Consider the following 56,094-nt stretch of genomic DNA (forward strand, 5'->3'; position numbering starts at 1 on the left):
CCGAGCGAATGCCCGGCCGCCCACGCCCCGATCAGGCGGTGGTCGCCGATCGGTCAGCTGTCGCCGATCAGTTCGGCGCCGCTGCGTTCGTTGCGTCTCTGCCCGCGGTGGCCGCGTGTCGGAGGTGCCGGACGAAGAAGCGGGTGTCAGTCCGTTCCTCTGGGACTCGGAAGTGGCTTCCGGGGAACGCGTGCAGCGTCTTGTCGTCGGATGCGATCGCGTCGAAGAGCGCCAGCCCCGTCTCGCGTCCGAGCTCCGGGTCGTCCCACGGCAGCAGGATCTCCACGGGGATCCGCACCCGGCGGGCCGCGGCGAGCAGCACATCCGACGGGAAGGCGCCGCCCAGGATCGCGGCGGTGATCCGCGCATCAGCGACGATGAGCCGGATGCCGATCTCGGTCGCCAGGGTCATCCCCTGGTAGCCGATGGGCGCATCCGTCCCGATCTCGGGCAGTGCGAGCAGGGCGTCGATCGTCGCCTGCCACTCCGGCACGGCGCGCTCGGCGAGCGAGCCGTTGAATGCGGAGACGATGCCGGCGATCGGCACGCCGGCATCCCTGGCGCGCAGCATGTCGTCGACCCAGCTCTGGTCGTCGGCCGAACGTGGACGGTCGCCGTGGCCCGGAGCATCGATCGCGGCCACCGTGAAGCCGTCGCGCAGGACGGCTGCCCTGGCGCGGGCGACGAGCGCGGGATGCCGCATGTGCAGCCCTCCGCCGTGGCCCATGAGCAGGAGCGGCCCGCCGGGCGGCGCGTCGACGGGCGACCAGAGCGCGCCGGGGATGTCGTCGAGGGTGAAGGAACGATCGACGACGCCGTCGGCGATCGTCTCGGAGGTGAACCGCAGCGCGGTTCGGGTGGAAGAGTTCATCGGCGTGGCCTTTCGTGAGTGCCGAAGGCGGCGCTCCCGACGACCTCTGACTAGCCGCGGACCGTGAACCGCAGGGGAGCACCCAGGACAGATGCAGCGTTCATGGGTCTCACCTCCTACAGAAGAATCACGATCATCGGCGACGGTAGCACGTCATCCCGGGGCAGCGACGGCACGCGGCGCGACCCTCAACGGTGCAGCGCGCCCGACGCCGTTGCACGTCGGGCATACCGTCTAGCGTGGTGGCTCGGACGAGGAGGGCCATGACGACGGAAGCGGATGCCGCGCAGCTGGTCGAGGCGCGCGTCGAGCTGCAGGTGGGTGGGCGTCCCCGGCGGATGCTCGTTGTGCGTGCCGCCGACATCCGTCCGGGCGCTCCGATCGTGGTGGCGCTGCACGGATCGAACCAGACGGGAGAGGGCCTGCGCCGCTTCGCCGGCGGCGAGTTTGACCGTTTCGCGGTGCGTGACAAGGCTGTTCTCCTCTATCTGGACGGCCACCAGAAGCATTGGAACGACGCCCGCGTCTCGATCGACTTCGCCACCCGTCTCGAGGGATACGACGACGTCGCGTTCGTGCTCGCGGCCGTCGACTGGGCGGTGGGCCGCCTTGGCGCGGATGCCGACCGGGTCTTCGCCGTCGGGTTCTCCAACGGCGGCGCGCTCGTGATCCGTCTCGCCCACGAGATCCCTGAGCGCTTCGCCGGTGCCGCGACGATCGGCGCAACGGTGCCGGCGCCGGAGAACTTCCTGCTCGCCGACGCACGACCGGGTCCGTTGCGGATGCTCTACATCAACGGCACGTCCGACCCGCTCGTGCCCTACGAAGGCGGCGTCGCCAGCCTCTGGGGTCTGAAGCCGCGGGGACTGGGGCTGTCTGCCGTGCAGAGCGCCGAGCACTCCGCGATGCAGAACGGGATCATCGCCGATCCGATCGTTCGCGATCTGCCCGCCACCGATCGTGACAAGACCACGGTCACCGTCACGGACTGGGCGCAGGACGGCCACGAGCCGGTGCGACTGATCACCGTCCACGGCGGCGGCCACACCGTGCCGGGGCACGCCAGGGCGCCGATCCTGATGGGACGCACCTCGCACCAGTTCAGCGCGGCCGACGCGATCGCCGAGTTCCTCGAGATCGCCGGCACGCCGGCGCGTGACTGAGCGCAGCGCGGCCGACCGGCGGAGCAGGGAGGGCTCGGGCCGCGACCCGACTCGGAATGCTCACGCCGGACCGTACACGTTCGTCGGCTCGAACTCGTAGATGAGCCGGTGCTCGTCGGTCATGCGCGTGAGAAAGGCATCCTCGTCGAGCTCCTCGCCGTACCAGTTCAGCGGGCCGGCGGGCCGGTGCTCCATGGTGCGGAACAGGCGCAGGTTCTCGCGCGGGGCATCCGCTCCCTCGAGCAGGGTGACGGTGCTTTCGATCGTGAGGAACGAGTACGCCTGATCGAACACGAAAAGCGTGCAGCGCGGGTCGCGTCGCAGTCGCCGGGTGCGCACGCGCTCCTGGGTGCCGCTGCTCCACAGTCGGCCGTCCACCAGAGCGACGCCGACACGAACCGCCTTCGGCGTGCCGTCTCTGGCGATGGTAATCATCGCCGCGGCGTGGTGGCTCTCCAGGAACGTGCGCTGCTTGTCGCTCAACTCCATCGTCGACTCCGTTCGATCGTCGCGACGCCGTGCCCGTCCACGGCGACATCCGGCAGCACGTCTCAGAGCGCGTCGAGCACGTCGGATGCCATGATCCGCCTGAGCGTGCTGCTGCCCAGCGCGCTCATCACCGGGTTGCTCTCCCGGTAGTACCACACCAGGCCCATCGCCTGGGCGAAAGCCCACGCGGCGCCGCGCGCCCACTCGATGCGCTCGTCGTCATCGGAGAGGCGGATGCCGTCGCTCGCCGCTCCCCGCATCCCGCGTCGCCCGACACGCTGCCGCAACGCACCGCGTGCGGGCTCGTCGAACAGGTGCCACGCCACGACGAGGTCGAGCGCCGGGTCCGCGGGCTGGAAGCCGCCGACATCGAGCACGCCGGCCAGGCGCCCGTCGCGGATCAGCAGGTTCGCCGGGATCAGGTCGGTGTGGGACATGACGTCGGCCGAGCGTCGCGGCAGCGTGCGGAGCGCGGCCCACGCGGTGCGAAGCGCCGGAACGTCGATCAGGTCGCCGCTGTTGGCGAAGCACGTCTCCAGCCATCCGTCCTGGCCGGCGAGGTCGCCGCCGCGTCCGACCCCGCCGAACGTACGGCCGCGAGTGGGCACGGACCGGAGATCAAGGATCAGCTCGGCGATGTCGTTCGCACAGGCCGCGGAGTCCGAGACGCTCGAGGCTGTCGCGATGTCACCGTCGACCCAGGTGGAGACGCTCCACGGTCCCGGGTAGCCGGCATCCGGTTCGCCGATGGCGACCACGGTCGGTGCGGGGACGTCGGTGGATGCTGCGAACTCGCGCGCGGCATCCGCTTCGCGTCGCAGGGCGGCGAGCGCCGCATCCGCATCGTCCACGACAAGCGGAAGGCGAACGGCCAAGGCATCGCCGAGGCGGAAGATCGCGTTGACCGTGCCGGAGCCAGGGGCGAAACGCACGGGCTCGTTCGCCCACTGCGGGAACTGCCGGGCGATCAGGCCCCTGACCGTCGGCACGTCGACGTGCAGCTGCCCGTCGTGCATGGAGGCGGGGCCGGACTCGGCACGCGTCACGCCGGCATCACTCACGCCGGGATCAGCCGCAGCGTCGTGGCGTGCGAGGCGGCATCGGAGACAGGCTCGATGTACTCCTGCGGGTAGTTCGCGTCGTACTTGGCGTGATACGCGCGGTCGATCGCGGCGGCGTCGCCGGGACGATCCGATCCGACCGAGGCGTCTTCGAAGATCACATCGCGGGAGACGCCGCCGATCGCGACATGGCCGGCACCCGCCTTCTTCGCCCGTGCGTACCAGAGATTGCCCGGCCCGAACGCGGACCGCACGAACGCCTCGTCGCCCACGCGCACGATCCAGATCGTCGTGACGACGCCCAGCGATCCGTCGGAGCGACGGGATGCCAGCACCACTTCGTCCTCGTCGGCGATGGTCTGCAACTCGTCCGGATCCCACGTCGCGGTCATGCCCCCAGCGTACGGTCGTGCCCGGAGATCGACCAGGGATGTCCTCCCACAGACGCGGTGTGCGACGGAGCAGTGTGTCAGGGGGGCGGTGTGTCAGGGTAAGCGCATGGCTCTCCTCCATCACGCCCAGCTCGTTCCGTCCAAGCTCGATCTGATCGCCGCATGGCTGCCGTCGCAGCCGTTCTGGCCCGCCGACGCCGATCCGACGGCGATCAGCAGGATCGCCTCGTTCCGCTTCGACGATCCGGCCGGCGAGGTCGGTGTCGAGACGCTGCTGGTCGGGGCAGGCGAACACGTGCTCCAGGTGCCTCTGACCTACCGGAACGACCGGCTCGACGGCGCAGACGGCTCGCTCATCGGCACCACGGAGCACAGCGTGCTCGGCACGCGATGGGTGTACGACGGCCCCGCGGATCCGGTGTACCTCGCCGAGGTCGTTCACGTCGCGGTGACGGGCGGCACGGAGGTGGAGCAGCACTACGAGGAGGACGGCGCACGCGTGACGAAGCCCGGCGACGCGCACGTGCGCGGCAGCGGACATCCGGGCGACGCTCTGCCGGAAGCGCTGACCGGAGAGCAGGAACCCGTCGCGGATGCGCGGCTCACGTCGGATACGACGACGACGGTGTCGCGTTGGCGGGGGCTCGAGGTGGCGGTGCGGCGCCGGGTCGCGTCGTCGAATGCGGATGATGCGGCCGGCGCCCCCGCGCTGGTCGGCGACTGGACCGGAGCGTCCGGTGCGGTGCTGGTGACGGTGGCGGGCGGCACACCCCGTTCGTAGGGTTCGGGCGCTCCGGGTCGACGGTCACGCGGGCGTCGGGAATTCTCGGAGGGCACTGGCGGTTCTCTCGCACGGCGTCACCCAGACGGAACCACCCAACCAGCGAACCAGGAGCCCAAACGACATGAAGATCGCCATCATCGGAGGCACCGGATACACCGGCGGCAACATCGCACTTCAGGCGCTGAAGCGCGGCTGGCAGGTGAGTTCGCTGTCCCGCAGCGAGCCGACGGAGCCGATCGACGGCGTCGAGTACGTCACGGGATCCTATGCCGATGCGGCAACGGTCGAGCGTTTCGCGGCCGACGCGGACGCCCTCGTGCTCGCCGTGCACGCGGTCACCGACGACGGAACGAGCGTACTCGGGCCGGCACTTCCCGGGATCGTGGATGCCGCTGTCGCCGCGGGCGCGCGTCTCGGCGTTGTCGGTGGTGCCGGCAGCTCGTACGTGTCCGACGGCGGCCCCCGACTCTTCGACACCGCGGAGTTCGAGGAGGCTTGGAAGCCGGAGGCGACGACGCACGCGACCATCCTGGAATGGCTGGAGCAGAACCACGGTGCCGGCGCCTCCGCGCTGCGCTGGTTCTACGTGAGCCCTGCCGCGTTGTACGGCAGCTATGCACCAGGGGAGGAGACCGGCGCCTACCGTGTCGGCGGCCACCTGCTGGTGACGAAGTCCGACGGATCATCCGAGATCTCGGGCCCGGACTTCGCCCTGGCGTTCGTGGACGAGATCGCCACGCCGGCGCACGAGAACCGTCGTTTCACGGTCGGACACTGACCGGGACGGCGCTTCGACGCCGTCCGTGGTTATTTTGGTCGATTAATCGACAAATTCGTCATTTCCCCTGTACGGGGGCCCTTTCGCGTCCCTAAGATCGCCCTCGCGCCGCTGTTCCAGCCCGACACTCGAACGCTGCGGCGCGGTCCGATCGTGCGCGAAGGAGCGACATGAGACTGAACAGGAGCCGACGCGGAGTCGCCGGCATGATGGCGGTCGGCGGGACGGCACTGGCACTGCTGACCGCGTCGATCGTCGGAAGCGGTGAGGCGTCACCCGCCAACGCCGCCGACGACACGACAGTGCTGTCGACGAACTTCGACGACGGCAGCTACGCGCCGTGGACGCAGGACGGCGGCGCCACGCTCGCGGTGGTCGCCAGCCCGGACGGCACGGGGGAGTCGCTGAAGATCTCCGGTCGCACGCAGGCCTACGACGGCATTCAGCTCACCACACTGCCCTCGCTGGTGCAGCCGGGCGTCGCCTACACCTACTCGTTCCAGGCTCGGCTCGCCGACGCGTCGCAGCCCGCCGGTGGCGTGCACTTCACCGTCGACGACGGCACGTACTCATGGATCTCCGGAGACGGCGCGCTGAGCGCCGACTCATGGACGACGATCACCGGCAGCTACACGCTGCCGATCAGCCTCGGCAGCGCATCCGGCAAGGTGTACCTCGACACCGGCGGATCGACATATCCCGACGTGCTCATCGACGACATCACGATCACGGGGCCGCCGGCGGACGGCGGATCCGGATCCACATGCACGTACCCGACCGGTGACACGGTCATCAGCTCGAACTTCGACGGCACGGATCAGGACGGCTGGACCGCCAGGGCGGACGGCAACGGTTCCGCCACGGTCGGCATCGTCTTAGGAGGCGCCGACGGAAGCGCGGGCGCTCTGGAGGCATCCGCTCGGCAGGACCAGGGCCAGGGCGTCGCGCACGACATCACGTGTCTGCTGCAGCCCGGTCAGACCTACGAGTTCACCGGCGAGGTGAAGTTCGGGGACGGACAGCCGACGGACAACGTCTGGCTGAGCTTGGCGAACACGGTCGGCACGTCCACGACGTACTCGACCCTCGGACAGTTCACGTCCATGTCGAACACGGACTGGGTGAAGGTCGACCAGAAGTTCACGATGCCGGCGCAGAGCGACTCCGCGCTGTTGTATCTCGAGACGACGTACTCCAGCAGCGACCTCGTCGGCAACACGTCCGACCTGTACTTCGACGATCTGTCGGTCACCGTGCCCAGCGCCCTGACCGTGCAGGACATCACGCCGATCAAGGACACGCTGCCGTTCCCGGTCGGCGCCGCCGTGAGCGACCCGGAGATCACCGGAACGCCAGGGCAGCTGCTGGTCAAGCACTTCGACCAGGTGACCCCCGAGAACTCGATGAAGCCCGAGTCGTGGTACGACGCGAACGGCGACTTCGTGACCACGAACGCCGACGCCGACGCGCTGATGACCTTCGCCCAGCAGAACAATCTGCGGGTCTACGGCCACAACCTGGTCTGGTACCAGCAGACGCCGGACTGGTTCTTCGACGTGTCGCCGACCGACAGCACGCCGCTCACCGACAGCACGGCCGACCAGGCGATCCTGCGCGCGCGACTCGACACCCACATCAAGGATGTCGCGCAGTACCTCTCCAGCACGTTCGGCGCATTCGGCAGCTCGACCAATCCGCTCGTGTCGTTCGACGTGGTGAACGAGGCCGTCTCCGACAACGCGGGAGATCCGGACGATCTGCGCCAGAGCCGCTGGTACCAGGTGCTCGGATCGGAGTACATCGCCGACGCGTTCAACGACGCGAACAGGTACTTCAACCAGCCGGCCGCCAAGGGCGGGTTCGCCGCGGACTCGGCGGCGCATCCGATCGCCCTGTTCTACAACGACTACAACACGGAGCAGGCCGGCAAGCGCGCTCGCGTTCTCGAGCTCGTGAAGAACCTGATCGCGGCAGGCGTGCCTGTCGACGGCATCGGACACCAGTTCCACGTCACCATGTCGACACCGCTGTCGAGCCTGAAGGACGCGATCGACGCGTTCAACGGCATCCAGACGGCAGACGGTCACGCCCTCTACCAGGCCGTGACCGAGCTCGACGTGCCGACCGGCACCCCGGTGACCACGGCCAACGAGATCGACCAGGGGTACTACTACAAGGGCATCTTCGACATGCTGCGCAGCGAGGCGTCGTCGGGAGCGAGCATCTTCTCCGCGACCGTGTGGGGCCTCACCGACGGCCAGAGCTGGCGCGCCGGCTCCGGTGCGCCGCTGCTGTTCGACGACGATCTGCAGGCCAAGCCCGCGTACTACGGCGTGACCGACCAGACGCTGCCCGCGAAGCAGCTGAGGGACATCGTGTTCCAGCAGAGTGCTGACGACGTGGATGCCTCGAGCAGCCGTCCGACGGGCGCGCTCGAGTGGCAGAAGCTGCCCCTGGTGCCCATCGGCGAGGCCGGGGATGCCGGATTCCAGCTGCGCTGGGCATCCGATCACCTCACCGCGTACGTGTCGGTCACTGATTCGTCGAAGGACGCGACCGATCAGGCGAGCTTCGCCTGGGGCGACGGAACGCAGACGGCCACGGTGAGCCGCAATGGCAAGGTGACCGGAACGGGAGTCACGGCGAAGGTGTCGTCCACCGCCAGCGGCTGGAGTGCGGTGGTGAACCTGCCGATCGCAGGGCTCACCGCGACGAGCACGCCATCGTTCGACGTGACAGTCACGAACGGATCCACGGTGGAGGACTGGAACACGCCCGGGTCGCTCGGCACGCTGCAGCTCGTGGAGCCGCTGTCGTTCACGACGATTCCCGAGGCGTCCGTTGCACCCATCGTCGATGGGACGAAGGATCCGGTGTGGGCGGAGGCGTCGAGCGTGACGACGAGCAAGCTGATCTCCGGATCCGCCGACGGCGCCACGGCCAGGGTCTACCAGCTGTGGAAGGACGGCTACCTCTATGTGCTGGCCGACGTCACGGATCCGACGATCGACGCGTCATCCCCGAACGCCTACGAGCAGGACTCGGTGGAGATCTTCACCGACCTGGGCAACGCCAAGAACGGCTCGTACCGTGCGGATGACGCGCAGATGCGCATCAGCGTCGACAACGCCGTCTCGTTCGGTGCGGGCGACGCCGAGAGTGCCCAGCAGGCTCGGCTGACGAGCGCGACCTCGCTCACCGCAACGGGTTACATCGTGGAGGCGCGGATCGACCTGAAGGACTCCACCGGAGTCGGCAGGTTCGAGGGCGTGGACTACGAGGTCAACGACGGCACGAACGGTGCCCGCACGGCGAACGTCGGATGGGCGGAGCAGACGGGAACGGCCTACGAGACCACCTCCCGCTGGGGCGTCGCCGAGCTCGGCGGGCCGGCGAAGATGGCGCCGGTCGTGACGCTGCAGCCCGTCGACGTCGTCGCGCACAAGAACGCGAACGTCGCCTTCAGCGCGGCAGCGATCGGAAGCCCTGACCCGACCGTCAGGTGGCAGCGCCTGACGAACGGCCGGAAGTGGATCACGGTCGGATGTGCCCGCTCCACGACGCTCACCGTGAAGGCGACTCCTGGCCTCAACGGTGCGAAGTTCCGGGCGGTCTTCACCAACTCGCAGGGCTCCGTGACCGCGAAGACGGTGACGCTGAGAGTGACGAGGTAGGGCTCGCCTACCGCTGGTTGAGCGTGTCGAAACCGGTTCCTCCCGGGTCCTGGTTTGGACACGCTCAACCGGCGGGTTGGACACGCTCAACCGGCGACGTCTCCGACCTAGACTGTGCCTCGCCGCCGTCTCGCGCGGCGAGGCACAGTCGCGTCGGTACCGGTTGCGTGAGTACCAGCCGCACCGGCACAGTCGTGGGAGGCACGTCTCGTGGGAGGCAGTTCTCGGGGGAGCTCCGTTCATGGAGGCGCAGTGACGCGGCCAGCGGGTGGACGGCGCATCGGACCGATCGGGAGGATGGGTGCGGCCGCGGCGCGGCATCCGTGGACCACGCTCGTGGTCTGGCTCATCGTCGTGGGCACCGCGGCGGCGACGGCGCTCGGCGGGATCGGCGGGCAGAACCTCTTCGACCGCCTCGCCGGATCGATCCCTCAGGTGCACCGCGAGAGCTCGCAGGGATCCGATCGGCTGGCCGCGGCATCCGGATCCACGACCACGCTGCTCATCTATGGTGTGGATCCGGGCGACCGGGAGCTGGCTGCCCGCACCACGCAGCTCGCCCAGGATCTCCTCACGTTGCCGCACACGACGGTGGTCGATCCGCTCGCTGTTCCGGGTGGCGTCCACAATCCGCAGGTCGCATCGCTCGTGGCCGCGGACGGCAGCGGGGTCCTGATCACGGCAACTGTGACCGGTGCCCGGGGTCACTCCGCGTCGCAGGCCACCGTCGATCGTGTGCAACGCCTGATGGATGCCGCAGCCTCCGACCTGCGCGCGGCCCATCCGGGCGCGACGGCGGAGGTCGGCAGCACGAAACTGCTCACTGACTCCCTGCAGGCGATCTCGGAGAACGACCTGAGGCGCGGCGAGACGGTGGCGCTGCCCATCGCACTGATCGTGGTGCTCGTCGTGTTCGGCGGATTCATCGCGGCGGGCCTGCCGCTGATCGGCGCCGGCGCATCCATCGTGACCTCTCTCGGCGTGCTGCTGGCGTTCACCTACTGGACCGACATCGCCAACACGGTCATCAACGTCGTCACCGCCGTCGGTCTCGGCCTCTCGATCGACTACGGCCTGCTCGTCGTGAGCCGCTTTCGCGAGGAGTACCGGGCATCCGTCGCCGCCAACAGCGCCATGTGCGCACTACCGCGCCAGCCGAGCGGGCGCGGCAGTGCGCACATGGCGCAGACGCCGGAGGGTACGCGGGAGCTCGAGCGCCAGGTCCGGCTCGCAGCGGTGGCGGTCGCCCTCGATCGTGCGGGACGCACCGTGCTGTTCTCCGGAACGACGTTCGCCATCGCCAGCCTCGGGCTGCTGGTCTTCGAGCCGGCCTTCGTGCGCGCGGTGGGCATCGCTGCGATCGCGGTCACGGTGGTCGCCATGCTCTCGGCCACGACGCTCATCCCCGCGATCATCGGGCTGACCGGACGCAAGCTGCTGAAGCCCGGCGCGCTCACCCGGCTTCCGTTGCTGGGCCGATACATCACGCGATTCGGCGACGTCGCGCCGGACGAGGGCTTCTTCTCGCGGCTGACGCGGCGTGTGCAGCGACACCCGGCGTGGGTGACGCTCGCCTGCGTCGTCGTGCTGCTGCTTCTCGGCAGCCCGGTCGCCACGCTCACGCTGGCGAACACGAGCATCGACGCCGTGCCGCGCGCGTCCAGCGAGTACACGTTCGAGACGACTCTCACCGATCAGTTCCCGGATGCCGCCCCTGCGCGGGTGCAGCTTGTCACCACCACGCGCGCCGACCTGGCTGCCTGGTCGGGCGACGTGCGGAAGCTCGACCACGTCACGTCGGTGCAGGATCCGCGGCGTTCCGGCGACGCGTGGACGGCACGCGTGTCGCTGGATCCGCGGGACGGCGTGGGCGTCGTGCGGGAGATCCGCACGGATCCACCGGCCTTCCGGCACTGGGTGACCGGCATCGACGCGGGAACCGTCGACCTCGCCGACTCGCTCGCGCGGGGCGCGCCCGTGGCCATCTTCATCGTGGCGGCGGGCACGATCGTGCTGCTGTTCCTCATGACGGGATCGCTCGTCGTGCCGCTGAAGGCGCTGGTGGCGAGCGCTCTCTCGCTCGGCGCATCCCTCGGCCTGCTGGTCTGCGGATTCCAGGACGGGGCGTTCGCCGGCATCCTCGGCTTCGATGCGGACCACGTGTACGGCGTGGACGTGATCGTGCTGGTGCTGGCCCTCGCGTTCGGCTTCGGACTGGCGATGGACTACGAGATGTTCATCCTGAGTCGCATCAAGGAGCGTGTGGATTCCGGCACACCCGGTCGCGAGGCGATAGCGCTCGGCCTGCAGCGCTCCGGTCGGATCATCACCTCGGCCGCGCTCATCATCATCGTCGTGTTCGCCGGATTCGCCACGGGTGACCTGCTCATCATCAAGCAGCTCGGGGTGGCGCTCGCCTTCGCGGTGCTCATCGATGCCACCCTCGTGCGCTGCCTGCTCGTGCCGGCGTTCATGACGTGGCAGGAACGCATCATGTGGTGGGCGCCGCGCTGGGCGAAGCGGCTGCACGCGAGGATCGGCATCGCGGAGGACTGAGGCGGGAAGCAGCGCGAGCGAGAAGCGCCGCGAGCGAGAAGCGCGCGGCCGAATCCGTAGGATGACGCGCATGCGTGCGAAAGGGTTGGTCGTCGCGACGGTCATCGTGCTGGCCGGGTCTCTCACCGGCTGCGCCGCGCGCATGGACGTTCCGGTGGGTGCGGATCTCGGATCGTCAGCGTCGCCCACGCCCACGCCCACGCCCACGCCGACGCTCGATCCGACGATCGCGCGCGAGCTCGCCGGTGCGCTGGCAGACATCCGCGCTCTACCGACCGTCGCGTCCGCGACGAAGCATGTCGCGCTCTTCCGGTCGACCGGCATGACCGGCGGAACCAACGGGTCACGACCGACGCCGGTAGAGCGGCATTCGTTCCACGCCTCGTTCGCGGTCGCGATGACGGCGGATGCCACGGCACGGCAGACCGCCGCCGTCACCAGGACGCTCGCCCGCGATGTCGGCTGGACCGGTGTCGACCTCGCGATCGACACGCCGGCCACGAGCGATCGGATCGCCACGCGCCAGAGCTGGACCGGCACGTTCGACGGCAACGTCGACCAGGACAACTCGATCGGAGTCGCCGAAGGACTCTTCGTGCTCGCGGCGACCCCGGGCGTGCAGTCGCTGTCCGTGAGCATCCCTTACACGGGCCGCATCGACTACGGGTCTCTGACCATCGACGTGAGCCCGAACGACGACGCCACCCTCGCCGCCGTGAAGGCGGTCATCAAGACGACCGAGTTCCGCGACATCACGTTGCACGGTTCGTTCGCGAACGGCGCGAAGCCGTAGCGGATCCGACGGCGACGGACGCCGACGTTACCGCGCCCTGGCCCCTCCGCGACGGCCGGCGAGGTACTCGGCGGGCATGCCGGGGCCGATCCGCACGGAGACGTCGTCCGCGTCGACCGCACCGTGGGTCTCGCACACCGCAACGGCATGGACGGCGTCCCCGCATCCGGAGTGCTGGTAGAGGATGGGCGGCTCGATCGGCGAAGCCCACTCGTCGCCCCACTCGGTGAGGGCGATGAGTGCGACAGCGAGTGCGCGACCCTTCTCGGTGAGCACGTAGTCCGAGGCGGCATGCCGCCGCATGACGCCGCTCGCGACGAAGGCGTCGAGGCGGGAGGCGAGCACGTTGGTGGCGATCCCGAGGTTGTGCTGGAAGTCCCCGAATCGTCTCACCCCGGCGAACAGGGCGTCCCGGATGATGAGCAGGCTCCACCGTTCGCCGACCACCTCGAGAGATCGCGCGATCGAGCACACCTGGGAGTCGTAGTTCTTTCCCAACATGGCTCGACGCTAACACTTGCGTCACGCAAGTTGACTGACTAGTGTCACTTGCATCACGCAAGCACAGGCATCCGCGACGCGAATTCTGGCGGACGCATGCCGTGGGCTCCCGACACGTACTCGACGAAAGGACCGGCCATGAGCACGGACTACACGACGACCATCACCGTGGATGCCACGCCGCACGAGGCATTCGAGCGGATCAACGACGTCTCGGGGTGGTGGGGTCGCATCACCGGGTCGACGACGGCGGTGGGGGACGAATTCGTCTACGTGGTCCCCGGACTGCACTACAGCGGATTCCGGATCACCGACCTCGTGCCCGACAGACGAGTCGCCTGGCTCGTCACGGGCAGCTACCTCGACTTCATCGACGACAAGCAGGAGTGGAACGGCAGCACCGTGCGCTTCGAGATCGCGGAGTCCGAGCACGGAACGCTCGTGACGTTCACGCATGAGGGTCTGTCGCCTGACGTCGAATGCTACGGAGCGTGCTCGAACGCGTGGAGCATGTTCGTGAACGGCAGCCTCAAGGACTTCATCGAGAAGGGCGAGGGCCGTCCGTACCTCTTCGGAGGCGACGAGGACCTCTCCGCCGACGATCACGAGGCGCTCCACCGCGGTGTGCGGGAAGCGGTCGCACTCGCCGACTGATCGCCGAATCGCCCGCCCGTCTTCACCGCTCGCCCCCTTCGCGCGCCTCGCCCATGTGCAGTCGGATGAAGAGGGGCGGGCCGGCGCAAAGGGGGCGAGCCGGCAACGCGGAGCATTAGGCATGTCGGACATGCCTAATGCTCCGTGATCGCCTCCACGGCCAGCGTGATGGCGATCGCCAACATCATGAGCGCGATGAGCACGTCGAGCACCCGCCATGCCACGGGCGAGCGGAACACCGGGCGCAGGGCTCGCGCGCCGAATCCGAGAGCCGTGAACCAGACGGCGCTGGCGAACGCGGCGCCGAGCGCGAACCACCAGCGGCCAACTCCGTACCCGTTGCCGACCGTCCCCATCAGCACGACCGTGTCCAGGTAGACGTGCGGATTGAGCCAGGTGAAGGCGAGGCAGGCGGCGATGGTCGGCCACAGCCCGACGGGACCGGATCCGGATGCCGGATCGAGCTCGCCAGGACGGATCGCCCGCCTCGCCGCCAGAGCACCGTAGAGCACGAGGAACGCGACGCCGATCCAGCGCACCGCGACGAGCACCCACGGGGTCGCCAGGATGATCGCGCCCACACCCGCGATGCCTGCGGTGATGAGCAGCGCATCCGTTCCCGCGCACACGATCACGATCGGCAGCACGTGCTCCCTGCGCAGCCCCTGCCGCAGCACGAACGCGTTCTGCGCGCCGATCGCCACGATGAGCGACATGCTGAACCCGAAACCGGCGAGCACCGTCGCCGCCGGCGCGGCCTGGGTCGCGACCTGAGCGACGACGTGGGTGGTCAGCCGACCGGACACCGAGCCGCCGAGGCCGCTGAAGGCCTCAGCGGCGGCCAGGGTGGGGAAGGACAGCAGGGGCACCGCACGAGACTATGGGGATCGCACTCTGAAGCACAGCTTCAGTTTCTACAGGTGCAGTAGCATCGCTTCCGATGGAGATCGATCTCGCGCAACTCCGTGCTCTCGACGCCGCCGTGACCCACGGCACGCTGGATGCCGCCGCGCGCGCCCTGCACATCACGCCGTCGGCCGTGAGCCAGCGCATCCGCGCGCTGGAGGCATCCGTCGGACGGGTGCTGCTGGTGCGGTCCAAGCCGGTGGCGGTGACGGATGGCGGCGCCGCGGTGCTCCGGATCGCCCGCCAGATCGACGCCCTCACCGCAGAGCTCGCGGCCGAGGTCGCCGGCGGGGCCGCGGATGCTGCTACCGTGCGTCCGCTCGTCCCGCTCGCGGTCAACGCGGATTCCCTCGCCACCTGGGTGCTGCCCGCTCTCGCCGGTCTGCGCGACGTGAGCTTCGAGTTCCATCGGGCGGATCAGGAGCACACCGCCGGCTACCTGCGCGACGGCACGGTGATGGCGGCCATCACCTCGGAGTCGACGCCGGTGCAAGGCTGCACGGTCGAGCAGCTCTGCGTCGCGCGCTACCTTCCGTGCGCGTCCCCGGAGTTCGTCTCGACGTGGTTCCCGCACGGGGTGACGCGGGCGGCACTGGCATCCGCTCCGCTGGTGGACTTCGACCGGGAGGACGAACTGCAGCGCAGGTACCTGGCCGGCAGAGGCGTGACGGACGCAACCCCGCCGCGCTGTCAGGTGCCGGCATCCGCGGACTTCGTCGCAGCCCTTCGCCTCGGGTTCGGCTGGGGAATGGTGCCCACCTGGCAGCTGGATGACGCGGGCGAGAGCATCACCGTGCTCGACCGCCGTGGCGTCAATGTCACCCTGTACTGGCAGCAGTGGAACCTGCGCAGCGCAGCGCTCGATCGGGTGCGCGCGGCGATCGTGGCGGGGGCTGCCGGTCTGCGCTGATGGCGGCCGGCGCTTGCGAGGTCACACCTCAACAGGGACGAGCACGAAGACGGGGATGATCCGGTCCGTCTTCTTCTGATACTCGGCGTAATCCGGCCAGACGGCCACCGCCCGCTCCCACCAGGCATCCCGTTCGGCGCCCTCGGCCAGATGCGCGAGGTAGTCGTGGCGTTCCGTGCCGTCCTGCAGCTCGACGTTCGGGTTCTTCACGATGTTGTGGAACCACGTCGGATGCTGCTCGGCGCCACCCTTGGACGCCACCACCGCGTATTCACCGTCGTGCTCGACCCGCATCACCGGATTCTTGCGGAGCTTGCCGCTCTTGGCGCCCACCATGGTGACGACCACGATCGGCACACCGCGCAGCGTGTTGGCCTCGCGGCCGTCGGAAGCCTCGAACTCCTCGACCTGCTTGCGTGCCCAGCCGGAGGTGCCCGGCTCCCATTCACCTGCCAGCGGCATGGCTTGCGACCCTTTCTGCGACTCGTCCCAAGAACTCCACGGCGTGGAGCGGATCCGGCGTGCGCGCCGACACGTAGGCGGCGGTGAATCCCAGCTCGCGCAGCGCATCCAGACGGCCGACGAACTCGTCGAAGTCGGTGTCCGGCGTGATCGCTGTCGTCGTTGTCTTCTCGACGGTGTCGTAGTCGCGGCCCTCGATGTCGCACCAGTGCCGCAGCACATCGAGCTTGTGAGCCGCATCGGGGGAGCCGAAGATGTTGCAGGCATCCGCGTACCGGGCGACGTAGCGCAGCGTCTTCTGCTCGCCGACACCGCCGATCATCAGGTACGGACGCGGCTTCGTCAGCGGCTGCGGCGAGTTGAGGGTGCGGCCGAGGTGGTAGTGCGTTCCGTCGTAGGGGCCTTCGTCATCACTCCACATCTGCAGGCAGATCTGGAGCGTCTCCTCCAGACGCTCGAACCGCTCTTTCGTTGGCGGGAACGGGATGCCCAGCCCCTTCGACTCCTCCTCGTTCCAACCGGCTCCGATGCCGAGTCCGGCCCGACCGCCGGAGAGCACGTCGAGGGTGGAGATCTGCTTGGCGAGGATGCCGGGCTCGCGGTAGATGACGCCCGTCACGAGCGTGTGCAGGAGAACCTTCGTCGTGCGCGCCGCCAGGAATCCGAGGGCTGTGTAGCCCTCCAGCATCGGCTTCTCGGGGGTTCCGATGTTGCCGATCTGCCAGAAGTGGTCCATCACGGTGATGCGCGTGATGCCGGATGCCTCTGCCTCGGTCGCCGCGCGAGCCAACGTGGCTGCGAGAAGGTCGTCCGGAACGTCCCAGGTGAAGTTCGCGATGTGGAAGCCGATGTCCATACGCGGCACGTTAGCGGGCCTGCCCCTGCCGTGCGACCGCCGCTCAGACCTACCGGTACTGGGCGACGAGGGGACAGGCGAACGGATCTCTCGCCTGAAGGCCCACCCGGTTCAGATAGCCGACGACGATGGCGTACGACTGCGCGAGGGTGGTCTCCGTGTACGGGACGCCGTTCTCGAGACAGTGGTCGCGCACGATGATCCGCGCCTTGGCCAGATGCGGGCGTGCCATGCTCGGGAACAGGTGGTGCTCGACCTGATAGTTCAATCCGCCGAAGAGGGCCGTCGCCCACCATCCGCCCGTGATGTTGCGGGATGTCAGCACCTGCTTGGAAAAGAAGTCCAGCTTGGTGTCGCGCGGCACGATGGGCATGCCCTTGTGGTTGGGCGCGAAGGACGCGCCCATGTAGATGCCGAACACGGCGAGCTGTACCCCGACGAACGCGGCGGCGATCCCCGGCGGCAAGAAGATGAACAACGCTCCGAGATAGAGGGCGAAACGGATCGCGATCAGCGCGATCTCGGTCTTGCGGCGCTTCACCTCGCCGCGGCCGAAGAGCAGCCGGATCGACGTGAAATGCAGATTGATGCCCTCCAGCGAGAGCAGAGGGAAGAACAGGTAGCCCTGGCGGCGGGTGATCCAGGCCATGACCCCGGTCTGCTTGGCGGCGTCTTCCTCGAGGAAGGAGATCGTGTCGACGGCGATGTCCGGATCTTTCCCCACCTGGTTCGGATTGGCGTGGTGTCGCGAGTGCTTGTTCATCCACCACGCGTAGCTCATGCCGATGACGAAGGCTCCGAGGAAACGCCCGAGCCGGTCGTTGGCCGGGCCCGAGGCCAGGATCTGCCGGTGCGCCGCCTCATGGGCGAGGAAGGCGAACTGCGTGAGGATCAGGCCGAGGACGCCCGCGAGGATGAGCTGGAACCAGCTGTGCCCGAGAAGGATCATGCCCGTGAGGACACCAGCAGTGGCGAGTACGAGGCCCGTCGTGACCAGCAGGTAGAAGGTGCGGGTACGGCCGAGGAGGCCCTTCGCCTTCACGGCGCGCGAGATCTGAGTGTAGGACGCGGTGGGATTGACGCCGTTGGCGTTCTTTCGGCTCGTCGCCCTGAGCGGGCCGAGCCGATTCTCCACGAGCGCCGTCGCTGTTGAGGAGGCGATGAGAGTATGCCGTTCGATGGGCAGCCCTGCGGCTGGTTGGACGCCAAGGGCAAATCGCCGATCGCTGAACTGAGACTATCCGTTGGAGGCACCATCAAACCGGCAGAAGGCTGGTAATCGGATGGTCCTTCGCGCCGGTTTCGCGCACGACTCGGTTCCGCGAGGTCGCGGCGTGATCGGCAGAATGGGATCCATGGCTACGCGTGAACTCCAGGTCGGATACGCCGCGATGCTCGAGCAGTTCGCCCCGATGGAGGTCGTCGAACTGAGCGCGCACGCCGAACAGCACGGCTTCTCGGGGGTGATGGCCGCCGACCACTTCCAGCCGTGGGTGCCGACGCAGGGACAGGCATCCTTCGTCTGGAATGTGCTCACCGCGCTCGGCGAGCGCACCAAAGGAGACCTCGGACCCGGCGTGACGACGCCCAGCTTCCGGTTCCACCCGGCGATCGTCGCTCAGGCTGCGGCCACACTGGCGGCCATGTATCCGGGCCGGACCTGGCTGGGACTGGGATCGGGCGAGGCCCTCAACGAGCACATCGTCGGCGGCTACTGGCCAGAGGCGCCCGAGCGCATCAATCGCATGTTCGAGGCGATCGACATCATCAAGAAGCTGTTCTCCGCCTCGCTCGCCGGACGAGACACGAAGCACTCCGGACAGTTCTTCAAGCTCGAGTCGACCCGGCTCTGGACCATGCCGGAGCAGGCACCCGAGATCCTCATCGCGACGGCGGGTCCCGTCACCGCCAAGCGCGCCGGTCAGAGCGTCGACGGTCTGATCACGGTCGGTGCGCCGCTGGAGAAGATCAGCGGGCTGTTCGCCAAGTTCGACGAGGGGCAGCGCGATGCAGGCAAGGATCCGGATGACGCGCCTCGCGTTCTGCAGCTGCACATGAGCTGGGCGCCCACCGACGAGGAGGCGCTCGCGAATGCGGTGCGCGAGTGGCCGAACGGCGGCATGAAGTTCCCGAAGGCCGACATCCGCTCGCCGTTCGAGTTCGAACAGATCGCCAAGCTGGTTCGCCCGGAGGATTTCGAGGGTCGCATGGTCATCTCCAGCGATCCGGACGTGCACCGTGCCGCCATCCAGAAGTACGTCGATCTCGGTTTCGACCGGGTCTACCTGCACAACGTCGGCCGCAACCAGCGGGAGTGGATCGAGGTCTTCGGGCGCGACGTGCTGCCCGCACTTCACCGATGACGGAGGGCGGCCCGAGCGTCGACCTCGAGTCGGCCCGCGAGGCAGGCTCCGTCGCTGCCTGGGCCGTGCCAGGCGTTCCGGAGGTCGTCGCGGGCGACGATCTCGCAGCGCTCATCGGCGACGCACTCGAAGCGGATGCCGCGGCTCACCCGGAGCGGGCGCTCCAGGCGGGCGACATCCTCGTCGTCACGAGCAAGATCGTGTCGAAGGCCGAGGGACGCGCGATCGCCGCGGACGACCGCGAGCAGGCGATCACGGATGAGACGGTCCGCGTCGTCGCGACCCGCGCCTACGACGGCGGGCTCACGCGCATCGTCGAGAACCGCCAAGGAGTGGTCGGTGCCGCCGCCGGAGTGGACGCCAGCAACGTCGCGGAGGGCAGCGTGCTGCTGCTCCCCGCGGATCCGGATGCGTCGGCGCGCGCCTTCCGTGAGGCCCTCGTCGAGCGCTTCGGCCTCGACCTGGGCGTGATCGTCAGCGACACCCTGGGACGCGCGTGGCGTATCGGACAGACCGACATCGCGATCGGTGCCGCCGGCGTGCGCGTGGTCGACGACCTGCGAGGACAGACGGATGCAGCAGGGCGGCCCCTCGCCGTCACTCAGCCGGCCGTCGGCGACGAGCTCGCCGGCCTCGGCGACCTCGTCAAGGGCAAGGCGAGCGGATGCCCTGTCGCGGTCGTGCGCGGCGCGGCGCGCTTCGTCAACGGCACTCCGGCCGATGAAGGACCGGAGCTCTTCATCACGGGACGCTCCCTCGCCCGCACCGGTCCCGGCGACATGTTCCGCCTCGGAACGGACGAGGCGCTCGCCGAGGGATACCGACAGGGGTTCGCGGCCGGTCTGGCACTCGCGCGCGGCGACGAGCCGCGCTGGACGGTCATCGTGCCGTTCAAGGGCGGCGTCGGCGCCAAGTCGCGGTTCGCCGCCGAACCCGGCGTCGATCGCCGCCTGTTGTCCGCAGCGTTCCTGACCGACACACTGCACGCCGTTCGGGGGTCGCGGTCGGTGGAATCCGTGATCGTCGTGTCGGGCGAACCCGGACTGTCCGACACGCTGGGCGCACTCGTCGACGCGGTCGTGCCTGATCCGGCGATGGGCCTGAACGCGGCAGTGGCAGCAGGCGTCGCTGCGGCGCGCGCAGCGCACCCCGGGACGTTCGCGGCAGTGCTGGTCGGCGACCTGCCGGCGCTTCTGCCCGACGACCTCGACGCTGCCCTGGGCCTGGCGGTGGAGGCGGCGAGGTGCGGGCATCCGTACGCGTTCGTCCCCGACCACGACGGAACAGGAACGACGGTGATCACGGCTGCGCCGGGTGCCGCCGTGTCGTCACGCTTCGGGCGCGACTCGCGCGCGCACCACGCCGATGCGGGATATCACGAGCTCGTGGTGCCGGCCGGGTCCTCGCTGCGCCTGGACATCGACGACGTGGCGACGCTGCGCGGAGCGGTGGACCGTCTGGGGCGGGCGACGCAGGAACTGCTCGGTCCCATCGCGTAGCCGCACGAGGCCGTACACCGGCCAGGTCAGAGGCGGTCAGGTCAGACGCGGAGGTCGCCCTCTGCGACCACGATCCCGTCGCCGTGCAGCGTCACGGCGTCGCCGTCCACATCGACGGACAGCAGGCTGGGTCGTCCGACCGCGTGTCCTTGGGCGACCACCACGGTCGGGATCGGAGGGACGAGCTCGTCGCGAAGCAGTTTGACCGCGAGCGGACCGGCAGCCGTCCCGGTCGCCGGGTCTTCCGCGATGCCCATCGTCGGGTTGAAGAAGCGCACGTGGGCATCGGCCTCCGGCTCCACGGCGTCCAGGCTGAACACCGCGCATCCCTCCGCCCCGATGGAGGACAGCAGCGCCGACAGCGCGCCAGGGTCGGGCCGTGCCGCGTCGACATCGGCGCGGCTCCGGAGCGGGACGAGGAGGTGTGCGGCGCCCGTGGAGACGACCTCGGGCACGAGCTCGACGAGTACCGCATCCGGCGTGATGCCCAGGGCGCGCGCGAGCGGCTCACGGTCGTCGAAGGTCGCGAGACGCTGCGGAGGTGACTGGCGGATGGCGACGTGCGCGGCATCCGGCCTGACTCCGGACACCGTCACGGCGTAGTTCTCCTCGCCGATCGCCTGCGAGAAGGTGGTCCGCTCGCCGTCGAGGTGTCCGGATGCCGCCAGCCACGCCACGGCGCCGAGCGCGTTGTGCCCTGCACCGAACACCTCTGCTCCCGTCGGCGTGAAGGAGCGCAGCCGCCAGTCCGCCGATCCGTCTCGCGCGGGGTCCGTTCGCAGCACGAACGCCGTCTCCGACTGGTTGAACTCGCGGGCGAGGGACTGCAGCACTGAATCCGGTCGGCCGTCGGCGCCCTGCACCACGACGACCGGATTACCGGTGAGCGGGCGAGGAGCGAACACATCCACGTAGGCGAAGCGCATGAGGCTCACCGTATGGGGTGGCGCATCGGGCTGCCCGGCGCGCGTCGTGGAACGTCATACGTTCGGGCTCTTGCGTGTCATCGACAATACGCGATATCGTGCCGTCGTGCCTCATTCACCTGCCAACCCGGGAAGTGTGAATCATCGAGCCACGAGCGGTGATCCCGAGCGAGACGTCGACACAGGCGGCGACACTGTCCACGACGCCGACCGGCGGGACGACGTCCGGATTCCGGCGCGAGCCGCCGAGGTCCTGCGTGCGGCACGGCAGCGCTCCGGCCTCACGCAGACCGAACTCGCACAGTTCGCCGGCGTGACGCAGAGCGTGATCAGCGCCTACGAATCGGGCCATCGGGATCCGTCGCTCACCATGCTGACGAAGCTCGTCGAGGCGGCAGGATGGAAGCTCGAGATCTCGCTGGGCGCCGGGACCGCGGCATCGCGGCGTCGCCCCCTGGCAGAGATCGTGCACGAGCATCGCGATGAGCTCATCGCGGCATTCGCCGAACGCGGCGGGCGCAACCTCCGCCTCTTCGGCAGTGCCGCGCGCGGTGAGGACGGACCGGACAGCGACGTCGACCTCCTGGTCGATCTCGACGAGCACGTGGGAATATTCGACCTCGCGGGAATGTCCATCGCCGCCGAGAAAATTCTCGGTGTTGCTGTCGATGTCGCGCCGGCCAACGCACTCAAGCCGCGAGTCGCCGAGTCGGCGCTCGCCGAAGCGATTGCGGTGTGAGGGCAATGGTTCGGCGTGATCCACAACGACTCGACGAGCGCTCACAATGGCGTTCCGTTGCTACGAGAAGCGGTCGAACGCATCATCGCGGAGCACTTCTGACACGGTTCACGCTGCTGACCAGAGCATGTCATGTGTCCGAACCGCACAGATCCACCTACCTCGCCACCGGCACGCCGAACACGGCAGCGTCGAACGTGCCGACGCGCTCGCGGAACGTGTGGGCGTATCCGGGCCAGAGCAGAGTGAGGCGTCCGCTGCGCTCGTCGACGTACCAGTTGCTGCATCCGCTCAGCCATACCGAGCCGGCAGCAGCGGCGTCGATGGCCGCGACGTAGGCATCCTCGGCGTCCTGCTGCACGTCGAGGGGCATACCGGTGGCCGCCAGATGATCGAGCGCCCCGAGCACGTAGCCGAGCTGGGTCTCGATCATGTACACCGCGGAGTTGTGCCCGAGGCTCGCGTTCGGGCCGTCGAGCACGAAGAAGTTCGGGAACCCGTGCACGACCGTCGACGCGTACGCGCGCATCCCGTCCGCCCAGTGCTCGCAGAGACGGATGCCGTCCCTCCCCGTCACGAGATCGGCGAACGGCGGACGCGTGGCGTTGAATCCGGTGGCGAAGACGAGCACGTCGAGGTCGTGACGAACACCCGACTCCGCGACGGCCATGCCGTGATCGATCCGATGAAGGGCGGATGCCTCCAACGTCACGTTGCGCGCGGCGACGGCGGGGTAGTAGTCGTCGCTGAGCAGCACGCGCTTGCAGCCGATCTCGTAGTCCGGCGTGAGTGCGACGCGCAGCGTCGGATCCGACACCTGCCGCCGAAGGTGCGACGCAGCCCGCTCCCGCAACGCGGCGATGGCGGCGGGCTCGCGCATCCGTGCGGGGAAGCCGGCCTCGGCGTCCCAGAACAGGATGTCGCGCAGCCGCTCTCTGGCGACCGGATCCGAGAGCTCGGCACGTTCCGCCTCGGTGTACGCGCGGTCACCGCGCGGCACGATGTACGGAGCGCTGCGCTGGAAGACCGTCACCTGCTCGGCGTCACGCTGCAGCTGCGGCAGCACCTGCACGGCGGACGCGCCGGTGCCGATGAGTCCGACGCGCGCACCGTGCAGGTCGAGGTCTGTGTCCCATCCGGCGGTGTGCAGCACGCGTCCTGGGAAGCCGTCAAGGCCGTCGACCGCCGGCAGCCGTGGCTCGCTGAGCCGGCCGACCGCACTGACGAGCACCCGCGCCCGGTACGTTCCACGGGTCGTGGCGACGAGCCAGCGACCCTCGGTTTCGTCCCAGCGCGCGCGCTCGACGGATTCGCCGAACCTGAGGTGCGGCAGCAGACCCTCATCACGCGCGCACTCGCGCAGATACTCCTGCAACTCCCGGCCGCTGGGATACACGTGCGTCCAGTCCGCGCTGGTGCGGAACGAGAACGAGTACAGATGCGAAGGGATGTCGCACGCGACGCCCGGATACACGTTGTCGCGCCAGGTGCCGCCGACCTCGTCAGCCCGCTCGAGGATCAGGAACGATTCGTCGCGGCCTTCCTCCGTGTTCCGTCGACGGAGCCGGATGCCGAGCCCGAGCCCCGCGAATCCGGCACCCACGATGAGCGTGTCGACCTCGACGACGCCGCCATCCGTTGAGCTCATCGCCCCACCGGCTCGTACGTCGTCGTGCGCTGCACGAGCGGACGGCCGACCTCGTCGGCGATCCGTCGCATGTCCGTCACGCTCAGCACGCGTCCCTGCTCGGGACCCGCCCACGGTGCGAGGTCGCCGTCGATCAGCACGCCGCCGAGGTCGTCAACGCCGCCGGCGAGCACGAGACGGGTACTGCGGAAGCCGAGCTTCGTCCATGCCGCCTGCACATGGTCGATGCTGCCGGCCAGCAGGAGGCGGGCGACGGCATGCACCGCGCGCGACTCTCTGAGGTCCGGTCCCGGCCGTGCGCCTGGAACCGCCACGGGGGATTCCTGAGGCACGAACGGCATGGCGATGAACTCGGTGAATCCGCCCGTTCGGTGCTGCAACGCGGAGAGGGTGCGCAGGTGCGCGACCTGATCCGCCGCCGTCTCGACGTGTCCGTAGACCATGGTCGCCGTCGAGCGCAGGCCCGCGCGGTGCGCCGCCTCGATCGTCTCGATCCAGTCAGCGACCGACAGTTCCGTGCCTCCGGAGAGGATGTCGCGGATACGGTCGTCCAGAATCCGCGCGCCCGTCCCCGGCACGGTGCCGACGCCGGCGTCCAGCAGGCTCGCGAGATATGCCGCCAGCGGCATATCCGACCGCGCGGCTCCGTCCCGCAGCTCGATCGGCCGATAGGCGTGCACGTGCAGCTGTGGCTGGTGGGCGTCGATGGCCCGCACGAGATCCAGGTACGCGGATGCCGGCATCCGCGTATCGATCCGGCCCTGCACACAGACTTCGGTGGCGCCGAGCCGCGCGGCCTCGTCGGCGAGCGCCGTGACGACCTCCGCCGTCAGCACCCCGTCCTCCGTCGAGGGTGCCCGTTCCTCCTCCCGAGGGTGTCCGTTTCCCCACTCGAGGGTGCCCGTTTCTTCGCTCGAAAGGGCCCGCTTTTCCTCTCGAGAGTGCCCGTTCCTCCCCACGCGGATGCCCGCAGTTGCTCCCGAAAGCGTGCTTCCGTTCCCTTGCGGGTGCAGCTCCGTGTCATCTGCTGCGCGGAACAGCGACGCGTCGATGTTGCGGTTCACGACGTACGTGATCTCGTTGCCGACGCGCTCGCGACGAATGTCGTCGGCCAGCGCGGCCAGGTCCTCGAGCTCGTTGCCGTCGGCGCCCAGCAGTGCGACGTAGTCCGCATCGTCAAGCCCGGACGGATCCCGGCGTGCAGCATCGAGCACCGTCCGGACACCACCCGCGGTTCCGCGCCATCTGCGCACTACCGCGCCACTCTCGCCGGCGCGGTCGTGCGCAGATGGCGCAATGACGGTCGGGGATGCTAAGCCGGGGCCCGGCTCGGTGCTGTGGGGCTCCAGCGCCCACGGGCGCCCGACGACGGGCGTCGCCTCATCGGCCAGACCGTAGGCGTCCGCGAGGGCCCGCGTGTGCGGCAGCACCGCCGGATCGATCCACGGCTCGCCCTGCCGCACGAAGTGCGGGTGTGCGGTGAGCCGCTCGCGTAGCGTGAATCCGGATCGCGCCGAGAGCCTTGCGAGTTCGTCGATCTGCGGCCAGGGACGCTCAGGGTTGACGTGATCCGGGGTGAGCGGGCTGACACCGCCCCAGTCGTCGATGCCCGCGCGCAGGAGCAGAGCCAGCTCATCGTGGTCGGTGAGGTTCGGGGGCGCCTGAATGCGAGCATCCGCTCCGAGCACGAGTCGCGTGACCGCCACCGCGGCCGCGTACTCGTCGGCGGCAAGGTCCGGACGGTGCATCATGGCCGTCGCATCCTTGGCACGGAAGTTCTGCACGATCACCTCCTGCACGTGTCCCCAGCGTGCGGACGCATCGCGCAGCGCGAACATCGCATCCACGCGATCGCGCACGCTCTCGCCGATGCCGAGCAGCACACCAGTGGTGAAAGGGATCTGCGAGCGCCCGGCGTCGTCGATGACCCGCAGCCGCACGGCCGGATCCTTGTCGGGGGATCCGAAGTGCGCCTGTCCCTTCTCGGCCCACAGCCGCACGGACGTGGTCTCGAGCATCATGCCCATGGACGGCGCGACCGGCTTGAGCCGCTGCAGTTCGGCCCAGGACATGACGCCCGGGTTGAGGTGGGGGAGCAGGCCCGTCTCCTCGAGAACGCGGATGGCCATGGCCCGCATGTACTCGATGGTCGACGCGTATCCATGATCGGCCAGCCACTCCCGCGCGACTGCCCAGCGGTTCTCCGGACGGTCGCCGAGCGTGAACAGCGCCTCCTTGCAGCCCATCGCCGCACCCTGCCGTGCGATCTCCAGCACTTCCTCCTCGGAGAGGAACGGTGAAATACCGGCCTTCGCGAGTTTGCCTGGCGTCTGCACGAAGATGCAGTAGTGGCAGCGGTCCTGGCACAGGTGCGTCAGCGGTATGAACACCTTGCGGGAGTACGTGACGACTCCCGGCCGGCCCGCCCGCTCGAGACCGGCATCCCGCAGGCTGCCCGCCAGGTCGAGAAGCTCGTCGAGCTGGGCATCGCGTGCGTACAGCAGTGTCTCCGCATCGTCCGCCGAGGGAGGGACGTTCGCATCGGCCGCGACCCGCGCGTCGGTCAGCGCAGAGGTGATGGCATCCGCGGCCGGTCGCCCGTCGTCGTCGGCAGCGAACGCGGCCGGGCTCGCCCCTGCGCCGTCCACGACCTCGGCGCGGTGGCCTGGGTTGCGAACCTCGGCGTCGCGAAAGGCGGCAGTGCGGATCTCGGGGGCGGGAAGCATTTCGGCGGGCACAGGCATCCTCGGCGACGAAGAACGGACGACGGAGACAATGAGGATGCGGCCCACAGCCCGGGCCTTACAGCGGATCAGTCGTCAGCCTAGCGGCGCGGCACCATGCCGGTGACAGCCTGTGCAAGGCACGACCGAGCGAGCGCGGATGCGGTGGGGCGAGAGCCGGCACTCCTCAGCCGGCCTGCTACCCGACCTGGCGTACTGTTCAGCGCCGTGTCAAGCGCACCATCGGGATGACCCGGCTCGTCTTGACCTGATAGTCGAGGAAGGCCGGATACGTGGCAGTGAACTCCGCCCACGCCGCGTCGTGCTCGGCTCCGCGCTGCACAGTCGCGTGAACCGGGACGACGCCGTCGTCGGGCGTCTCGATCGTGACATCCGGATTCGCGACAAGGTTGTGGAACCAGGCCGGATTCTCGGGCGCCCCCGCCTTCGACCCCGAGATGAGCCAGGAATCCGCACCGGATTTCAGCGCCGCGAGGGGCGTGACGCGCTCCTGCCCGCTCTTCGCACCGACGTGGTGGAGCAGCACGAGGCCGCGTCCGAAGTGTGTGACGGTGCCTCCGGTCGCCCGGAACTCGTCGATGATCGGCTGGTTGTAGCCCGAGTGATCAGCCATGGATGCGCCCTTTCGATCTCTGCCGAGCCTAGGGATGCGTTCCCGACTCGTGTGGCGGATGACAGGCACTCCGAGCACAGCGAACGCCGTCGTGGTCGGCGTGCCGATTGCGATGGCGACGGGGGAGGCGGCGACGGCACCGCCGGGCGTCATCCGAAGGCGAGCTCCAGCGCGTCGGCGGCCATCCGAGCGGTGGTCGGGACGTCGCGCATCCACAACGGCACCGCCCGGGCACGGATCCCGGCCTCGGCGAGGTGCGGGACTGCATCCGCATCCGTCTCGTCGACGAGCCAGCCGTCGACCAGACCGTCCGTCGCGCGTGCGCCGTAGTGCAGGCCGACCCCCTGCGCGGACGTCTCGACGCCGATCACGGTGAGGCAGACATCCGCCATGCCGCGCACGGCCGCGCCGCCGATGATGGGCGACACGCCCACGACGCGCGCCGCTGTCTGCCGTACCGCGTCACGGACGCCCGGCACAGTGAGGATGGTCCCGACCGACACCACAGGGTTGGAGGGCGGCAGGATGACGACATCCGCCTCCATGATCGCCTCGGTCACGCCCGGAGCCGCCGTCGCGTTCTCCAGGCCCACCTGCACGAACTCCGTCGCAGGCACGTGAGCGCGGTACCGCACCCACCACTCCTCGAAGTGGATGAGCGCGCCGGCCGGATGCTCGTCGACGGCTACGCCCACTCGCACATGCGTCTCGACCGGCTGGTCGCTCATCGGCAGGAGGCGTGCCGCCGGCTTCCACCGCCTGCACAGATACTCCGTCGCCTCGCTCAGCGTCGCGCCGTCGCGCAGCAGCTCAGTGCGCACGATATGTGTTCCGAGGTCGAGGTCGCCCAGTGTGAACCAGTCCCAGCCACGTCCGTACGCCGCGATCTCGCCCGACACGCGACGGGATTCGTCGTCGCGGCCCCAGCCCTGCTCCTCGCTGATCCCGCCGCCCAGCGTGTACATCACGGTGTCGAGGTCGGGGCAGACGCGCAGGCCGTTCAGCGTCATGTCGTCGCCGGTGTTCACCACGACGGTGACGGCCACGCGCGAGCCGCCCGCGCCGTCGGGATAGGCATCCTCCAGGTGGGCGAGCAGCCCCCTGGTGAATCGCGCACCTCCGACGCCGCCGGCCAACACTGTCACACGCTGAAGCTCGCTCACCGGACAAGTCAACAACACGCGGCAGCCCCGTTCGTTCACACTCGGGACGCGAAGGGCGACGGCCGGCGCCGTGTGGCACCAGAATCGACGCATGCCATCGGTCATCTACCTCACCCGAGCATCCGTCGCCTGGTTCTCCCGCACCCGGTTCTTCCGAGCGGTCGGGCCGACGGTGATGCCGCCGCTCGAGCGCGGGATCGCGTTCGTGAGCGGAGGACGTGTGCAGATGAGCGGTCTACTGGTGCCGTCCCTCGTGCTGCGCACGATCGGCGCGAAGAGCGGACTGGAGCGAGAGACGGCCTTGATGTACTGCCCGGAGCCGGGCGGGCGGATGCTCGTCACCGGCAGCAACTTCGCCCGCGACACGCATCCGGCGTGGACCGCCAACCTGCTGGCGCATCCGGATGCCGTGGCCGTCGTGCGCGGCAAGCCCATCCAGGTGCATGCGCACCTCATCGGCGACGACGAGCGCGAGTCGGTGTGGGAGTACATCCAGCGTCAGTGGCCCGGATACCGCGGATACGAACGCGCCAGCGGCCGCGTCCTCCGCATCTTCCGGCTCACGCCCACACAGACGTCCCAACCGTCCGCCCGCGCCGAAGCGGTCGCCGACGCCGACGCGGTCGAGACTAGGTATCCGCGCCGAGACTAGTGTCGTCGCATCTAGTCTCGGCTCGGATACCTAGTCTCGAGGGGCAGGTGGGTGCGGACGACGACAGCGGCCGGCGGAGACCCGAAGGAGTGTCACTTCAAGAGCCGCGACAGCACCCGGTCGGCGAGCGGCTTGCCGCCGGTCTGGCACGTCGGGCAGTACTGGAACGTCGAGTCGGCGTAGATGACCTGCCGGATCGTGTCGCCGCATCGCGGGCATGGCTCGCCGAACCGGCCGTGCACGTTGAGGTTCGACTTTTTCTCCGCCTTGAGCTCGGATGCCTTCAGTCCGTCCGCACGCTCGAGCGCCTCGCGGAGCATCCGCTGCATCGCCTCGTAGAGGATGTGCACGTCCTCTGATGGCATGTTCGCCGGCTTGAACGGCGACATCTTCGCCGCCCACAGGATTTCGTCCGAGTACGCGTTGCCGATCCCCGCGATGCGTGACTGACTGCGCAGCACGCCCTTGATCTGCGAGCGTCCCGCTGCCGTGAGGATGCCGGCGAAGACCACCTCCGTGAACGCGGGCGCCAAGGGGTCGGGGCCGAGGTTCGCCACACCGGGAACGTCGTCGGGGTTGCGAACGAGCGAGATCGCGAGACTCTTCTTGGTGCCCGCCTCTGTGATGTCGAGACCGGATCCGTCGTCGAGCACGAGTCTGGCCGCCAGCGGACCGACGCTGCGCCCGCGCGGGCGGGCGGCGGGGATCGGAGCGGCTTCGCGCCAGCGGATCCACCCCGCCCTGGCGAGATGCACGATCAGGTGGAGCGTCTCCGCTTCCGTCTCGGGCTCGGCCCTTGCGGCGTCGCTCGTCGCCTCCGACGGCACGACCGTGAAATCGAGGAACTTGCCGTGCCTGCCGACACCGGCCACGGACATCCCGTGAAGAGCGGAGACCGGCGGATCGAACGTCTTCAATGCAGCGAACGCCGTCACGTCGAGGCGGTCGATGACGCGCCAGCGCAGCCGACGGTCGAGGTCGGCGGCCAGTGCGTGCACTTCGGGCAACTCGGGCACCCGTCAAGTCTGCACGGAGCATCCGATGCGGACAACGGTGCCGACGTTGCGGTGTGGAGAATCTTTGCATACAGAGGTACGGATTCATCCGCAATGGACGCATGGCTTGCGATGACCGGGCGGTGGGATGCTGGGATCGTGACCTCTGTTCGCCCCGAGTTCCTGGCTCTTCGGGGCACGTTCTATCGGGCGATCGATCCGGAGTTCCGCGAGTTCGCGATCGCGGGCTCGCGCTCCGCCGGACGCTACTCCAGGCCGGAGCAGCCGACGCTTTACCTCAGTTCGTCCGTGGACGGCGTCGCAGCAGCGATGGTCGCGCACCAGGACGCGAGGTCGTCGTCGCTCGAGATCCTTCGGCTCGAGGTCGATGCGCACAACATCGTGGACCTGCGCGATGCGTCTGCTCTGGCACGTCTCGGCGTCGACCTGGCCGATGCGACAGCTCCCTGGCAGGAGATCGTCGCAGCTGGCGGAACTCCGTCGTCGTGGACGGTCCGCGATCGCCTCGTCGCGGCGGGTGCTCACGGACTCATCGATCCTTCGCGCACGAGCCCCGGTCTGTGGCACCTCGTCCTGTTCCGGTGGAACGAGGACGATGCCCCGACCGTGCGGGTCGCCGAGGCTGGCACGGCCGGCACCGACCTCGTCGGCTGATGTCGCTGGTGGGCCGGCGTCGTGACGAGTCGCCCGACCGTGTGCGCTGTGTACGTGCGCGGGGCGCAGTCTGAGCAGCACCCACAGAGCCTCAGCTGAGGATGTCCTTGGTCGCGAACCGCCCGTACGCCAGCGCTCCGAACACCACGATGTAGCCGAGCTGCAGCACGGCGTTCTCTCCGTAGGAGTCCCACACGATCGGATCGCGCAGCAGATCGGCGAATCCGAGCCAGTAGTGGGTGAAGAGCCACGGATGCAGCCAGTCGAGCTGCGGAAGCTGGTCCAGGATCTGCGATGCCCCGGCCAGCACGACCGTCGCCGCCATGGCTCCGACGGGAACCGTGGTCAGCGTGGAGATGAACAGCCCGATCGCGCCGAGTCCGGTGAGCGAGATGGCGACGTATCCGGCGAGGAGGGCGGTGCGGACGACGAAGCCGACGGCATCCGTCGTGTCACCGGAGAGCAGCGTGACGGGGCCGATCGGGAAGAGGATCGCGCCGATTCCGATGCCGGCGAGCACGATGGCCGCGGTGGCAGACACGGCGAACACGACGACGCCGAGGTACTTCACCACGAGGATCCGCAGACGTCCGGCGGGCGCGATGAGCAGGTAACGCAGGGTGCCGAGACCGGCCTCGCCCGCCACCGTGTCTCCGGCGACCACGCCGAGGGTCAGCGGCAGGAACAGCGGGATGCACACCACGAGCGCGGTGAACGCCACGAAGAGTCCGTTGTCGGTGATGGCTCCGAGGAAGGCGGGACCGCCCCCGCGCGACCCTGCGCCCGTGACCCGCACGACGACGGCGATCAGCACAGGGACCGCCACGAGTGCGATGAGCATGGCGATCGTGCGGCGCCGGCGGAAGAGGGTGCCCAGCTCCGAACCGAGCAGGGCGAACGGGCGGAGCCGGGGCGTGACATCCTCTTCGGACGTGGGCTCGGCGCTCACGGTGCTCCCGGGCTCCGGAGTCGCGCGTGCGGATGCCGGCCCGACCGACGCCGCATCATCCCGCGACATCGAAGCCCTCCCCGGTGAGCTCGACGAACCGGTCCTCCAGCGAGGGCGTCGTGACCTCGAAGCCGCGCACCCGCACGCCCATCGAGACGAGCGATTTCACGAGCGACTCGGGAGCGGCATCCGCTGAAAGCTCGGCGGTCACCCGGTCGCCATCGGTGTGCGGATCCAGCCCGAGGCTCAGCAGCACGGCGGCAGCGGCACCCGCATCGGGCGACAGCACGACGGCGAGGCGTCCACCGCTGGAGCGCAGTTCGCCGAGCGACCCGGATGCCACCAGCCGGCCCGCGCGCATCACCGCCACGTGGCTGCACAGCTGCTCCACCTCGCTCAGCAGGTGACTGGAGACGAAGACCGTCGCACCCTCGTCGGCGAGGCGACGGATCAGGCTGCGCACCTCGCGTGTGCCCTGGGGATCCAGCCCGTTGCTCGGTTCGTCGAGCACGAGCAGCTCCCGCTGACGCAACAGCGCGCCCGCGAGTCCGAGCCGCTGCTTCATGCCCAGCGAATAGGCGTGCGCCTTCTTGTCGGCAGCGTGGGAGAGCCCGACGCGATCCAGGGCGGTCGCGACCCGCGTGCGCCGGCTCGACGCCACGGATCGCGGGTCGGCGGCGTCGAGCCGGCTGAGGTTCGCACGACCGGTGAGGAACGGGTAGAACGCCGGACCCTCCACCAGTGCGCCGACGCGCGGCAGCACGGTGGCGGATGCCCGTGGCATCCGCTCGCCGAGCAACTCGACGGTGCCTGAGTTCGGAGCCGCGAGCCCGAGCAGCATACGGATGGTCGTGGTCTTGCCTGAGCCGTTCGGCCCGAGGAAGCCGAACACCGATCCCCGCGGCACCTCGAGGTCGAGGCCGCCGACCGCGACCTGCCTGCCGAACCTCTTCGTGAGCCCCCGAACGCTGATCGCGGAATCGCTGCCCGTCACCGCACCCCCTCAGCCCACCGCGACGGCGGCCACGGCAGGCACCGTCACTTCGCCGCGGACTCGAGCGCCGTGAGCGGCACTGCACCCGCGTACACGCGCCCATCGGAGGTGATCAGCACCGAGAACAGCGAGGTCTGCAGCCCACGGCCCCCGTCGACCGACTGCGACAGCTCGTTCAGCAGGTGCGACTGCGACGACGTGAGACCGGACAGGCCTGCGCCGGTGGATCCGGCCGGCACCGCCACGATCGAGGACCATCCGGATCCGATCACGCTCGGCCCCTCGAACGAGCCGGGCCTGCGGTTGTCCGGATGCGATGTGTGCGACGTCAGCGTCTTCTGCGTCACCGTGGCGCTCTTGGGCGGCGTGAATGCGAAGTTGGACGCGGCCGGTGTCCCGAAGTCGACCGACGTGAACTCGACGGAGGCGGCCGAAGACTTCTGGCCGCGTGCGTCGAGCTCGGCGGCGAGCGGCACCCCGGTCTTCGCGTCGACGGAGACCACCGCTGCACCGACGAGCGTGTCCTTCGTCTTCGGAGTGATGGTGAGCTTCCACACCGACCGACCTGCCTGCGAGCCGGAGGAGACCGTCAGAGTCGAGTCGGCGCTCGCCTTCGAGACGAGCTTCTGCGCGAGGTCCTGAGGCATCGCGAAGGATGTAGAGCTCTTCGCCGCGGTCTTCGACGGCAGCGTCACGTGTGTGGCCTGATCCTTCGAGGAGTCCCACGTCCACACGCTCGTGCCGTTGCGCACCACGTCACGTTCGGCGAGGCTGTCGAGCACCTGCAATCGCTGCTTGTTCGGGCCGTCGACGTACACCTTCGCCTTGTGCGGCGTCGTCAGCAGCTCGAGGATCCCGGATGCCTGCGACTCGACACCGCCCGTCGCGCTCGACGGCAGGGTCGGCAGGCCGAGGTCGCTGGTCTGCTCGAGCGTGCCCGAGTAGTGCGCATCCTTCGCCTTGGCGATGAGCGCGAGCACCTGGGCCGCAGTCGGCGTCTTCGTGCTCTGCGCGACGGATGCGTGCGTCTGGGACGTCGGGCTCGCCAGGGCGGGCGCCATCGCTCCCGCTCCGAACGCCACGCCCGCCACGACGACGGGGGCGACGAGTGCCGGCATCCATTTCGAAAGCCTGTTCATCGGGTGACCACCTCGCTGTCCTCGCCGCCAGGGTAAGCCGGAATGCTCCGTCCCTGCTGGATGAATCATCGTCCGCCGTTCAGCAGCCGCGCCATCGCCTCAGCGTCATGCGGTGCACGTCCACGCGCATCGTTGTCGAAGTACACGTAGACGTCCTTGCCGCCGCTGTCCGACTCCGCCTGCCGCCGGATCCGACGTTCCCAGCGACGCAGCGACGCGTCGTCGTAGCCGCCGGCGTAGAGCTCCTCGTGGCCGTGCAGCCGCGCATACACGAAGGCGGCCGTGGACCGATCGAACACGGGGAACCGGTCGGCCGTGTCAGCAAGCACCAGCGCCATCCCGTGCTCCCGGAGAATCGCCGCCGCCCGCTCGTCCGCGAAGCTCGGATGCCGCGGCTCGAGGGCGTGCAGCACCGCGCGGTCGTCCCGCACATGCGGAATCGCCGCTTCCCGCACCTTCTCGTCGTGTCCCTGCGCGATGCGGGCCGCGGCGCTCAGGCTGCGCGGCAGCGACGCGCAGAATCCCTCCAGCACGTGGGCGTCGAACACCTCCCGCTCTGGCAGCTGCCAGAGCACGGGCCCCAACCTGTCGCCGAGGAGCAGCACGCCGGATGCGAAGAAGTTCGCCAGCGCCTGGCCGGTGTTCCGCAGCCGCAGCATATGCGTGAGGTACCGGCCGCCCTTGACCCCGAAGACGAATCCGTCGGGCGTCTCGTCGCGCCACCGACGGTACGAGTCAGGGGACTGCAGGGAGTAGAAGGATCCGTTGAGCTCGACCGTGTTCATCCGGGAGGCGAGGTAGCCGAGCTCGTCCTTCTGCCGCAATCCCTTCGGGTAGAAGTCGCCGCGCCACGACGCGTATCGCCATCCCGACGTGCCGACGAACGCTCGCATGGCCATTCGCCCAGTCTGCCCGCGTGAACGGCCGCAGGACGATCTGCGCACAATGGACGCATGGCGCGCGGACTCCTCATCATCGACCTGCAGAACGACTTCACCGAGGGCGGTGCGCTTGGTGTGGACGGCGGGGCGGCGGTAGCTGCGGGAGTCACGCGGCTGCTGACCCGCGACGCGCACCGCTACGACGTCGTGGTCGCCTCGCGTGACTGGCACCACGGCGACGACGACAACGGCGGACACTTCGCAACGGATGCCCCACCAGACTTCGTCACGACCTGGCCCGTGCACTGCGTCGCGGGCACCTTCGGGGCGCAGTACCACGCGGCGCTCGACGAGCGCGCGATCGACGCCCACATCGTGAAGGGTCAGGGCGTTCCCGCGTACTCGATCTACGAGGGACGGACGGATGCCGGCACCGGCCTCGCCGCACTGCTGGACGCCGCTGACGTGCACCGTCTCGATGTCGTGGGTATCGCGACGGACTACTGTGTGCGCGCATCCGCTCTGGATGCACTCAGAGACGGCCGCGACGTGCGGGTTCTGCTGGACCTCGTCGCCGGAGTGTCGCAGGAGACGAGTGCCCGTGCCCTGGACGAGCTGCGCTCGGCGGGCGCGCGACTGGTTCGCAGCGACGACTGATCGCTGGCTGCTGCCGCCGGCTCAACGACAGCGACCGCTCGGTGTCAGCGACGGCCCAGCGTTATCGACAGCTCCGTGCTATCGACGGCCCAACGTGACCGACGGCTCAGCGGTGCCGACGGCCCAGTGCTGCCGACAACTCAGTGCTGCCGCGGCTCAGTGCTCGGCGCCCTCGATGGCGTAGTGCTCGGTGTCGACGATCGACGCGCGGTCGGGGTGCGCCGCGCGGGTCTTGGCATCCCTGGCCGCGTCGAACAGCGTCCAGAAGCAGAACAGACCGAAGATCACCGCTCCGGCGGCGAAGACCAAGTACTCCACGGAACGCGTCCTTTCGTCGTTGCCCGTCTCACTTTACCGTGGCGAGGGACGGCATCCGACCGGCTCGCGTCCGGGTGTCCTATGACAGGGAACCGCTCACGAAACCGTACGACGAGATGACCGAGAACGCGCTGACCACCTTGACGATGATCACGGCGAAGTAGATGACGTACACCGCGATCAGCGCCCAGATGGGCCACATCGTGTTCACCCCACCGCGCCGACGGGCCACGACCGTGCGGCCGATCACGTAGACCGGGCCGGAGAGGAACGCCCAGGCCCAGTGGAACGGACGGGCGAAGCCGCGTCGCGCCAGCTCCCGCGAGTCGAAGAACGCGAACAGCACGGAGAGCCCATAGACGACGATCCCGAGCACCTGCACGATCAGTGCGGAGATGATGAAGCCCGACATCGACGACATCATCTGGGTCACGTCGCCCTGGGACATCTCGCCCCGCTCGCTGAGCGAGATGAGGGTGCGGAAGTACGAGGAATAGTCGACGAAGAGCCACGCGACGGCCGACACGAGCGGGAGCGCCACGACGAGCCAGATGTACGAAGTGAGCGCGGAGGTTCCGGGCTGCACCCGGGGGAAGCCCGTTGCCTGCACCGGGTACACGGGCTGGTATCCGGCCTGCTGGTGGGCGGGCTGCGTGTGGGCGGTCTGAACGTACGCGTTCTGCGGGTGCGCCGGCGGGTAGGTTCCTGCACCGCCGGGCGGCGCGGACGGAACGGACGGCACCTGCTGACCGTACTGACCCTGCTGACCGGTCGATCCGGGCTGGGCGGCGGATCCGGATGCCGGTGCTCCCGCATTGTAGAGCGGCTGACCGCCCTGCGGCGCCGGCCGCGAGTGCTCCGTCCAGCGCACGCCGTCCCACCACCGCTGTCCGCCCGGGTTCTGCGGATCCGGATCCGGATACCACGCGGGGGGTGTCGTCGGCTGGTCGGGGTCGCTCATGGTGTAGCTCCGCATTGGGGTCGGGGCAGCCGAGTCGTGGGGACGCGGCAACCGGGTCGCTGTATCCGGGAGCATGGCGTGGGAGAACGCGATGTCCACGGACGCGGCGAGCGTAGCGCACCCACGCCATGGATTCGCCACAGTTCACCGCTGATGACGCCAGTGCCTACGATGGGGCGATGGCCGAGGCGACACCGCAGACGACGCGCGCGGACATCTGGGTGTGGTCGGTGCGCTTCTTCAAGACGCGGTCTCTTGCGACGGCCGCCTGCAAGGCGGGTCACGTGAAAGTGAACGGCGATCGGGCCAAGCCCGCGCAGGTCGTTCGGGTGGGGGACGAGGTCCGGGTGCAGACCGACCGCGAGCACATCGTTGAGGTGCGCGGGATCCTCACGAAGCGGGTCGGCGCGCCGATCGCCCAGGAGGCGTACCTCGACAAGACCCCGGCGCTTCCGCCGCGGGTCGAGCAGCCGTCGATCGTGCACCGCGAACGTGGTGCAGGCAGGCCGACCAAGCGGGATCGCCGCGAACTGGACCGGCTTCGCGGGCGCGGCTGACGGCATCCGCACGTCTCGGTGCCAGTCGGCTTCTCACGTCGAGGCGCGCTGCTCGCGACGACACCGAACGGTCGGGCGAGGCGGACGGCTCAGGACGACGCGGGCAGCGGGGCGGCGGCGAAGAAGTGCCAGCCGAGCCACCACCAGAACAGGATGATTGTGATGCGGATGGCCCTTGACGCCATCACGCGGTCCAGAAGCGTTCCCAGCGGCGCGACCCGATCCGGTGCTCGCCTGCTGTACCAGGCGAGCACCAGACCGAAGACGGCGACGGCCGCGAAGCCGGCGATCGTGATGATGCGGCTCATGAGCGCCTCCCGCGGCGGAGGAACGCCGCGCCGGCGAGCAGCCAGAGCGCCGCGCAGGCCCCGCGCCCGAGCGGATTCGCCACGACCGGATCGATCAGGTCGGAGAGCGGCGGATGGTCGAACTCGGCCTGCGGCGACGGCATGGCGAGGAAGAACGACGCCAGTTCCCACAGGCACAGGAACACGGCGACGGATGCCCACAGCACCGCCGCCCGTCGTACCGGGCGCCGCAGTGCAGGCGCGCCGGTCGCATCGTCATCGCGCCACGCGACGATCACCGCCGTCGCTCCCACGACGGCCACGATGATCACGTCGAGGAGTCCCCACTGCGGGGTGAACGCGATCACGACGACGGCGAGCGCGCCGAGAACGAGCTGCACGACGAGGCTCACGCGGGGGAGCGGATAGCGGTCGAGTCTCGAGAGCCAGCCGGCGGCATCCGCGAGCAGTGCGAAGGCGGCGACGAGGAAGAACACGCCGTCGACGGGTGCGCCGCGATAGATCTGGAAGGAGCCGCAGAGGGCGAGGATCGCGATCCACCACCAGTCGAGGCGCATCCGCGCGGCGAAGCCGACACGGCCCGCGCCGACGGATGGCGAAGGCAGCGCATGAGCAGACGCCGACTGAGACGGCAGCGCGTTCGATGATGGATCGGGCTCGCGCCGTCCCATCGACCGTTCCGACGACCCTTCGGTCATCTCAGTCCTCGATCGGACCGAGCCAGGCCGTCGCGACGGTCGCGTGCGCCGACTCATCGTCCGACGGATGGAACATGCCGGCCAGCACGTCGCGGTAGAGGCGTCCGAGTTCGTTTCCGGCGAAGTAGCTGCCGCCGCCGGATACCCGGATCGCCTTGTCCACGACATCACGTGCCGTCTCGGTGGCGCGTACCTTCATGCCCACGAGCTTCGCGAACCACTGGGATCCGTGGTCCGCGAGGGCGTCGACGTCGCCCGTGATGGCGTCCAGCTGCGGGTAGAGGGCGTCCTGGGCGATGGCGGCGTCCGCGATGCGCCAGCGGATGTCGGGATCCTGCGCATACGACCGCCCGTCGTTCTTCATCGACGTGCGCCGTTTCGCCGCTGCCACCCCCAGCTCCAGCGCTCTGGCGCCGATCCCGGTGTACACGGCGGCGAGGAGCAGCTCGAAGCTGGCGAAGATGCCGAACGTGAGGAGGTCGCCGTTGGGGCCCGGGTCCAGGCGTCTGATGATCCGGTCCGCCCGCGCGTGCGCACCGTCGAGCTTTGTGCTGTTGGACTGTGTGGCGCGCATGCCGAGCGTGTCCCAGTCGTCGGCGATCTCGAAACCCCCGCCCGATCGCTCGATGAACCCGAACACGATCTTCGGGGCGTCCTCGCTCGTGGAGTCCAAACCCATCGTGCCCAGCCGGGTCCAAGCGGGGGAGAGGGAGGTGAAGATCTTCGTGCCGTGGAACGTGTAGCCGCCCGTGCTGTCGGGACGGGCATCGGTTCGCGATCCGAACAGCACGAGGTCGTTGCCGCCCTCGCTGATGCCGAAGCCGAACACCTCGCCGTCCCCGGCCTCGCGCTGCAGGAACTCGAGCACGTCGTCGCCTCGATCGCGCATGATCTTCGCGACGCTCGTCCACACGAGGTGCATGTTGACGGCGAGCGCGGTCGCCGGAGCGGCGGATGCCAGGCGCACCTGCTCCCGCGCCACCTCGCGCAACGAGAGCCCGAGTCCGCCTCGGTCGGCGGGGACCAGTGCGCGGAGGTACCCAGCGTCCTTCAACTCGGCGAGGTCATCGGCGAAGAAGGTGTTGTCCCTGTCGTATCCGGCGGCACGGGATCGGATGCGCTCCAGCAGCTCGTCGGACAGCACTCGCACAGACTCGCTCATGCTCGTCACGTTACGCGCGCTGGAGCTATGGGCGAAGTCCATTTCCGGCCTTCGCCGCGACGCTCCCTTTTGCTCGGCCGGACGGCGGACGGCGCCGCCCGGAACCGGCTCGTGGGGCCCAGCGCCGACCGCCGTCTCGGCGGTCGGGAACACGTCCCCGGGCAACGGCGCTGCATCCCGACCGTGCCCGTTCCTCCCCCCGAGAGTGCGCGTTTCTCCTCCCGAGAGTGCGCGTTCCTCCTCCCGAGAGTGCCCGTCGCTCCTCCCGAGAGTGCCCGTCGCTCCTCCCGAGAGTGCCCGTCGCTCCTCCCCACCGTCCACTCGACCAGGTGGGCTCGTCCCGACGCGCTCAACCGGCGGCAGCGGAGCAAGGCCCGCAGGGGCCGCGCCGCTATCGTGGGGCGCATGCAACAGCGCATCCTGCCCACCCGAACCCTTGGCCGCACCGGCCGAACCGTCTCCGTGATCGGACTGGGCACCTGGCAGCTCGGCGCCGACTGGGGGAACGTGAGCGAGAGCGACGCGCTCGACGTGCTCGAGGCATCCGCAGAGGCCGGCGTCACGTTCTTCGACACAGCGGACGTCTACGGGGACGGACGCAGCGAGACCATCATCGGCCGCTTCCTGGGCGCTCACCCTGATGCCGGCATCACCGTGGCCACGAAGATGGGTCGCCGGGTCGATCAGGTTCCGGAGAACTACACGCTGGCGAACTTCAGGCAGTGGATCGATCGCTCCCGCGCCAACCTGCGTACCGACACGCTCGACCTCGTGCAGCTGCACTGCCCGCCGACGCCCGTGTACTCCAGCGACGAGGTGTTCGACGCGTTGGACACGCTCGTCTCCGAGCAGGCGATCGCGAACTACGGCGTGAGCGTCGAACGATGCGACGAGGCGCTCACGGCGATCGCACGTCCGGGCGTGGCCACCGTGCAGATCATCCTGAACGCGTTCCGCCTCAAGCCGCTGGAGAGGGTTCTGCCCGCTGCGCGGGAAGCCGGGGTCGGAATCGTGGCGCGCGTGCCGCTGGCGAGCGGCCTCCTCAGCGGTCGGTACACGAAGGACACGACGTTCGCGCCGCAGGATCACCGCACGTTCAACCGGCACGGCGAGGCGTTCGACCAGGGCGAGACGTTCTCCGGCGTCGACTTCGAGACCGGGGTCGAGGCGGCGCAGCGGTTCGCGGATGCCGTGGCATCCGTCCGCGCGCACCTCGGAGAGGAGTGCGCCGACCGTCTGACGCCGGCGAAGGCGGCCATCGCCTGGGTGGCGCAGCAGGACGGCGTGAGCTCGGTGATCCCCGGTGCGCGCAACGTGGATCAGGCCAGGTCCAACGCGGCCGCCGGATCCGTTCCGCCGCTCGGCGAGGAGTTCGAGGCGGCCGTGCGCGACATCTACGACGAGTACATTCGCGCGAGCGTGCACTGCAAGTGGTGACGATCGGCCGCTGCGTCGGCAGGCGATGAGCAGGAGGGCGTCGGGATGACGAAGCTGATGATCGTGGTTGGAAGCGTGCGCGAGGGGCGCATCGGACTTCCGATCGCCGAGTGGGTGCGGGACGAGGCGGCGGGCGACGGACGATTCGAACTGGACTGGGCCGACCTCAAGGAGATCGCGCTGCCGTTGATGACCGAGCCCAACCATCCGCGGCTCCGTCAGTACACGCAGCAGTCCACGATCGATTGGAGCGATCGCGTGGATGCCGCTGCCGCGTTCGTCTTCGTGCAGCCGGAGTACAACTACAGCTACTCGCCGGCGCTCAAGAACGCGCTCGACCACCTGTCTCAGGAGTGGTGGCGCAAACCGCTCGGCACCGTGAGCTACGGCGGCATCTCGGGCGGCACGCGCGGCGTGACCGCGTTGCGTGTGCCAGAGGTGGCGGTCGGGCTGGTGCCGACGACGGCCAACGTGGAGATCCCCTGGGCGGCGCGCCAGATCGACGACGAGAGCCGGTTCGAGCCGAACGAACACCAGGAGCGGATGCTCGCAGCCCAGTTCGACGAGCTCGTCGCGCTGGACCATGCGCTGGCTCCGCTGCGTGCCGCGCGGCAGCACTGAGCACGGCGGCACCGAGCAGAACAGCACCGAGCAGGACAGCACCGAGCACGACGGCACCGAGCGTGGTGGTACTCCGCAGAGGCGAGTTCGACGCGCAACGGATGCCGGTCCCGCCAGCCTGAGAGCATCGGAACTCCGCATCACTGGGGTCGGCCCGTCTCGTGCGGCACACTGATCGTGTGCCGGCTGTGCCGGCGGTCTGGGGGCATCATGGACGACGAATCCGACGACATCTTCGCCACGGCGGCGATGCGCACTCCGGCGCCGAAGGACGCTTTTCCCACCGATGAACGCCCGGCGCGCGAGGTGTACCAGCTGGTGAGGGATGAGCTGCTGCTCGATGGCGTGGCCCGGATGAACCTCGCGACGTTCTGTACCACCTGGCTCGAGCCCGAGGCCGCCCAGCTGATGGCGGACTCGGTCGCGAAGAACATCATCGACAAGGACGAGTACCCGCAGACCGCGGAGATCGAGCGGCGAAGCGTCGCGCTCGTCGCCGATCTCTTCCACGCTCCGGATCCGTCGCACGCGGTCGGCACGTCGACGACCGGATCCAGCGAGGCGGCCATGCTGGCGGGACTGGCCGCGAAGTGGCGCTGGCGTGCGAAGCGGAAGGCAGCAGGCCTCGACGATTCGAAGCCGAATCTGGTCTGCGGATCCGTGCAGGTGTGCTGGGAGAAGTTCGCGCGGTATTTCGATGTCGAGCTGCGGCAGGTTCCCATGCCGTCCGGATTCCTGCTCACGCCTGAGGATGCCGTCGCGCACTGCGACGAGAACACGATCGCCGTCGTTGCGACGTTCGGCCAGACGTTCACCGGACTGTTCGAGGATGTTGCCGGCATCTCCGCCGCGCTCGACGATCTGCAGCAGCGCACGGGTCTGGACGTCCCTCTGCACGTGGACGCGGCATCCGGCGGATTCGTCGCACCGTTCTGCGCATCGGATCTTGAGTGGGACTTCCGCCTGCCTCGTGTGAAGTCGATCAACGCGTCGGGGCACAAGACGGGCATGGCACCCCTGGGCAGCGGGTGGGCGATCTGGCGGGAGCCCGCCGATCTGCCCGATGAACTCATCTTCGACGTCAACTACCTGGGCGGCGACATGCCGACGTTCACGCTGAACTTCTCGCGACCGGGCGGCCAGGTGATCACCTCGTACTATCTGTTCCTCCGGCTGGGGCGCGTCGGCTACACGAAGGTGCAGGACGCCGCGTACACGGTCGCCCAGCGCATCGCCGACGGGGTGCGCGACCTCGGCCGCTTTGAGCTCGTGTTCGACGGTGATCCGTCTCGCGGCATCCCGTGCGTCACGTGGCGGAGCGCGGACGGGGATGACGCCATCCTCTTCGACCTCGCGACCGAATTGCGGGCGCGTGGCTGGCTCGTCCCCGCCTACACGCTTCCTGCCGACCAGGACTCGCGTGCCGTGCAGCGCGTGGTGGTGCGGCACGGGATGAGCGTCGACATGGCGGACCTGCTGCTGGCGGACATCCGTCGGTCGTTGGATTCGCTCCTCAAGGTCCCCGAGGGAGTGCACATACCGAGCTCCGCGTCCACCGGGTTCCATCACGACGCGGTGCCCAGGGTGCCGCTCGCGTAGTCTTCGCGGGCGTCAGCTGGGCTGCGTCGGGACAGGTTCCGTGTCGGGGATCGGGCTGATCTCGCGTCCGCGAAGGTCCGGATGCCATCGTTTGCCCAGCAGAGGAACGAGCGCCCCCAGCAGGGCGAACACGGCCGCCGCCCAGAACGCCCCGACGGGGCCGTGGCTGTCGATGAGGAACCCGGCGATGGCGCTGCCGAGCGCGGCACCGATCAGCTGCCCTGTGCCAACCCATCCGAAGGCCTCCGCCGTGTCCGAGAATCGGACGCTCGTCGAGACGATGGTGGAGGTGACCGCGAGGGCGGGCGCGATGCCCAGACCGCTGATGACGAGCATCGCGGTCAGCCACCACACGTTCGACACCCACAGCGACGCGAGAGCGATGCCGGCGAAGACGACGAGCATGCGGATGCCGAGCGCCCACGGGCCGATCGGACGGGAGCCGAACGAGAAGCCACCGATCAGTGAAGCCGCCGACCAGATGCCGAGCACGATGCCCGCCTCCGGTCCGTGCCCGCTGAAGTTCGCAATGGTGCCGGCCTCGATCGCCGCGCAGGCACCGACGAGGAGGAACCCCACGACGGTGGCCAGGAGCACTGTCGGCCGCTTCAGCGTGGCACCGATCCGGCGCTTGCTCCGCGGAATCCGCACCCTGCCGAGCTCGGGAAGGGAGATGAACCACGCCCCACCGCCCAGCATGACGGCGGCGCAGAACAGCAGGCCGATCGTCGTGGAGATCTGCGTAGCGATGAAGGTGATGACGACGGGTCCGGCGATCCAGATGAGTTCTTGCGCCGAGGCGTCCAGTGAGAACAACGGGGCGAGCAGCCGAGAATTCACGAGCTTGGGGTAGATCGTCCGCACGGCGGGCACGACGGGCGGCGTGGAGAGACCCGCGATCGCCGCGACCACGATGGTCACGGGGATGGGCATGACGACGAGCGCGATGAGGACGATCCCTGCCGAGCACACCAGCGTCGTGATCGTGAGCACGATGCGCATGCCGACTCTGCCCATCAGTCGGCTGGTCAGGGGACCTGCTATGGCCTGCCCGATGCTCGCGCCGGCGAGCACGAGCCCCGCGGCGCCGTACGTGTGGTGCACCTGCTCAATGTGCGTGAGCATCGCAAGCGAGAGCATGCCGTTCGGGAAACGTGCCAGCAGCTGGGCCGCGATGATCCGCGCCACCCCGGGCGTCCTCAACAGATCGCTGTACGCGCTCACTCGCCCGTTGTCTCCTTGCTCCCGTCCGGTCACGACGTCCGCCGTCGAGGGAGGGAGCGGCGTGGCCTGACGTTCGATTCTAGGTGTCTACAGTGCGGCATCCATGCAGCGGGGCGCACCGGCACGCATACACCCGAGGCTGTGGAATATGGGGATAACTCGGCGAAGTTTTCCACATTCTGTGGACGACACGCCCACAACATCTGGGGTTGGCCGAGCGCGGGGACCCCGCTATATAGTGGTCACACGCCGGTTCCGTTGGGGGCCTCCCAGAGCCGGCAGGCACGATGTCCGAAGCTCCGATGACGGCCTCGACCAGCGCTCTGATCAGGGAAATCTGACCAGGAGATGGTCGGGCACCACCGGGGGAACGGGTGTCGGAGGTCTGCCGCACGATGAGGGACGACGACGCACGGCGCAGCGAGCCGAACGGGCTCACCCGGTGCACACCGCCGGGTGAGAACTGCCGGCTCGGTGACAAGGGGGAGATGAGGCATCCGATTCACCGACAGGGATCGGTGTCTTGGCGACCCCGCAGAGATGTGGGGCGATCGGCGACGCCTTCTCAGGCGGGCGCCACGAGCGAGAAGTAAGGAAGAGGCGAAGTGACAATCACGGTCGTGAAGCGCAACGGCGAGCGGGAGCCGTACGACGCGAACAAGATCAACCTGGCGATCGAGAAGGCGTCGGAGGGTCTCGACGAGAACATCACCTGGGTCACGCAGATCGCGAGCGAGCTGGAGCTGACCCTGTTCGACGGGATCACGACGCAGCAGCTCGACGAGGCCGTCATCCAGGTCGCGCTGCAGAACGTCAAGGACGACCCGGCGTTCGACACCGTTGCCGCCCGACTGCTGCTCAAGACCATCTACAAGCGCGTGCTCGGCGACTACGAGGACGACGAGGAGCTCAAGCGCCTCCACCGCGACGGATTCCGTTCGTACATCGAGCGCGGTGTCACCGAGGACCTCCTCGACCCGCGCTTCACCGATCTTTTCGACCTCGACCGTCTTGCAGCCGAGCTCGAGCCGGCCAACGACGGCCTGCTCAAGTACATCGGACTCGTCACGCTGAACAACCGGTACGGCATCAAGGCCCGCAACGGCGACCCGCTCGAGGTGCCGCAGTACTTCTGGATGCGCATCGCCATGGGACTGTCCCTCAACGAGACGGATCCGACCGGCATCGCGATCGAGTTCTACGAGACCATGTCGCGCCTCGACTATCTGGCGGCGGGATCCACCCTCGTCAACGCGGGAACCAAGACCCCGCAGCTCTCCAACTGCTTCGTGATGGAGATGCACGACGACATCGAGCACATCGCGAAGTCCGTGCGCGACGTGATGTGGATCACCAAGGGCACAGGCGGCATCGGGCTCTCGGTCACCAAGCTGCGCTCGCAGGGATCGCCGATCCGCTCCAACAACACGGTGTCGACCGGACCGATCCCGTTCATGCACACCATCGACTCCGTGCTGCGCGCGGTCAGCCGTGGCGGCAAGAAGTTCGGCGCCCTCGCGTTCTACATGGAGAACTGGCACCTCGACTTCCCCGACTTCCTCGACCTGCGACAGAACTCCGGCGACCCGTACCGCCGCACCCGCACCGCGAACACGGCCGTGTGGATCAGCGATGAGTTCATGAAGCGCGTGCAGAACGACGAGCCCTGGTACCTCTTCGATCCGCTCGAGGTGTCCGACCTCAACGAGCTGTACGGCAAGGCGTTCTCGGAGCGCTACGCGTTCTACGCCGCAGAGGCGGAGGCGGGTCGGCTGCGCATGTTCAAGCGGATGCCGGCGCGCCAGCAGTTCAAGGACATCCTGATGAGCCTGCAGACCACGGCGCACCCGTGGCTGACGTGGAAGGACACGATCAACAACCGTGCCCTGAACAACAACACGGGCACCATCCACCTCTCCAACCTGTGCACCGAGATCTGCCTGCCTCAGGACATCGACAACATCGCCGTCTGCAACCTGGCGTCGATCAACCTGTCGCGTCACCTGCAGGACGACGGCACGTTCAACTGGGCGACGATCGAGCGCAGCGCGCGCCTGGCGGTCCGCCAGCTGGACAACCTGATCGACATCACGATGTCGTCTGTGCCAGAGGCCGATCACGCGAACATCAACAACCGTGCGGTGGGCCTGGGCATCATGGGCTTCACGGATGTCGTGGAGCGGCTCGGCCTCAGCTACGAGTCCGAAGAGGCGTACGACCTCATCGACGAGGTATCGGAGCGCATCTCGTACTACGCGATCGAGGAATCCATCGACCTCGCCGCGGAGCGCGGGTCGTACCCGAACTTCGCCGGATCCCGGTGGTCGCAGGGACTGGTGCCGTTCGACACGCTCGCCATCACCGAGCAGGACCGCGGCGTCGAGATCAAGGTCAACCGCAAGACACGGCTCGACTGGGACTCGCTGCGCAAGCGTGTCGCCGGCGGCATGCGCAACGCGACGTTGATGGCCGTGGCGCCGACGGCATCCATCGGTCTCGTGGCAGGCACGACTCCCGGATTCGACCCGCAGTTCTCGCAGATCTTCAGCCGCTCCACCTCGAACGGCAAGTTCCTCGAGGTGAACCGCAACCTGGTGAACGCACTGCAGCAGCACGGCCTGTGGGAGAAGGTGCGCGAGCAGGTGCTGCGCAGCCAGGGCGACATCCAGGGCATCGCTGACATCCCCGACGACATCAAGCGCGTCTACAAGACAAGCTTCCAGCTGTCGCCGTACGCGTTCCTCGAGGTCGCTGCGCGTGCGCAGAAGTGGATCGACCAGTCGATCAGCCGCAACATCTACCTCGAGACCCGTGACCTCGGCGACATGATCGACATCTACTCGGCGGCCTGGGAGCGCGGCGTCAAGACCACGTACTACCTGCACATGAAGCCCCGCCACCAGGCGGAGCAGACCACTGTGCGCGTCAACAAGGCCGAGGAGATCGGCGGAGCTCGCAAGGGCTTCGGTGCGGTGCCCGCCGGCGTCGGCGCAGGATCATCGGATGCCGCTTCTCAGGCATCCACCCCCGCTCCCGCGCGTCGCGGGTTCGGTTTCGGAGGACTCACGACCGGAGGAGACAAATGAACAACGGAACGCAGAACGACCAGCTTGTCGGCGAGTACTTCGTGCCGGAGGATCCCATGGACGCCTTCCAGTGCGAGTCCTGCCAGTAACAGCATCCGCGTCACCGCTGGTTGAGCTTGGCCTGCCCTGAGCCTGTCGAAGGGTCGAAACCGATGGCCTTGCTGGTTTCGACAAGCTCGACCAGCGGTATCCCGACAAACGAGACGAAGAACGAGAGACGAAATGGGCATTCTGGGTACCGGAATCGAAGAGGGCCTGCTGCTCAAGCCGGTGAAGTACCAGTGGGCGATGGACCTGTACGACCAGGCAGTGGCCAACACGTGGTTCCCGAACGAGGTCCAGCTCGGCGAGGACATCGCCGACTTCAAGAAGATGACCGATGAGGAGCGTCATGCCGTGACGTTCCTGGTCAGCTACTTCAACCCGAACGAGCTGCTCGTGAACAAGGCGCTGGCGTTCGGCGTCTACCCCTACCTCAACGCGGCGGAGGCCCACCTCTACCTCGCGAAGCAGATGTGGGAGGAGGCCAACCACTCCATGTCGTTCGAGTACGTCCTCGAGACGTTCCCGATCGACCGCGAGGAGGCGTACGGCGCGCACGTCGAGATCCCGTCGATGGCGCGCAAGGAGGAGTTCGAGGTCAAGTTCATCCGGCGCATGCTGGAGCAGAAGCTCGACATCACCACCACAGAGGGCAAGCAGGACTTCATCCGCAACCTCGTGGCGTACAACATCATCCTCGAGGGCATCTGGTTCTACTCGGGCTTCATGGTGGCGCTGTCGTTCCGGCAGCGGAACCTGCTGCGCAACTTCGGATCCCTCATCGACTGGATCGTGCGCGACGAGTCGCTGCACCTCAAGTTCGGCATGAACCTCATCCTCACTGTGCTGGAGGAGAACCCCGACCTGCAGACGCCGGAGTTCGCCGCGGAGATCAAGCAGATGATCCTGGATGCCGTGGAGATGGAGGAGCAGTACAACAACGACCTGCTTCCCGGCGGCATCCTCGGCCTGAACGCCAACTACATCAACCAGTACGTCAAGTACCTCGCCGACCGTCGGCTCGAAGAACTCGGATTCGGCACCGAGTACAACGTGACGAACCCGGCGAAGTGGATGGCCGCCGCCAACGACACGCTCGAGCTGGTCAACTTCTTCGAGTCGATCAACACGTCGTACGAGTCGAACGCAAAGGCGAACAGCTGACGCCGGCTCCGTCTGAGCGTGGTGCCCGGTAGGGAAGGTCCGAACGACCTCCGTACCGGGCACAGTGCTGTGGCGCATGTGCGCTCCTGCGGCACTTCGTGTCGCCTTGCGGCGCGTCGTGTGCGATCCGCGGCGTGTCGCAACGGAATGCAGCCGGAACACACAGCCCGAGCGGCGGCGGGTGTCCGATTCAGGGCCTCGCCGCCGGCTGGGCTTCTCGTTCGGGGGATCCCTACCGCACCACGGCCGTGCGCAGGAACAGCCAGGTGCCGGCGAAGGCGAGCACGATGACGACGCCTGCAGCGACCGCGAGCCACCACAGCTGGAATCCCGCGAAGATCGTGCCGAGGTCGGGAACGATGAGGATCAGCGTGATGCCGAGGGCGACGAGAAGGCCGACGGCAAGCAGCTGAGGTCCGCGGCCGCCGAAGCGCACCCACGAAGCGGCGAACACGCCGCCGACGGCCAAGAACACGAGAGTTCCGAGGAAGACGGTGGCGAGAAGCCGCCAGGGATCCCCGGCGCCCAGCACGTAGATGTCGAAGACGTAGAAGCCGACGAACCAGTGATCGGTGGCGAGTTCCAGCCCGTTCAGAACGAGGAAGAGGACGGCGACATAGGCGGAGACGATGGCCTCCCAGGCCAGCGTTCCGAGAACGAAGGCACGCCTCGTGCATCCGAGGGTGAGGGCGAAGGGATACGTCATCGCCACGGACGCCACCCCGAAGTACACGAGGAACCCGCCGAGGGCGTACACGATGCCCGGATTGCTCTGGCTCGAGAGAACCCAGGCGTGCGAGCCGGGCTGGCTGCCGGCGCGCCAGAAGATGAGCGAGATCAGCACCGAGACGACGGCGACGATCCCGGCGATGAAGAGCGGGGTCAGGAACGTTCCCCGACGCTGGTTGAGATGCAGCCTGACGGCTGAGACGACGGTGTTCATCGGCGTGTGCCCTTCTCGGAGGGAGCTGTTGCGACGGCGGGCGTCGGGGCATCCGCACCGAACGCCGCGACGAGATCCTGCAGTGACGTGCGCGAGACCTGCACGCTCGCGGCTCTGGCCTCGCTGAGCAGGCCGGCGTCGGCGCCGCCTCGCACCGTCACGGACTTCAGCCCGGGAACGGCATGGCTGCTGAGCACGTCGAGCGGTGCGGCGAGCCGGTCGACGGCATCCGATGGCCCGCTGAGCATGAATGCCAGTTCCGGCACCGCCTCGCTCGCCGCGTCGATGCAGACGCGGCCGCGGTCGAGGATGACCACCCGGTCGAACAGCGCCTCCGACTCGTCGATGAGGTGTGTGGAGAGGATGATCGTGCGCGGATGCTTCGTGTAGTCGCGCAGCAGGATGTCGTGGAAGAACCATCGCGCCGTGACATCGAGGCCGAGGTAGGGCTCGTCGAGCAGCGTGATCGGCGAACGCGATGCGATGCCCAGCACGATGGCCACGGCGGAGAGCTGACCTCGGGAGAACTTCTTGATCGGCGTTTTCTCCGGAATGCGCAGCCCGTCGACGATCTCGGCGGCGACCTCCGCGCTCCAGTTCGGGGCGAAGGCCGGAGCGATGCGCAGCACGTGGTGGAGGCGGTAGCGGTCGGGGTATCGCTGGTTGTCGCGCACGAAGATGGTCCCCCGCAGTGCGCTCTCGTTCTCGAACGGCCGGTGACCGTCGATGGACACCGTGCCGGACGACGGCTTGTCCTGGCCCGCGACCAGCGACATGAGTGTGGTCTTGCCGGCTCCGTTGCGGCCGAGCAGCCCGAGGATGGATCCCTCGGGCACGGCGAGACTGACGTCGTCGAGAGCCTTCGCGCCGCCGTAGGCACGGGAGACGGACTGCAGTTCGATGGCGTTCGTCACGATCGACCCCCTTCTTCTTCGTCGAGCATCGAGTGGAGCTCGTGTGGTTCGATTTCCAGCATTCGTGCCTCGTCCAGCAACGGGCGGATGTATCGCGTGCGGAACTCATCGCGACGTAGTTTGCGCAAAAGGTCCAGTGCGCCGGGTGCCACGAACATGCCGATTCCCCGCTTCTTGTAGAGCGCGCCGAGGTCGACGAGCAGGTTGACGCCTTTGCTGGCGGTCGCAGGATTCATCTGATGGAACGTGGCGAAGTCTGTGGCCGACGGGACAGCGGTGTCCTCCGGGTACACGCCTGCCACGATGTCGTCGGCGATCTTGTCGGCGAGCTGCTGGAAGATCGGAGCATCTCCGGTGAACACATCATCATGTTAGTCCATTAGTCGACTAATGGACTAGTGGGCAAGGAACTTTTTCGAATCCGTGTCTGTCGCGGCATCCGCGCCGTCGCGCGGCGTTCCGGCGTCCGCGATTCCTCCGGCTGCGGTTCGTCGTCTATCCCTGTGTGAAGACGACGACAGCAGCTGCAAGGTCAGCTCCGACGACGGCCGCCGGTGAGGCCGACGCGACGGCGCGGACGACGGCTCGGGATCTTTCCGCCGAGCGCCTCAACCGTGCCCACTGGGAGGCTGTGGCCCGCGGCGAACCGACGTCGTGGGAGGAACTCGGCACCGAGCCGGTCGGCGTGGCAGCCGAACGGGCCGAGCATCCGTCAGGCCTCCGGTTGACGCCGGCCGCGACCTCTGCACGCGGCCCGCGCCCCGGGCGCGCTGGCGCATCCGCCGGCCCGGCTTCGTCCCGCGTCGAGTCTCGCACCGGCTCGGATGCCGTCATCCTCGCGATCCACGGCGGCGGTTTCGTGAGCGGATCCGCGAGCACCCACCGGCGCATGTTCGGCCACCTGGCGGTGGCGAGCGGCGTTCCCATCTTCGCGGTCGAGTACGGACTCGTCCCCGAGCACAGGTTCCCTTCGCAGGCGGACACGGTCTTCGCGGCCTATCGCGAGCTGATCGCATCCGGCGCGCAGCGCTCCCCAGGGCAGGCACGGCGCTCTCGCGGGCACGAGCATCCGTCGCGCGTGGGCCGGCAACGCTCCAGGGATCACGCACGACGGCCCGGGTTGCGACGGATCGCCGTCGTCGGCGACTCGTGCGGAGCGACGCTCGCCATCGGTCTGGCAGCCCGCGCCCGCGACGAGGGTCTGCCGATGCCGGCGGGGCTCCTGCTCCTCTCCGCGTGGACGGATTTCGAGGCGACGGGCGGCTCCTACGCGACCGGGTCCGATCCGTTCTTCACGCGCGACGTGGTCCGTGCGCTGGCTGCGGACTATCTGGCCGGCCGGGATCCGCGGGACGCGGCCGCTGCCCCGTTGTTCACGGATCTCCACCGCTTTCCTCCGACCTACCTTCAGGTCGGTGCCGAGGAGTCCCTGATGGATGACAGCACCAGGCTCGCCGAGCGGATGCGCGAGGCGGGAGTACAAACACGACTGGACGCGTATGACGGCCAGCTGCACACCTTCCAGATGACGGCGGGACGGACCATGGTCGCGGATGACGCGATCGCAGAGGCAGCGACATGGTTGCGGTCGATACTGAACGTGTGACGCCGGACCGGGGTGACCTCGCACAGGGGAGCAGCGACGCGACCGGCACCTTCGACGACGCTGTCGTGTCGCTCAGGCAGGAACTCGTCGCCCACGCCTACCGCATGCTCGGTTCATGGGACGACGCCGAGGACGCGGTCCAGGAGACGCAGCTGCGTGCATGGCGCGCATGGGACCGCTTCGACCACCGCTCGTCGGTGCGTACGTGGCTGCACAGCATCGCGATCAACGTCTGCCTCGACGTCCTGCGCTCCCGATCGCGTCGTGTGCTGCCGTTGGAGCTGCGACCGGACGACGACGTTCCGAGCGCCGTCGACGCATCCGCCCGCTGGGTTCAGCCCGCGCCAGGCGCCGGCGACGACCTCAGGCTCGCGTTCATCGCCGCGCTCCAGCTGCTCGGTCCGCGTCAGCGTGCCGTGTTCCTGCTGCGCGAGGTGCTGGACTTCTCCGCAGCCGACGTCGCTCTGATGCTCGATACCACCGTCGCCGCGGTGAAGAGCTCCCTGCAGCGCGCGCGAGCGCGGCTCGGCAGCGAAACGCGCACACCCGACGACGTGGTCGAACCACTCGATCCGGTGGCACGTCGCCTCCTGGATGTCTACATCACCGCGTTCCAGAGCGGAGAGGTCGGCCCGCTCCTCGCCGTGCTGAGGGCAGACGCCTCCCTCGAGCTGATCCCGTCCGGCGACTCCTTCCGCGGACGGGACGCCTGTGCATCCGTCTTCGAGGGGGCCGTCGGTCGACCGGGCGAGTGGGCGATGCATCCGGCCATGGCGAATGGCCAGCCGGCGGCGCTCGTCACATGGAAGGGCGGCCGATACGGTGTTGCGGTGCTGGACGCGCGCGTGGACGGAATCGCGCGGGTCTCCGTCTTCGAGGGCGCGACGTTCATGCGCTGAGGTACCGGCGCGTGGCGAGCGTCCGTTCGACGCTCGTCCAGGCCATCGACACGGCCAGGTACACGGATGCCGCCACGGGCGCCAGAGCGGCGAAGACCACGCTGAGCAAAGGCAGCCAGCTGAGGGCGCGCGCGAGTCGCGTCGGTTCGGGAGCACCTGGATCCATCAGCCGTGCGGTGCGGACGGCGAAGTGCCGAGACGCGACCGCGACCGCCGCGATAACGATGAGCAGCACCAGCGGGAGCAGCAGCTGGCCGACGGCTCCTGCCGCCGCGAGCCCGGCGAAGGACGCCCCGAGCGGCGTCGAGAGAACGGTGTGCGCGAGCAGCGCGTTCGCCTGCCCCGCGATGGTGGCCCGGGTGAAGACGCCGTAGACGACGGAGATGATCGGGACTTGGAGCAGCGCCGGCAACATTCCGGCGAACGGCGAGACGCCCTCCGCCTTGTAGAGCTCCTGCGTCTTGCGGGCGAGCAGCGGCCCGTCCTTCGCATGCCGTTTCTGCAGCTCGCGAAGTCTCGGCGCGAGCCTGGCGCGAGCGACCTGGGCACGCGCGGACGAGAGGCCGACCGGAATGAGGGCCCCGCGCACGGCGAGCGTGGCGATCGCGATGGCGACGAGCACGGCGACGCCGACCGGCACCGCGCCGGCGATCGTGTCGGCCATCGAGGCGATGAGAGCGGATGCTCCGCTCAGGGCCGCCGCGAACGGCGGGAAGGAGAAGGGGTCCATGAAGTGAGTCCTGACGTCTCGGAAGAAAGGGCGGTACGACGCGCAGAGCGCATGCCGCGCGTGCGGTGAGCGGCGCAGGACGCCGACGTGAGACGAAGGCTCAGAGGTGCGGCGTCGTCAGGACGCCGTCGACGGAGGCCGCGGACGCATCATGGCGCGGGCATCCGTATGCGTGGGGGATACCTTCACCGTGGCGTCAAGCCAGGCGTCGCGAGCCGAGGCGACGCGGACGGGACGTGATCGCGCGGTCGTGCGCGCGAGCATCCGCACTGCTGCGGTCGCCACGGCTGCGGTGAGTGCTGCCGCCAGCAGCAGGCTTGCGGCAGTTCCCGGCGTCACCGCGAACCCGGCGACCGCGACGAACGCGGCCAGCAGCACGGGAACACGGCGACGGAGCATGCGCCGATCGTAGCCTGATCGACCGTCGGAACGCGCCGTGCGTTCGGGCGGCGTTCCGCCTCCCAACGCGGCGGGTCGACTCCGTCGTGCGGCGTGTCGTCCCGGAGTGCCGCGCGAGCGAACGCTGGGTCAGGCCTCCACGTGCATCCGGAAGTCATAGCGTGCCGGCGGCGGGAACTCACGAGCCGCGCGGGCGCGCAGCGAGTGGTCCGGCGCAACGCCCTCGAGCGCTGCCAGCCGGGCCGCCTGATAGTCCAGCCAGAGGCCGTCGAGCGAGGCCTCGCCCTCTTTGAGGTCCGCGATCTCGATGCCGTCGTCGAGGAGCCGTCCGCAGCGCTCGACGTCGCCGACCGCGAGGGATGCCCGCGCCTCCGAGTAGCGGATCCGTCCGTCGGCGCGCTGAGCGGCATCCAGCGACTCGATGACGGCCAGGGCATCGGCGGCTCGCCCCGTGTCCAGCAACTGGCCGATCGCCTCGATGCTGAGCGGGAGCAGCTGCGGGAGCAACGTGCGCGCGTGCGCGTAGGCATCCGTTGCCGCAACGGGATCGCCGTCCCGCATCGCGGCGACCGCGAGGTTCCGCCAGGCCCAGCCGTTGTCCGTGTCTGCGACGGATGCGCGCCACGCGGCGGTCGCCGCGCCCCAGTCTCCACGGGCGACGGCGAGCATTCCGTCGTGGAGCCGCGCGAGCCATCCATCGGTCGCGTTCACCGCGGCAGCCCAGGCTTGGTCGACCTGGTACGACAGCGGGGGCACCGCCGGGTCGGGCGATGCGTCGGCTGAAGAATCACGGGACGCGTCGGCGGACGGCACAGCGGATGAGCCGGCCCGCGAGGCCCGGTCCAGCGCCGCCAGCCACCACTCCTGCTCCGGTCCGAGGTCGCTCGCCGGGAACGGGGTGTCGGCGGTGGACAGCGCCGGCACTCCGGCTCTCGTACGACGGGCATCCTCGAGTGCGCCCCATCCGGATGCCCGCTGCAGCACGTCCACGACCTCCTCGTCCCGCTCGTCGCGCGCCTCTTCGCGCGCGAGCACCTGCGGGGCACTCGCCTGCTCCACGGCCTTCGCCGCGGCGGCGACGGCGTCGCTCCAGGAGCCGTTCACGGCATCCGCCTCGGATTCCGCGAGGCCGTACACCTCCGTCCAGCGCCACGACGTGTTCGCCGGCATCGGCAGGTGCTCCAGCTGGGTGCGGGCGAGGCCCGCCTGGATCTCGAGGTACGGATGCTCGCCCTCCGTGAGCCAGCGCTGCCAGTGCGCGCTGCCCGGCCCGGATCCCCAGAGGAACAGCTTGCGTCCGCGCAGCCGAGGCGTCGACGCGTGGAACAGCCCGGAGCCGTCGCCGTCGAGCGCGGCGATCCACGGCACCGCGGCGCGGCCCAGCTCGAAGAAGTAGTCTGCGGCATCCCTGGACCGCGTCGTGTAGCTGCGGTCGACGCCGTCTCCGGCCGCGTCGGGGAACGGCACGACCGACAGCGTGCCCTCGTAGCCGAACCGGTACGCGGACTCCGCCGGGGCGAGGACGCGAACGTCGTCGCGCTCAGGCACCGCGATGTTGGACCACCAGTACACGGGCACTTCTGCATCCCGCGGATTGCGGATCGTCACCGACACCACGAGCAGCGGCGCATCCGGGGCGAGCGACGCGTCGATGCGCACGACGAGGCCGCGCATCCGCTCGTACTCGTACATGCGCAGCACCTCGGTGCCGTCCGCACGTCGCACGCGAACGGTGTGCAACGGCGAGCACGTGAGCGGCCAGTGACCGGTCGTGCCGAGGTTCCATTCCACGCCGCCTGCGAACCACGCGTTGCGCAACGCCAGGTTGGCCGGACGGAACACCGGGTTTCTGTGCAGCAGCTCACGCCCGGTGCGCTTGTCGACCAGCGACCACAGTCTGCCGCCGAGTCCGATCAGGAACTCGGCACGCATCCGATCG

The 56,094-nt window shown here is 68.7% G+C and carries 54 protein-coding genes (1 of these 54 only partly in view); 23 read left to right on the forward strand and 31 right to left on the reverse strand.

The genetic code is table 11. The features are described from left to right. Positions 1–67 precede the first annotated feature (67 nt). On the reverse strand, positions 68–871 hold the full coding sequence (locus ACX9R5_RS08335; RefSeq protein ID WP_459408514.1) for an alpha/beta fold hydrolase: 804 nt from the start codon (positions 869–871) through the stop codon (positions 68–70). A 263-nt stretch (positions 872–1,134) separates the two neighbouring features. On the opposite strand from ACX9R5_RS08335, the gene ACX9R5_RS08340 reads away from it, so the two are divergent. Further along, entirely contained in the window at positions 1,135–2,034 is a 900-nt protein-coding gene (locus ACX9R5_RS08340; RefSeq protein ID WP_459408515.1) for a CE1 family esterase, read from the forward strand. Positions 2,035–2,094: 60 nt separating this feature from the next. On the opposite strand, the gene ACX9R5_RS08345 is transcribed toward ACX9R5_RS08340, so the two are convergent. From ACX9R5_RS08345 to ACX9R5_RS08355, 3 genes are all read right to left on the reverse strand, one after another. Then, positions 2,095–2,523: a pyridoxamine 5'-phosphate oxidase family protein gene (locus ACX9R5_RS08345; protein ID WP_459408516.1), complete on the reverse strand. Its 429-nt coding sequence runs from the start codon at positions 2,521–2,523 to the stop codon at positions 2,095–2,097. A 62-nt stretch (positions 2,524–2,585) separates the two neighbouring features. Beyond that, positions 2,586–3,584, reverse strand: a complete 999-nt coding sequence (locus ACX9R5_RS08350; RefSeq protein WP_459408517.1) for a phosphotransferase — start codon at positions 3,582–3,584, stop codon at positions 2,586–2,588. Beyond that, entirely contained in the window at positions 3,581–3,976 is a 396-nt protein-coding gene (locus ACX9R5_RS08355; RefSeq protein WP_459408518.1) for a DUF2255 family protein, read from the reverse strand. The genes ACX9R5_RS08350 and ACX9R5_RS08355 overlap by 4 nt, the downstream gene beginning before the upstream one ends. Before the next feature lie 106 nt (positions 3,977–4,082). Here ACX9R5_RS08355 and ACX9R5_RS08360 point away from each other — a divergent pair, with 106 nt between their 5' ends. The 5 genes from ACX9R5_RS08360 to ACX9R5_RS08380 all read left to right on the forward strand — a co-directional run bounded on the left by ACX9R5_RS08360 (position 4,083) and on the right by ACX9R5_RS08380 (position 12,561). Continuing rightward, entirely contained in the window at positions 4,083–4,757 is a 675-nt protein-coding gene (locus ACX9R5_RS08360) for a maltokinase N-terminal cap-like domain-containing protein (protein ID WP_459408519.1), read from the forward strand. 124 nt (positions 4,758–4,881) lie between these two features. Beyond that, the gene (locus ACX9R5_RS08365; protein WP_459408520.1) at positions 4,882–5,538 is read left to right on the forward strand and encodes an NAD(P)-dependent oxidoreductase; all 657 of its coding nucleotides are present in this window, start codon (positions 4,882–4,884) and stop codon (positions 5,536–5,538) included. A gap of 170 nt (positions 5,539–5,708) precedes the next feature. After that, positions 5,709–9,212 (forward strand): endo-1,4-beta-xylanase, encoded by a 3,504-nt coding sequence (locus tag ACX9R5_RS08370; RefSeq protein WP_459408521.1) that lies wholly within the window; start codon positions 5,709–5,711, stop codon positions 9,210–9,212. Positions 9,213–9,464: 252 nt separating this feature from the next. Beyond that, positions 9,465–11,768 (forward strand): MMPL family transporter, encoded by a 2,304-nt coding sequence (locus tag ACX9R5_RS08375; protein ID WP_459408522.1) that lies wholly within the window; start codon positions 9,465–9,467, stop codon positions 11,766–11,768. Positions 11,769–11,838: 70 nt separating this feature from the next. After that, positions 11,839–12,561 carry a hypothetical protein gene (locus ACX9R5_RS08380; protein WP_459408523.1) on the forward strand — a complete coding sequence of 241 codons (723 nt, stop codon included), beginning with the start codon at positions 11,839–11,841 and terminating at the stop codon, positions 12,559–12,561. A gap of 27 nt (positions 12,562–12,588) precedes the next feature. Here ACX9R5_RS08380 and ACX9R5_RS08385 read toward each other — a convergent pair whose 3' ends face one another. Continuing rightward, entirely contained in the window at positions 12,589–13,062 is a 474-nt protein-coding gene (locus tag ACX9R5_RS08385) for a winged helix-turn-helix transcriptional regulator (protein ID WP_459408524.1), read from the reverse strand. Between the two features lie 138 nt (positions 13,063–13,200). Here ACX9R5_RS08385 and ACX9R5_RS08390 point away from each other — a divergent pair, with 138 nt between their 5' ends. Beyond that, positions 13,201–13,716 (forward strand): SRPBCC family protein, encoded by a 516-nt coding sequence (locus ACX9R5_RS08390; protein WP_459408525.1) that lies wholly within the window; start codon positions 13,201–13,203, stop codon positions 13,714–13,716. 134 nt (positions 13,717–13,850) lie between these two features. Here the strand turns inward: ACX9R5_RS08390 and ACX9R5_RS08395 are convergent, their stop codons facing one another. Further along, entirely contained in the window at positions 13,851–14,432 is a 582-nt protein-coding gene (locus ACX9R5_RS08395) for a LysE/ArgO family amino acid transporter (RefSeq protein ID WP_459409052.1), read from the reverse strand. A 224-nt stretch (positions 14,433–14,656) separates the two neighbouring features. Between ACX9R5_RS08395 and ACX9R5_RS08400 the strand changes: the two genes are divergently transcribed. After that, positions 14,657–15,532, forward strand: coding sequence for a LysR family transcriptional regulator ArgP (locus ACX9R5_RS08400; protein WP_459408526.1), 876 nt, complete (start codon positions 14,657–14,659; stop codon positions 15,530–15,532). A 21-nt stretch (positions 15,533–15,553) separates the two neighbouring features. Here the strand turns inward: ACX9R5_RS08400 and ACX9R5_RS08405 are convergent, their stop codons facing one another. From ACX9R5_RS08405 to ACX9R5_RS08415, 3 genes are read right to left on the reverse strand one after another with little or no spacing between them, the layout of a single operon-like run. Beyond that, positions 15,554–15,994 carry a nitroreductase family deazaflavin-dependent oxidoreductase gene (locus ACX9R5_RS08405; RefSeq protein ID WP_459408527.1) on the reverse strand — a complete coding sequence of 147 codons (441 nt, stop codon included), beginning with the start codon at positions 15,992–15,994 and terminating at the stop codon, positions 15,554–15,556. Further along, a complete protein-coding gene (locus tag ACX9R5_RS08410; protein ID WP_459408528.1) occupies positions 15,978–16,850 on the reverse strand; it encodes an LLM class F420-dependent oxidoreductase in 873 nt (290 codons plus the stop codon). Before ACX9R5_RS08410 ends, ACX9R5_RS08405 begins: the two co-directional genes overlap by 17 nt. A 49-nt stretch (positions 16,851–16,899) precedes the next feature. Next, entirely contained in the window at positions 16,900–17,985 is a 1,086-nt protein-coding gene (locus ACX9R5_RS08415; RefSeq protein WP_459408529.1) for a fatty acid desaturase family protein, read from the reverse strand. 220 nt (positions 17,986–18,205) lie between these two features. Here ACX9R5_RS08415 and ACX9R5_RS08420 point away from each other — a divergent pair, with 220 nt between their 5' ends. Both ACX9R5_RS08420 and cofE read left to right on the forward strand, forming a co-directional pair. After that, the gene (locus ACX9R5_RS08420; protein WP_459408530.1) at positions 18,206–19,213 is read left to right on the forward strand and encodes a TIGR03557 family F420-dependent LLM class oxidoreductase; all 1,008 of its coding nucleotides are present in this window, start codon (positions 18,206–18,208) and stop codon (positions 19,211–19,213) included. Continuing rightward, complete coding sequence (cofE, locus tag ACX9R5_RS08425) at positions 19,210–20,712, forward strand: coenzyme F420-0:L-glutamate ligase (RefSeq protein ID WP_459408531.1); 1,503 nt, start codon at positions 19,210–19,212, stop codon at positions 20,710–20,712. The genes ACX9R5_RS08420 and cofE overlap by 4 nt, the downstream gene beginning before the upstream one ends. 41 nt (positions 20,713–20,753) lie before the next feature. Here cofE and ACX9R5_RS08430 read toward each other — a convergent pair whose 3' ends face one another. Then, positions 20,754–21,638: a PhzF family phenazine biosynthesis protein gene (locus ACX9R5_RS08430; protein WP_459408532.1), complete on the reverse strand. Its 885-nt coding sequence runs from the start codon at positions 21,636–21,638 to the stop codon at positions 20,754–20,756. Positions 21,639–21,744: 106 nt separating this feature from the next. On the opposite strand from ACX9R5_RS08430, the gene ACX9R5_RS08435 reads away from it, so the two are divergent. Then, positions 21,745–22,377 (forward strand): helix-turn-helix domain-containing protein, encoded by a 633-nt coding sequence (locus tag ACX9R5_RS08435; protein WP_459408533.1) that lies wholly within the window; start codon positions 21,745–21,747, stop codon positions 22,375–22,377. A gap of 157 nt (positions 22,378–22,534) precedes the next feature. On the opposite strand, the gene ACX9R5_RS08440 is transcribed toward ACX9R5_RS08435, so the two are convergent. The 4 genes from ACX9R5_RS08440 to cofD form a co-directional block, all read right to left on the reverse strand. Further along, positions 22,535–24,025: a flavin-containing monooxygenase gene (locus tag ACX9R5_RS08440; RefSeq protein WP_459408534.1), complete on the reverse strand. Its 1,491-nt coding sequence runs from the start codon at positions 24,023–24,025 to the stop codon at positions 22,535–22,537. Further along, the gene (gene cofG, locus ACX9R5_RS08445; RefSeq protein WP_459408535.1) at positions 24,022–26,763 is read right to left on the reverse strand and encodes a 7,8-didemethyl-8-hydroxy-5-deazariboflavin synthase CofG; all 2,742 of its coding nucleotides are present in this window, start codon (positions 26,761–26,763) and stop codon (positions 24,022–24,024) included. The genes ACX9R5_RS08440 and cofG overlap by 4 nt, the downstream gene beginning before the upstream one ends. 205 nt (positions 26,764–26,968) lie before the next feature. After that, positions 26,969–27,382 carry a nitroreductase/quinone reductase family protein gene (locus tag ACX9R5_RS08450; protein WP_459408536.1) on the reverse strand — a complete coding sequence of 138 codons (414 nt, stop codon included), beginning with the start codon at positions 27,380–27,382 and terminating at the stop codon, positions 26,969–26,971. Positions 27,383–27,531: 149 nt separating this feature from the next. Then, on the reverse strand, positions 27,532–28,545 hold the full coding sequence (gene cofD / locus ACX9R5_RS08455; protein ID WP_459408537.1) for a 2-phospho-L-lactate transferase: 1,014 nt from the start codon (positions 28,543–28,545) through the stop codon (positions 27,532–27,534). Positions 28,546–28,636: 91 nt separating this feature from the next. Here cofD and ACX9R5_RS08460 point away from each other — a divergent pair, with 91 nt between their 5' ends. Continuing rightward, the gene (locus ACX9R5_RS08460; RefSeq protein ID WP_459408538.1) at positions 28,637–29,197 is read left to right on the forward strand and encodes a nitroreductase/quinone reductase family protein; all 561 of its coding nucleotides are present in this window, start codon (positions 28,637–28,639) and stop codon (positions 29,195–29,197) included. Between the two features lie 92 nt (positions 29,198–29,289). Here ACX9R5_RS08460 and ACX9R5_RS08465 read toward each other — a convergent pair whose 3' ends face one another. Then, the gene (locus ACX9R5_RS08465) at positions 29,290–30,213 is read right to left on the reverse strand and encodes a DNA-formamidopyrimidine glycosylase family protein (protein ID WP_459408539.1); all 924 of its coding nucleotides are present in this window, start codon (positions 30,211–30,213) and stop codon (positions 29,290–29,292) included. 138 nt (positions 30,214–30,351) lie between these two features. Between ACX9R5_RS08465 and ACX9R5_RS08470 the strand changes: the two genes are divergently transcribed. After that, on the forward strand, positions 30,352–30,867 hold the full coding sequence (locus ACX9R5_RS08470; RefSeq protein WP_459408540.1) for an RES family NAD+ phosphorylase: 516 nt from the start codon (positions 30,352–30,354) through the stop codon (positions 30,865–30,867). A 91-nt stretch (positions 30,868–30,958) separates the two neighbouring features. Here the strand turns inward: ACX9R5_RS08470 and ACX9R5_RS08475 are convergent, their stop codons facing one another. From ACX9R5_RS08475 to ACX9R5_RS08490, 4 genes are all read right to left on the reverse strand, one after another. After that, positions 30,959–31,885 (reverse strand): ABC transporter permease, encoded by a 927-nt coding sequence (locus ACX9R5_RS08475; protein WP_459408541.1) that lies wholly within the window; start codon positions 31,883–31,885, stop codon positions 30,959–30,961. Then, a complete protein-coding gene (locus tag ACX9R5_RS08480) occupies positions 31,872–32,810 on the reverse strand; it encodes an ABC transporter ATP-binding protein (protein ID WP_459408542.1) in 939 nt (312 codons plus the stop codon). Before ACX9R5_RS08480 ends, ACX9R5_RS08475 begins: the two co-directional genes overlap by 14 nt. Before the next feature lie 44 nt (positions 32,811–32,854). Next, complete coding sequence (locus tag ACX9R5_RS08485; RefSeq protein ID WP_459408543.1) at positions 32,855–33,949, reverse strand: LolA family protein; 1,095 nt, start codon at positions 33,947–33,949, stop codon at positions 32,855–32,857. 65 nt (positions 33,950–34,014) lie between these two features. Then, on the reverse strand, positions 34,015–34,848 hold the full coding sequence (locus ACX9R5_RS08490) for a DUF72 domain-containing protein (RefSeq protein ID WP_459408544.1): 834 nt from the start codon (positions 34,846–34,848) through the stop codon (positions 34,015–34,017). Between the two features lie 54 nt (positions 34,849–34,902). Between ACX9R5_RS08490 and ACX9R5_RS08495 the strand changes: the two genes are divergently transcribed. Continuing rightward, on the forward strand, positions 34,903–35,487 hold the full coding sequence (locus tag ACX9R5_RS08495) for an isochorismatase family protein (protein ID WP_459408545.1): 585 nt from the start codon (positions 34,903–34,905) through the stop codon (positions 35,485–35,487). Positions 35,488–35,643: 156 nt separating this feature from the next. On the opposite strand, the gene ACX9R5_RS08500 is transcribed toward ACX9R5_RS08495, so the two are convergent. Further along, complete coding sequence (locus ACX9R5_RS08500) at positions 35,644–35,805, reverse strand: hypothetical protein (protein ID WP_459408546.1); 162 nt, start codon at positions 35,803–35,805, stop codon at positions 35,644–35,646. A 79-nt stretch (positions 35,806–35,884) separates the two neighbouring features. Then, the gene (locus tag ACX9R5_RS08505; RefSeq protein ID WP_459408547.1) at positions 35,885–36,766 is read right to left on the reverse strand and encodes a DUF2510 domain-containing protein; all 882 of its coding nucleotides are present in this window, start codon (positions 36,764–36,766) and stop codon (positions 35,885–35,887) included. Positions 36,767–36,945: 179 nt separating this feature from the next. On the opposite strand from ACX9R5_RS08505, the gene ACX9R5_RS08510 reads away from it, so the two are divergent. Further along, positions 36,946–37,323, forward strand: a complete 378-nt coding sequence (locus ACX9R5_RS08510) for an RNA-binding S4 domain-containing protein (RefSeq protein WP_459408548.1) — start codon at positions 36,946–36,948, stop codon at positions 37,321–37,323. Positions 37,324–37,412: 89 nt separating this feature from the next. Here ACX9R5_RS08510 and ACX9R5_RS08515 read toward each other — a convergent pair whose 3' ends face one another. From ACX9R5_RS08515 to ACX9R5_RS08525, 3 genes are read right to left on the reverse strand one after another with little or no spacing between them, the layout of a single operon-like run. Continuing rightward, positions 37,413–37,631 carry a DUF6186 family protein gene (locus ACX9R5_RS08515; RefSeq protein WP_459408549.1) on the reverse strand — a complete coding sequence of 73 codons (219 nt, stop codon included), beginning with the start codon at positions 37,629–37,631 and terminating at the stop codon, positions 37,413–37,415. Continuing rightward, positions 37,628–38,329 (reverse strand): hypothetical protein, encoded by a 702-nt coding sequence (locus ACX9R5_RS08520; RefSeq protein ID WP_459408550.1) that lies wholly within the window; start codon positions 38,327–38,329, stop codon positions 37,628–37,630. The genes ACX9R5_RS08515 and ACX9R5_RS08520 overlap by 4 nt, the downstream gene beginning before the upstream one ends. A gap of 1 nt (position 38,330) precedes the next feature. Continuing rightward, the gene (locus tag ACX9R5_RS08525; protein WP_459408551.1) at positions 38,331–39,491 is read right to left on the reverse strand and encodes an acyl-CoA dehydrogenase family protein; all 1,161 of its coding nucleotides are present in this window, start codon (positions 39,489–39,491) and stop codon (positions 38,331–38,333) included. Positions 39,492–39,911: 420 nt separating this feature from the next. Here ACX9R5_RS08525 and ACX9R5_RS08530 point away from each other — a divergent pair, with 420 nt between their 5' ends. The 3 genes from ACX9R5_RS08530 (at position 39,912) to ACX9R5_RS08540 (ending at position 43,148) form a co-directional block, all read left to right on the forward strand. Continuing rightward, on the forward strand, positions 39,912–40,928 hold the full coding sequence (locus ACX9R5_RS08530) for an aldo/keto reductase (protein WP_459409053.1): 1,017 nt from the start codon (positions 39,912–39,914) through the stop codon (positions 40,926–40,928). A gap of 45 nt (positions 40,929–40,973) precedes the next feature. Then, on the forward strand, positions 40,974–41,549 hold the full coding sequence (locus ACX9R5_RS08535) for an NADPH-dependent FMN reductase (protein ID WP_459408552.1): 576 nt from the start codon (positions 40,974–40,976) through the stop codon (positions 41,547–41,549). Positions 41,550–41,759: 210 nt separating this feature from the next. Then, the gene (locus ACX9R5_RS08540) at positions 41,760–43,148 is read left to right on the forward strand and encodes a glutamate decarboxylase (RefSeq protein WP_459408553.1); all 1,389 of its coding nucleotides are present in this window, start codon (positions 41,760–41,762) and stop codon (positions 43,146–43,148) included. A 12-nt stretch (positions 43,149–43,160) separates the two neighbouring features. Here the strand turns inward: ACX9R5_RS08540 and ACX9R5_RS08545 are convergent, their stop codons facing one another. Beyond that, positions 43,161–44,372, reverse strand: a complete 1,212-nt coding sequence (locus ACX9R5_RS08545; protein ID WP_459408554.1) for an MFS transporter — start codon at positions 44,370–44,372, stop codon at positions 43,161–43,163. 605 nt (positions 44,373–44,977) lie between these two features. Between ACX9R5_RS08545 and ACX9R5_RS08550 the strand changes: the two genes are divergently transcribed. The 3 genes from ACX9R5_RS08550 to ACX9R5_RS08560 all read left to right on the forward strand — a co-directional run bounded on the left by ACX9R5_RS08550 (position 44,978) and on the right by ACX9R5_RS08560 (position 48,664). After that, a complete protein-coding gene (locus ACX9R5_RS08550; RefSeq protein ID WP_459408555.1) occupies positions 44,978–47,458 on the forward strand; it encodes a ribonucleoside-diphosphate reductase subunit alpha in 2,481 nt (826 codons plus the stop codon). After that, positions 47,455–47,547 carry a ribonucleotide-diphosphate reductase subunit beta gene (locus tag ACX9R5_RS08555; RefSeq protein WP_459408556.1) on the forward strand — a complete coding sequence of 31 codons (93 nt, stop codon included), beginning with the start codon at positions 47,455–47,457 and terminating at the stop codon, positions 47,545–47,547. Before ACX9R5_RS08550 ends, ACX9R5_RS08555 begins: the two co-directional genes overlap by 4 nt. Positions 47,548–47,680: 133 nt before the next feature. After that, on the forward strand, positions 47,681–48,664 hold the full coding sequence (locus ACX9R5_RS08560) for a ribonucleotide-diphosphate reductase subunit beta (protein ID WP_459408557.1): 984 nt from the start codon (positions 47,681–47,683) through the stop codon (positions 48,662–48,664). Between the two features lie 232 nt (positions 48,665–48,896). Here the strand turns inward: ACX9R5_RS08560 and ACX9R5_RS08565 are convergent, their stop codons facing one another. The 3 genes from ACX9R5_RS08565 to ACX9R5_RS08575 are packed head-to-tail and all read right to left on the reverse strand — an operon-like array spanning position 48,897 to position 50,883. Next, positions 48,897–49,607 carry a hypothetical protein gene (locus ACX9R5_RS08565; protein ID WP_459408558.1) on the reverse strand — a complete coding sequence of 237 codons (711 nt, stop codon included), beginning with the start codon at positions 49,605–49,607 and terminating at the stop codon, positions 48,897–48,899. After that, positions 49,604–50,521, reverse strand: coding sequence for an ABC transporter ATP-binding protein (locus ACX9R5_RS08570; RefSeq protein WP_459408559.1), 918 nt, complete (start codon positions 50,519–50,521; stop codon positions 49,604–49,606). The genes ACX9R5_RS08565 and ACX9R5_RS08570 overlap by 4 nt, the downstream gene beginning before the upstream one ends. After that, a complete protein-coding gene (locus ACX9R5_RS08575) occupies positions 50,518–50,883 on the reverse strand; it encodes a GntR family transcriptional regulator (RefSeq protein ID WP_459408560.1) in 366 nt (121 codons plus the stop codon). The genes ACX9R5_RS08570 and ACX9R5_RS08575 overlap by 4 nt, the downstream gene beginning before the upstream one ends. 143 nt (positions 50,884–51,026) lie before the next feature. Between ACX9R5_RS08575 and ACX9R5_RS08580 the strand changes: the two genes are divergently transcribed. After that, a complete protein-coding gene (locus ACX9R5_RS08580) occupies positions 51,027–52,127 on the forward strand; it encodes an alpha/beta hydrolase (protein WP_459408561.1) in 1,101 nt (366 codons plus the stop codon). Next, positions 52,124–53,026, forward strand: a complete 903-nt coding sequence (locus tag ACX9R5_RS08585) for an RNA polymerase subunit sigma-70 (protein ID WP_459408562.1) — start codon at positions 52,124–52,126, stop codon at positions 53,024–53,026. Before ACX9R5_RS08580 ends, ACX9R5_RS08585 begins: the two co-directional genes overlap by 4 nt. Here ACX9R5_RS08585 and ACX9R5_RS08590 read toward each other — a convergent pair. From ACX9R5_RS08590 to ACX9R5_RS08600, 3 genes are all read right to left on the reverse strand, one after another. Further along, complete coding sequence (locus ACX9R5_RS08590) at positions 53,016–53,756, reverse strand: YidC/Oxa1 family membrane protein insertase (protein WP_459408563.1); 741 nt, start codon at positions 53,754–53,756, stop codon at positions 53,016–53,018. The genes ACX9R5_RS08585 and ACX9R5_RS08590 overlap by 11 nt on opposite strands. Positions 53,757–53,873: 117 nt before the next feature. Continuing rightward, positions 53,874–54,155: a hypothetical protein gene (locus ACX9R5_RS08595; protein ID WP_459408564.1), complete on the reverse strand. Its 282-nt coding sequence runs from the start codon at positions 54,153–54,155 to the stop codon at positions 53,874–53,876. Between the two features lie 129 nt (positions 54,156–54,284). Then, a protein-coding gene (locus ACX9R5_RS08600) for a DUF5107 domain-containing protein (protein WP_459408565.1) crosses the window boundary here: on the reverse strand, positions 54,285–56,094 show its 3' portion. It continues 251 nt past the right edge of the window; 1,810 of the gene's 2,061 nt are visible here — the last part of the coding sequence; its start codon lies off the right edge, out of view — the gene reads right to left on this strand; it ends in the stop codon at positions 54,285–54,287.

The sequence above is a fragment of the Rathayibacter sp. CAU 1779 genome (assembly GCF_054551755.1).

Excerpts from the sequence above, each read along its gene's own strand:
- ACX9R5_RS08335 (WP_459408514.1), bottom strand. The coding sequence starts at position 871 with ATGAACTCTTCCACCCGAACCGCGCTGCGGTTCACCTCCGAGACGATC.
- ACX9R5_RS08340 (WP_459408515.1), top strand. The coding sequence starts at position 1,135 with ATGACGACGGAAGCGGATGCCGCGCAGCTGGTCGAGGCGCGCGTCGAG.
- ACX9R5_RS08345 (WP_459408516.1), bottom strand. The coding sequence starts at position 2,523 with ATGGAGTTGAGCGACAAGCAGCGCACGTTCCTGGAGAGCCACCACGCC.
- ACX9R5_RS08355 (WP_459408518.1), bottom strand. The coding sequence starts at position 3,976 with ATGACCGCGACGTGGGATCCGGACGAGTTGCAGACCATCGCCGACGAG.
- ACX9R5_RS08360 (WP_459408519.1), top strand. The coding sequence starts at position 4,083 with ATGGCTCTCCTCCATCACGCCCAGCTCGTTCCGTCCAAGCTCGATCTG.
- ACX9R5_RS08365 (WP_459408520.1), top strand. The coding sequence starts at position 4,882 with ATGAAGATCGCCATCATCGGAGGCACCGGATACACCGGCGGCAACATC.
- ACX9R5_RS08370 (WP_459408521.1), top strand. The coding sequence starts at position 5,709 with ATGAGACTGAACAGGAGCCGACGCGGAGTCGCCGGCATGATGGCGGTC.
- ACX9R5_RS08380 (WP_459408523.1), top strand. The coding sequence starts at position 11,839 with ATGCGTGCGAAAGGGTTGGTCGTCGCGACGGTCATCGTGCTGGCCGGG.
- ACX9R5_RS08385 (WP_459408524.1), bottom strand. The coding sequence starts at position 13,062 with ATGTTGGGAAAGAACTACGACTCCCAGGTGTGCTCGATCGCGCGATCT.
- ACX9R5_RS08390 (WP_459408525.1), top strand. The coding sequence starts at position 13,201 with ATGAGCACGGACTACACGACGACCATCACCGTGGATGCCACGCCGCAC.
- ACX9R5_RS08395 (WP_459409052.1), bottom strand. The coding sequence starts at position 14,432 with ATGTCGCTCATCGTGGCGATCGGCGCGCAGAACGCGTTCGTGCTGCGG.
- ACX9R5_RS08400 (WP_459408526.1), top strand. The coding sequence starts at position 14,657 with ATGGAGATCGATCTCGCGCAACTCCGTGCTCTCGACGCCGCCGTGACC.
- ACX9R5_RS08405 (WP_459408527.1), bottom strand. The coding sequence starts at position 15,994 with ATGCCGCTGGCAGGTGAATGGGAGCCGGGCACCTCCGGCTGGGCACGC.
- ACX9R5_RS08410 (WP_459408528.1), bottom strand. The coding sequence starts at position 16,850 with ATGGACATCGGCTTCCACATCGCGAACTTCACCTGGGACGTTCCGGAC.
- ACX9R5_RS08420 (WP_459408530.1), top strand. The coding sequence starts at position 18,206 with ATGGCTACGCGTGAACTCCAGGTCGGATACGCCGCGATGCTCGAGCAG.
- cofE (WP_459408531.1), top strand. The coding sequence starts at position 19,210 with ATGACGGAGGGCGGCCCGAGCGTCGACCTCGAGTCGGCCCGCGAGGCA.
- ACX9R5_RS08430 (WP_459408532.1), bottom strand. The coding sequence starts at position 21,638 with ATGCGCTTCGCCTACGTGGATGTGTTCGCTCCTCGCCCGCTCACCGGT.
- ACX9R5_RS08440 (WP_459408534.1), bottom strand. The coding sequence starts at position 24,025 with ATGAGCTCAACGGATGGCGGCGTCGTCGAGGTCGACACGCTCATCGTG.
- ACX9R5_RS08450 (WP_459408536.1), bottom strand. The coding sequence starts at position 27,382 with ATGGCTGATCACTCGGGCTACAACCAGCCGATCATCGACGAGTTCCGG.
- ACX9R5_RS08460 (WP_459408538.1), top strand. The coding sequence starts at position 28,637 with ATGCCATCGGTCATCTACCTCACCCGAGCATCCGTCGCCTGGTTCTCC.
- ACX9R5_RS08475 (WP_459408541.1), bottom strand. The coding sequence starts at position 31,885 with ATGTCGCGGGATGATGCGGCGTCGGTCGGGCCGGCATCCGCACGCGCG.
- ACX9R5_RS08485 (WP_459408543.1), bottom strand. The coding sequence starts at position 33,949 with ATGAACAGGCTTTCGAAATGGATGCCGGCACTCGTCGCCCCCGTCGTC.
- ACX9R5_RS08490 (WP_459408544.1), bottom strand. The coding sequence starts at position 34,848 with ATGGCCATGCGAGCGTTCGTCGGCACGTCGGGATGGCGATACGCGTCG.
- ACX9R5_RS08495 (WP_459408545.1), top strand. The coding sequence starts at position 34,903 with ATGGCGCGCGGACTCCTCATCATCGACCTGCAGAACGACTTCACCGAG.
- ACX9R5_RS08505 (WP_459408547.1), bottom strand. The coding sequence starts at position 36,766 with ATGAGCGACCCCGACCAGCCGACGACACCCCCCGCGTGGTATCCGGAT.
- ACX9R5_RS08510 (WP_459408548.1), top strand. The coding sequence starts at position 36,946 with ATGGCCGAGGCGACACCGCAGACGACGCGCGCGGACATCTGGGTGTGG.
- ACX9R5_RS08515 (WP_459408549.1), bottom strand. The coding sequence starts at position 37,631 with ATGAGCCGCATCATCACGATCGCCGGCTTCGCGGCCGTCGCCGTCTTC.
- ACX9R5_RS08520 (WP_459408550.1), bottom strand. The coding sequence starts at position 38,329 with ATGACCGAAGGGTCGTCGGAACGGTCGATGGGACGGCGCGAGCCCGAT.
- ACX9R5_RS08525 (WP_459408551.1), bottom strand. The coding sequence starts at position 39,491 with ATGAGCGAGTCTGTGCGAGTGCTGTCCGACGAGCTGCTGGAGCGCATC.
- ACX9R5_RS08535 (WP_459408552.1), top strand. The coding sequence starts at position 40,974 with ATGACGAAGCTGATGATCGTGGTTGGAAGCGTGCGCGAGGGGCGCATC.
- ACX9R5_RS08540 (WP_459408553.1), top strand. The coding sequence starts at position 41,760 with ATGGACGACGAATCCGACGACATCTTCGCCACGGCGGCGATGCGCACT.
- ACX9R5_RS08555 (WP_459408556.1), top strand. The coding sequence starts at position 47,455 with ATGAACAACGGAACGCAGAACGACCAGCTTGTCGGCGAGTACTTCGTG.
- ACX9R5_RS08560 (WP_459408557.1), top strand. The coding sequence starts at position 47,681 with ATGGGCATTCTGGGTACCGGAATCGAAGAGGGCCTGCTGCTCAAGCCG.
- ACX9R5_RS08565 (WP_459408558.1), bottom strand. The coding sequence starts at position 49,607 with ATGAACACCGTCGTCTCAGCCGTCAGGCTGCATCTCAACCAGCGTCGG.
- ACX9R5_RS08590 (WP_459408563.1), bottom strand. The coding sequence starts at position 53,756 with ATGGACCCCTTCTCCTTCCCGCCGTTCGCGGCGGCCCTGAGCGGAGCA.
- ACX9R5_RS08595 (WP_459408564.1), bottom strand. The coding sequence starts at position 54,155 with ATGCTCCGTCGCCGTGTTCCCGTGCTGCTGGCCGCGTTCGTCGCGGTC.